We start from the raw sequence: 57,671 nt of genomic DNA, 5'->3' as shown, positions 1-57,671 counted from the left end.
CTGCAATTTCAAGAAGGAAATTATCAGCATCCCGTTCGCTTAACCGGATGCTGATTTCGCCTTTTTCGCGGCCGACAAACGCATGTTGATGGGCATTCATGATCAGGCTGAGGATCACCTGATCAATCGCGTCGCTGTAACTGTCGAGATGTGCCGAGGGCGGTAGAACTGCCGTCAGTTTAATGCCTGTCTTTTTGAACTGATTGCGCAATGTCGCCACCAGATCTGAGATAACCTTGCTCAGATCGAAACTGCGATGAATGTGCACAGTTTGATCCGTGGCTGTCTGGTTGAAATGTTTCAGCAATTCTTTGGTCCGGCCAATATTTTTTTGAACAATCCGGTTGCCATCAATAAGCGCATTGATCATCTCAGTGCGTTCTTCATCGAAATCCCCCGCCGTGATCAGGGATTGCTGCAAATCCTGCAGATCATCGGCCATGGTCGTCGTCACCGTAAGGGCATTGCCAAGCGGGGTGCGCATTTCATGCGATACCCCGGCCACAATCCGGCCAAGGGATGCCATGCGCCCCTGAACCAGCAAATCCTTGGTCAAAAGTGCCTGCAGTTCTGCGGTTTGTCGCCGCCGCAACATAAGATACCCGATCCCGCCTGAAAGCACCCAAATCAGTACCAGAACAAGGCATACAAAGATCACCTCTAAGGCCTTGTTTCCCGCCCAGACCTGATAGGCGGGCGAACTTGCGACAATATGGTATCTGGCGGATTCTGATCGCATACTGCCACTTGTAAAACTGCTCAGCATCCGTTCAATCGGAAGGGTTTCGACCTCGTAAATACGGCCCGCATATTCAAAGCCACCTTGCGATTGCACGGATTTGATCCGTTGCCAAAGTTGCGGGTCCACCTGCGCGACCGAGGCGTTATGTTGCAACATAAACCCCCAGTTGCGATCATCTTCTGCCCCGGCCAACCAGTATCCATCCGGATTGACAAGCTCGGTTCGTGTCACGCCGTTAAGTGCCGTTCCATACGGCACCAATGGCGCGCCCATATCCAGATTAACAATCAGATAGCCGACAACGCTCTCATCGATCCCGCTGATCGGTGCAACCAAGCGGGTCGTCGGACGCCAGGGTACTTCGATCTCGCCATTTTCGACATTCAGATCAAGCCTGCTGACATAGACCTGCCCCGGGCTCAATGACCGGGCCGCCTCCATATAGTATCGATCCGATTTATCCTGTAGTTCGTCTTCCGGGGTAACAATCACCTCATTACCGCGCGCATCTACCCGGACAGCTTCCATGCCAGACGGCAAAACGATACGAAGCTGGCTGAAACGTTGCACTTCGCGGGCCAGGGATCTGAAATATCTGATGGTTGCCTCAGGCTGGGTTTCAAATTCCTGTACCGCCGGATGCAGGATCGACAGGTTCACGGTCTGGATGGCGGTTTCATACCATTGCTGCAGATCTGCCGCGCGATGGGTGACGTCAACGACCAACCGACGCACCGTCTGTTCGTCTTCACGACTTGCTTCAAGCGTGTGCCAGAATGTCATCAAACCGAAAAAGATCAGCATCCCGCAAACCGCAAGAAGACTGGTGACCCGCCAAAAGTAACCGTCCTGATGCCAACGGGATTTCCGGCCTTCCACCAGTGGCAAGGTATGGTCCGTCACAGATGGCGAATTTTGCTGCGCGTCAACCATTGTCAGATCGCCCGTCGTTATCGTGGCTTTTCACCCATTCGACAAATTTTTCCGGGGGAAGTCCGGGGCTGTAGAGAAAACCTTGCGCAAACTGAATGCCAAGATCCTTGCAAATTTCTTGCTGATCGGTGGTTTCAATACCCTCTGCAACTGCTTCGATACCAAGGGTTTGCGCAATTCTTGCAGCAGTTGCAGCAACATGACTGGCATACCCGCCTGCCGAAAGGCCGCTGATGAAGGACTTGTCAATCTTGATGCCACGCACTGGCAAAATATCAAGGTGATTGAGCGACGAATATCCCGTGCCAAAGTCGTCCAGCCAAATCTCAAATCCCTGGCGTGCCAGCTTTTGAACACAGGCTGTTGCCTCACCATCATTGGTAAAACGCTGGGTTTCGGTAATTTCAAAACCGACATTTTCCGGGCCAAGCTGATGGTCTTCACAAGCTTCGATCAACCGGTTAATGAAATCGATATTGTCAATGTCATTGGCTGCGAGATTAATCGCAGCCCGCAGAGGCTGAAGACCCTGTTGCCTGAGCATTGCGTTCAGCTTTGTAACCGCCTCTAGGCACTGCAAAGTAATCTCGCCGCTTAGTCCGGCGCGCTCGGCAACCGGGATAAACCGACCGGGGGAAACCGGTTGTCCTTCATCGATCCAACGACACAGAACCTCGCTACCGATGACGGCACCGGTTTTCAGGCAGATTTTGGGTTGGAACACGAAGGTCAGTTTTCGATCCCGCACCGCTTCGCGCAACTTGCCAACCATTTGCAAGGCACTTTGTACTTCATCGGCCATGGACGGCTCAAACTCAGCGGTACCCCCCGGGGCCCTCTGCTTTTGTTTCAGCAATGTCAGCCTTGCTGCGCGCTGGATGTCGCTGGCACGGCGGCCTTGCGGATTGCCGCGCACAATCCCGATGGTCCCGCGCACCACCACCGGGCTCCCGACCACTTCGAACGTCTCATCAAAAATTTCTTCAATGGCTGAAACTTCGACCTTTCCGGTGCTGTCAACAAGACCAAGCGTGTATTCCCCGACGCGCGCGACCAATACGTTGTCACCAACAACCGAGCGCAGCCGATCATAAACCGCGGTGATGACCCGATCGAAGTAATTCACGCCAAAAGCAACGCAAAACTGTGCGGCATCTTCAATCGCGACCATCGCAACAATTGCCGCGTCACTGCCATTTCGCGTCATATGCATCAGTTCGCGATCAAACGCGTTCTGATTGGGAAGTCCGGCACGCTGATCGACAAATGCCAGCTCCGCCAACTCTGAAATCAAGGCCAGATTGTCAAAACAGATCGCAAGATTGGTGGCAAACACCTCAACCAGGACGATATTTTCCGGGCTTAAGACCTGATCATGAACGAAATAGATCAACAATCGGCGTCCGGTGTCGCTTCGATGGCTAAACAGGATCTTGTTGCCGGAAATGACCGGTGCCGTACCGTTGTTATCCCCCGCTGAAATCAGGTCATGATCGATATCTTCGACGTCCGTAAGTCTTTTCCCGACGTAGGATGCAAACCGCCCGATACCGGAAAGTACCACAAGGTTATCTTCCTGATCAGACAACTCGGCAAGTGCGCAGACACCACCTTCCGGGCTAACCCGCAGGATGGCTGCAAGCTGGGTTAAAACCCCCTCGGCAAAGATATCGATACTCTTGTTTTGGTAAAGGTACTGGGTGCCCTCGATCACCATTTCCAGACCGGCGCGCGTTCCCTTAAGCGCCCTGACATAATCAACCGTCCGGATCGCCGTTGTCAGCGACGTGACAAGACGGGTACGGGTCAACTCGTCCTTGGACCAGTAGTCGTCAATCTCGTAATCACGGATGACCTGTTTTTCAGGCGCATCACCGGGATAACCGGTCCGTAAAATGATGCGTTGCTCGCGATATCCTTCGGCGCGGAGTTCCTCGACCAGACGCAATCCGCTGTCGGGTCGTTCCATGACGACATCAAGCAAAATCACTGCGATGTCGGGTGTCATATGAAGGATTTTAAGCGCTTCTTCAGCCGAAAAAACATGAATCAACTCAAGCGGTCGGCCAAGAATCTGCACCCTGCGCAGCGCGAAGTCAGTCGCCTCATGTACGTCATTGTCATCATCAACGACAAGAATCCGCCACGTTCGATCACCTTGCCGCTCATCATCCGTGTGAGAACCTGCCTTCAACGGCCAGGTTTCCGACATAACTGGCTCAATCAACGTTGTATCCTTTGTTCAATCGCGCCGCTGGAAAACGAAATCCGTTTCCCAGACCGCCAATTGTTTTTCTGCACACACCAGATCGGTAACACCCATTTCCCTCAAAATGGATACAAACGACCTTGGCAGTCTCCCCGAAACCTCTCGCTAAAATTCATCACAACAACACATGCTGATATGCGATATGGGATCACGCAAAACGGATTACAGCCCTGTGACCGGCAATTTTCGAGCCCATCCGTCGTCACATCGTCCGTCACGCGATCCCATTACTACAGGTGCGTACGCGATTTATTTTTTCAACCTATGGATTACTAACCTTTGCAACTTTATCGTGATCAAAACAGGTTTTCGGTTTGGTTGCGCGGCAGGCCAGTTGGCTTTATCTGTTGATGGGCAACAACCACAAGGCACCGGCATTCCATGTCATCAGATACCGCACCGTCATCACACGCCCTGCGCCAGATGCTGCGTCATGCCAGACGGGCCGTTCTGGCAACAACCGCGCACGATCATGCTCAGATCCCTGATGGCTGGCCGGTGACATCGATGGTTGTTCCGGCCTGCGACATCGATGGCACGCCCTGCCTTCTGATTTCTGAACTTGCTGATCACACCCGTCATATCAAGGCCGACAATCGCGTTTCGCTTCTGGTGACAAACCACGATCTGGCCGAAAACAACGATGGTACGGCCACAATTGAAACCGATACCGCCCGATTGACCATCTTCGGGCGCGCCATGCCGGTAAGAGCCGCCACTGACCTTGACCGGGTGAAAAGACGCTATCTGCAAACCCATCCCGATGCCGCCCAATATGCCGGGTTTGCCGATTTCGGGTTCTATCGGGTGGTAATCACGGCTGCCTATTGGGTGGGCGGATTTGGCAAACAACGCCGCCTTTCGGCTGACAAACTGATCCTGCCAGACTGTCAGGCACTGATCGACGGCCATGACGGGATCGTTGCGCATATGAATGCCGATCATGCCGATGCCCTTTCTGGCATCGTTGGTCACTTCACTACTGCCGACCCCAGTGTTGGCTGGCAGATGCAATCGATTGATTGCGATGGCATGGTTCTGAGCGCCAATTCTGACGATATCGCACCGCTTAGAATCGACTTCCCGGCCCCGGTCCGAACGCCGGACGAGGCACGCGAAATTTTGGTCAAAATGTGCAAAATATGGCGCGCATAAGTCGGACCATTTGTATTCTGAACATTAAACCCGCGACCCTGAAAATGTAATTTTCGCAAACGCAAAAACACTTACGTTTTCCTAGGTATAAGGCAAAAGGAGCGGTTGCTTTTAAGACACCTTTGTAACAATATGTCTCAGCGCTTCCAATTACCCACAATTGGCAGTGTAAAATAGGACATTAACCCCCAGATTTTCATTCCCACCAGGAGAGTTTCGTGCTGCAATCAGGACCCGTTGTCAGCCGTGTAGGCCTTGAAACCCATGGCCTCAAAAACCTTGGCGCCGTTCACTGGAACCTTGACGCTGCCGGCCTTTATGAACATGCGATCCGTCGCAACGAAGGTAAAATCGCCAAAGGCGGTGCCTTTGTAGCCCTTACCGGCGAACATACCGGCCGTTCCCCGCTGGATCGCTTCATCGTCGAAGAAGAAAGCACCAAGGCAGATATCGATTGGGGCGATGTAAACCGCCCGGTCAGCCCGGAAGTATTTGAGCGCCTCTATCAGAAAGTGCGCGCATATTTCCAGGGCACCGAACTGTTCGTTCAGGATTGCTTTGCCGGTTCCGATCCGCGTTTCCGCCTGCCGGTGCGCGTGATCAACGAAAACGCATGGCATAACCTTTTTGCCCGCAACATGTTCATCCAGCCGCAGAAAGAAGAACTGCGCGACTTCGCGCCGGAATTTACCATTCTGCATGCACCGGGCCTTCAGGCAGACCCGCAAGACGACGGCACCCGCTCCGAAGTCTTCGTGATGGTCAGTTTTGAGCGCAAAATGGTCATCATCGGCGGCACCTGGTATGCCGGCGAAATGAAGAAATCGATCTTCTCGGTTCTTAACCACATCCTTCCGGCCAAGGGCGTCATGCCGATGCATTGCTCGGCCAATATGGGCAAGAATGGTGACACCGCCGTGTTCTTTGGCCTGTCGGGTACCGGTAAAACCACGCTTTCTGCCGACGCATCGCGCACCCTGATCGGGGATGACGAGCACGGTTGGGGCGAAGACGGCGTCTTTAACTTCGAAGGCGGCTGCTATGCGAAGGTGATCAAGCTTTCCAAGGAAGCAGAACCGGAAATCTTCGCAACGACCGAGCGTTTCGGTACCGTTCTTGAAAACGTTGTGATGAACAAGCAATCGCGCGAGCTTGATCTCGACGATGCCCGTCACACCGAAAACACCCGTTCTTCCTATCCGATCGAATTCATTCCGAATGCGTCGGAAACCGGTCGTGGTGGCCATCCGAAAAACATCATCATGCTGACCTGTGATGCCTTTGGCGTTCTGCCGCCGATCGCAAAGCTGTCCTCGGCACAAGCGATGTATCACTTCCTGTCGGGTTACACCGCGAAAGTTGCCGGCACCGAAAAAGGTGTCAAGGAACCGACTGCTGCGTTCTCTGCCTGCTTCGGTGCGCCGTTCATGCCGCGTCATCCGTCGGTTTACGCCAAGCTGCTTGGCGAAATGATGGAAAAACACGAAGCCAATTGCTGGCTGGTCAATACCGGCTGGTCCGGCGGCGGCTATGGCGTTGGTTCGCGCATGAAGATTGCCTATACCCGTGGCCTGCTGAATGCTGCGCTGAATGGCGATCTTGAAAATGCCGAATTTGCGACCGATCCGTTCTTTGGTCTGGCCTATCCGACCGCATGCGGCGATATCCCGGCCGATGTTCTGAACCCGCGCGAAAGCTGGAAAGACAAGGCTGCCTATGACAAGGCTGCCACCAACCTGACCGGCCTGTTTGAAAAGAACTTCGCGAAGTTCGAAGAACATGTCACTGATGATGTCCGCGAAGCTGCCATCCGCAACAGCGCGGAAGTCAAAGCCGCCGAATAAGTTCGGGCATTGATATTCAAAAAGGCCGGTGTTTGACACCGGCCTTTTTTGTTGCGTGACTATTTGTAAATCTTTCTACCTTAAATTGTTTCATGCATCGCGCGAATAACGCATCCTTATCCGCCAAAGCGTGATAGCATATTGATTTCGTTATTCTTCTAGAGCGGTTAAAAAATATCGTGGGAAAGTGGGCCGGTATTCTTTCATATGTGCCTTTGCGCCGCTCTGCTATCGGCGCGCGCCAACATCTGCGCATGGCCAGCAAGATCGTTGGCCTGACCCTTGGTGCCTTGGCCCTGCTTGGCACAATCAGCGCGGCATCGGCCCAGAACACCCTGATCCCCCCCGCTGGTAACCAGCGTACCGTTACGCTCGCGTGCAATCCGTTCCCGCCCTCAAAAATTGCCCAAAATGCTGCTTTGCCGGGCTATGACATCGAAATATTGCGCGCCGCTTTTGCCACGCGCAACATCACCCTGATCACGCCATTCTACCCTTGGCGACGGGCCTATTTCCTTGCCAGTACCGGACAGGTTGATGGCCTGTGTTCGTGCAGCTACCTGCCTGAACGCGAAGAGGATATGTTTTACTCCTACCTGCTCGGCCATGTCGGGGTCGCTTTCTATGCGTTTGGGGAGACCGCCCTGCAATCACTGGAAAAGATTTCTGATGCCAGAAACATGATCATTGGTGTGGTCAGCGGTTACAGCCTTGAATCAACCGCGCGTGCAGCCGGTCTTGATGTTCTGGTGGTCAATAACGAGGCCACCCTTCTTAATATGCTGCTGTCACGTCGTATCGATGCCGCCCTGTCCTACAAGGCGCCGATGGAGTACGAGCTGCATCATTCGCAACACACCATCACCGATATCGAGAATGTCCATTCCAAGGTGATTTCGACCAATCCCTACTTTGCCTGCATCTCGCGCCAAGCAAGGGACCCAAAGACATTGCTCAGGGAACTGAACAACGGGCTTATGGCGATCCGGGAAAATGGCCTGTTTGAAAAAATCCTCGCCCGATATGGCGTGACTTCCGAGGACAGCAAAAACTGATCGGGCCAGTTAACGCCGCTTCGCGCGGCTCAATTTCCCCGACCGGGACTGTCTTTGCCTGCCAGTATCACCGTTTGTACACAGAATCACGCCAGTACAGCGTAATGTCGGCCTCTGGCTTGCCGAACAGATAGCCCTGCGCATAGTCAAAACCGGCCTTGGTCACAAGTTCGCGCATCTTGTCTGTCTCGATCATCTCGGCGACAACCTCGACATTGATGTCGTGGCACAAATCGACAAGCGATCTCAGGAACGCCAATCCCTTGGCTGTCTTGGTCGATTGCCGGATTGATTCGCCGTCAATCTTTACATAATCGATATCCATTGCGCTGAGATACCGGAAGTTCGACGCACCGGTGCCGAAATCATCAAGGCAGATCTCGACCCCGAATTCACGGAAACGGGCAATCCATTTTGCCGCCGTATCGATATCGCTGATTTCGGCGGTTTCGGTGATCTCAAGCATCAATTGGCCAAGTGCTTCGCGATGGCGCTCAAACAGCGCAATCACAGACCGGCAAAAATCCGGATTTCCCAACGAATGGCCGGAAATATTCACAGCAACCCGGGCGGTTATCCCCTGATCAAGCTGGGAGGTGATCCATTTAAGGTTTCGGCGCAACATCGCCAGATCAAGACGATGGACCATATTGACCTGCTCGGCAAAGCTGACCAGTTCCTGTGTCGGGATCAGTTTGCCATCATCGTCATAGAACCTTACCAGCACTTCGAAATGATGGATTTCCGCATTCGGCAGGCGCACAATCGGCTGATACACCGTATCGAACTTCAACTGATCGACCCGGGTGCCAAAATCCTGCATCGCCGAAAAGGTATTGTTGACGAGATTATCCGCCTGCCCCATCAGGCGCGAAAACGTAAAGCTGTGCTCCTGCCGGTCACAGAACCGCCGGATGGAATACAAAACCCCGCGCGCCAGATCGCCCGGCGGGATCAGCTCGGCGGTAAAATCGGTCACCGATGAACTGACCTCGATGCCAACCCCGGTCGGATCGGCATCGCGCACACATTCCTCGATCCGTTTTTCAAGATCGCCAATCGGGACATCTGCGCGATGTAACATGCCAAATTGTTCTGTCCCCAGTCGCCCGGCCGTGTCGCCCGCAACCGAATGGGCGCGCAGAAAGGCTCCGACGCTGGCCATCATTTCCGCCTGTTCGATCTGTTTCATCCGCGCGCATAGCGGATCAAACGCATTGAGGGTCATCAGGGTAAATTTGTGCTCGATCCCGGTTTCCCGGCGCGCCATCAACCGTTCCGTGACGACCTTTGACAGGCTTTCCTCATCAAGAAGTCCCGTAGCAGTGTCGCGCTGAAGGCTGGCGGCAACATCAGGCGACAGGGCATTGATCGCAACCCTGAGCGCGACAAAGAAATGATCGCCAAGATCAGGCAGGAAATACCCGCTCATGGAAACCGGCGGGCTTAACATGTCGGCCTGCTGATTGAAGCGGACCTGAATATTGTCCATGCGCCCGCGGCGGCGCGCGACCCGCAACATCTCTGTCACCAGCGGGCGATACTGTTTGGCCAGGAATTGGATGAACGACTTCCCCGACAGATCTTGTGGCCCATGCCCCAAAATCCCGTCTGATGCGCCAGAGGCAAAAACAATGCGCAGATCTCCGTCCAGTTCCAGAAGAAGATCCCCCCAGACAAAAGCCAATGCCGCAAAACGGTTTCTCTCTTTGCGCAGTTCGGTTGTTCGCGCCTTTATAAGTTTATCCAATGCACCCTCTCACGCTGCCCGGATCAACAAGTGATTCCCTTCCCCCGAGCACGGAAACCAGTCTGATCGCCTTAATGGCTTTCGGTCATTTTCACTGCTTCTACTTAACAAGGGTTTTACAAAACCTGAATTTCCTATGCGGACGGATAATAATGTCCTCGCCCGGTTTTCCGGGCCGAACCTCCATCACATTTGATACGCGCAGCCCAAGGCCCCAGATGCGGATCCCAAACAAGAACCCAATATATGTTTGCTCTTTTTGGCCGTTTTAAACCCCTGTGCCGTTCTCGCTTGGCTCCCTGCAATTCAACGGCGAACAAATGACCACGGGTACACCATTTGTAGTTCTGATTGATCCTGATGGTTTGCAACGCCGTAAGGATCGCATACAAATGTCGACTGCCTGACACGCGCGCCAGGCACGTCTGTCCAACAAGCATATCCGGAAGGCCCCAGATCATGACCACCGCCCCGAAACGCAGATCCGAATTGCCCCGTGTCGACGATGACAGCGTTCTGATCTTTGATCTCGACAACACGCTTTATCCGGCGGCCTGCAATCTGTTTTCACAGGTGTCTGATCTGATCGGGCAATATGTCCGTGATGCGCTGAAGCTCGAGGCAACCGAAGCCCACCGGGTGCAAAAGGACTATTTCCATCGCTATGGCACCACCTTGCGCGGGTTGATGACCGAACACGAAATCGATCCGGCCGATTACCTTGCCAAGGTTCATGACATTGATCTGTCCGTGGTCGACCCGGCACCGGATCTTGCCAGCGCGCTGAATGATCTTCCGGGCCGTAAACTGATTTTCACCAATGCATCACGCGGCCATGCCGAACGGGTGATGGACCGCCTTGGTATTGCTGATCATTTTGAAACCATCTTTGACATCGTTGATGCCGAATACATCCCCAAGCCCAAGCAGGAACCCTATGACCTGCTACTCGCGCGCGATGGCATTGACCCGACCCGTGCGGTCTATTTCGAAGACATGGCCAAAAACCTTCTGCCGGCCAAGGATATGGGCATGACCACCGTCTGGGTGCATACCGATCTTGAATGGGCGCAGGCCGGTCGCGATGATCCGCGCATTGATCATGAAACGGATGATCTTGTCGGCTTCTTGCGCGGGCTTAACACCGGATCGTAATCCCCCCGTTAAAGCTGCGCCCAGTCAGGGTGGTTCACTTCCCTGCTACCGGTCAGGGAAGAGCTGATTTGTCATCGTTCCAGGATTGAGCTTGGCGGAATGATCGGCTATGTCTATCGGCCATACGGGATCAGGAACGGAAATCTGCCTGACACAGGCGTTTCTACGTAAACTGGCGGAGTTGACTTGCGCGCGCGCATTGACCATTCTCCGCCGACGCAATTTTGGCTGACCGCAAGGACCTTCGAAAAATGAACAGAACCGAGCTTGAAGGCGTGATCAACGTCGCATGGGAAAACCGCGACGAGATTAACTCCTCTACCCAGGGTGAAATCCGCAAGGCTGTTGAACAGACGCTTTCCGCCATGGATTCCGGCGACCTGCGCGTTGCCGAAAAGACCAATGGCAAATGGGTTGTCAATCAGTGGGCAAAAAAGGCGGTTCTGCTGTCCTTCCGTCTCAATGACATGACCACCATCGCAGGCGGTCCGGGTGAAAACACCAACTGGTGGGACAAGGTCCCGTCCAAGTTCGAAGGTTGGGGCGAAGCCGAATTTAAAAAGGCCGGTTTCCGTGCCGTTCCGGGCAGCATCGTGCGCCGTTCGGCCTATGTCGCACCGGGCACCGTTTTGATGCCGAGTTTTGTGAACCTTGGCGCCTATGTTGATACCGGTGTCATGGTCGATACCTGGGCCACGGTTGGATCCTGCGCACAGATCGGCAAGAACGTTCACCTGTCGGGTGGTGCCGGTATCGGTGGCGTGCTTGAACCGCTTCAGGCCGGCCCGGTCATCATCGAAGACAACGCCTTTATCGGCGCACGTTCGGAAATCGTTGAAGGTGTGATTGTCGAAGAAGGGGCCGTGATTTCGATGGGTGTCTTCATCGGCGCATCGACCAAAATCATCGACCGCACCACCGGCGAAACCTTTGTCGGTCGCGTTCCGGCCTATTCCGTGGTCGTTCCGGGCAGCATTCCGGGCAAACCGCTTCCGGATGGCACCCCGGGGCCGAGCCTCTATTGCGCGGTCATCATCAAACGCGTTGATGAAAAGACCCGCTCGAAAACCTCGATCAACGAATTGCTGCGCGACTGATCTGCGACACACAATGTGATCATGATATAAGGGGCGAAACGCATGGCTGTTTCGCCCCTTAATGTATATTTGTTCCTATTTTGTTTCACGTGAAACATAATAATAGGTACAAATTCCTATATAGACGCAAACCACTAAGACCAAGAGAGTGCCAATGTCGACCGCCCTTGAACTTGCACAGTCCCTGATCCGCTGCCCGTCGGTAACACCTGCCGATGAAGGCGCGCTTGATGTGTTGCAGAAGGCGCTTGAGGCACGGGGATTCAAGTGCACGCGCAAGGTCTTTGATGGCGATGACAGTGATGCTATCGACAACCTCTATGCCCGCCTGGGGACCAAGGGGCGCAATTTCTGTTTTGCCGGCCATACCGATGTGGTGCCCGCTGGCGACGTTGCCGCCTGGACCGTCGATCCGTTCGGCGGCGAAGTCAAAGACGGCCGTCTGTTTGGCCGGGGTGCGGTGGACATGAAAACAGGCATTGCCTGCTTTGTCGGCGCGGTCGATGCGTTCCTTGCTGCCCATCCGGATTTCGATGAAAGCATCTCGTTCCTGATCACAGGCGACGAAGAGGCTGACGCGATCAATGGCACGGTCAAGCTGGTCGAATGGTGCGATCAGCAAGGCGAAAAGTTCGATTGTTGCATCGTCGGCGAACCAACCAATCCAAAATATCTCGGCGAGATGATGAAAGTCGGCCGCCGTGGCTCCATCACCGGCTGGTTGACGGTTTATGGCGCACAGGGCCACGTCGCCTATCCGCATCTGGCCGACAACCCGGTGCCGCGCATGATCAAGACGCTTGATGTGCTCAATTCCCGCGAGCTTGATCAGGGCACCGATCATTTCCAGCCGAGCAACCTTGAAATCACCACGGTTGATGCCGGAAATACCGCGACCAACGTGGTTCCGGCCAAGGTCAGTGCAGCGTTTAACATCCGCTTTAATGATCAGCACACAGGTAGCGATCTTAAAAAATGGATCGAGGATGTCTGTGCCGAGCATGCCGGTGCGCACGATCTCAAGGTCAAGATTTCCGGTGAGGCGTTCCTGTCCAATCCGGGCAAGCTCGCCAATCTGATTGCGGATGCCTCGGAAAAGGTTACCGGCAAGCGGCCTGAAATGAGCACGACCGGCGGCACATCCGATGCGCGCTTCATTCAGAAATACACCGAGGTCGCCGAATTCGGTCTGGTCGGACAAAGCATGCACAAGGTCGATGAACACGCGATGGTTGATGACATCGAAAACCTCACAAGAATTTACAGCGAAATTCTGTCCGGTTATTTTACGACTTCGTGATCAAAGAAGACGTGTTTTCTTTTTCTGATTTTTTGGATTTTCGGACATGACTGGTACATCGCAACAGCCCCCAAAGACCAAAAGTCTGGAAGTGGGAGACTTTGTTCCCAAGATTGTGCTCCCCGATACCACGGGGGAAAACATCGACCTGACCTACCAGCTCATTGCCGGAAACACATTGGCCCTGTGGTTTTTTGATGAAAAACCCGGCAAGGCCGAGTGGGAGAAAATTGATCAGCTTCGTGATGCGACCGCAGATGCCGAAGTGCTGCATTTCATCGTAATTGGCGGAAAGAAAAGCCCGAAGAAATCTGGTAAATCCAGCGCGAAGGCAACCGAGCTTTATGACGCGGAAAACAAGGTGCGCATGCTATTTGCCTGTCCTGGCGGCAGTGTTGCCCTGATTGATCCTAACCATCGTCTAAGCAAAATCGGCTCAATGGCCGATCTTGATGATTTTATCACAAGCTGCAACGCGATTGCGGCACAAACTGCCCCGGAGCCAGCATCCTATCAGGCACCGGTTCTGGTGATGAAGGATGTGCTTGAACCCGAGCTGTGCGCTGACTTGCTGGCCTATTGGGAGGCCGGCGAAAAGAAGGCAGATGGGGTATCTCAAGGTGATATTGGCAGCAACATCGCAAAGGCCAATATCAAGAAACGCAACGACGTGGTCCTGCTTGATGAAGAGCTTTTCAATCGGGTTAAAGCCCGGCTTGTTACGCGCCTGATGCCGGAACTGATGAAGGTATTCCATTTCAAGACTGCCAGTATGGAAGCCTTGCGTATCGGGTGCTATGACTCAGCCAATCAGGGGCATTTTGGCCGCCACAGAGACAATCGTACCGCATTCACTGCCCATCGAAGATTTGCGGTATCTCTGAACCTGAACCCGATTGATTATGAAGGTGGTCAGGTGCGCTTCCCGGAATATGGCCGGGCAGTTTATGCGCCGCCGCCCGGTGGTGCTGTCGTATTTTCATGTTCGCTTTTGCATGAAGCATTGCCGGTTACCAAGGGTCGGCGATTTGCGATTTTCACTTTCCTGACAGACGAGGCCGGCGGGCTGGCCGAGCAGAAAATGATGGCTGAACGCAAAAAGCAAATCACACCGCTTGCAATGAAATAGTCACGAGATCTCGGTAGCTATTTCGCAATTGCTGTCGCCAGATGTTGGTGACGGGAGCGCGAGATACTCTCCCGACTTGCCGCGAGGATATCGTCGGCCGTCTTGTCATCGACTGCACGGCTCAGAACAACTGCCCCGACCAGCATCGCCAACATGGATGTGGCTTCGGCGCGGTAACCATCAGGAACATCTGGCAGCACGGACTCACCGTCCATCGGGACAGGTTTATCCATGCCCGGAACACCGTCTTCCTTTGCCAGTTTCCAAGCAAGTTTGCCCGATGCCTGATCAATCAGTTTTGAAAACGCTGCACGCGCCTGATCGCCGGAACGTGAGACTTCGGACGACAGGGTTGGCAGCGCACATCCAAATTCGGGGTTATCAACATGCACCCGTGACAGATAGAGTTCGGCAAAGGATGTCACCCAGTCGCTTCCCGACAGCTCGGCCTTGCGCAATTTTGCCAGCACGGGCGATGACAGAAGCGACATGCCGTTTTCAACGCAGGCAACAAACAGGGCTTCCTTGTTCTTGAAGTGGGCATAGAACCCGCCGCGGGTCAGCCCGGCCGCTGCCATGACCTGATCAATCGTGACATTTTCAAACCCGTGCTTTTTAAACAGCGCACTGGCCGCATTGACGATGCGAATGCGGGTTTTGGGCTTATGCGTCGGCGCATAGGGCATTTCGAACTCCACCAGGTAATCGGCACGTCACCGGATGTCTGGATCGGGCGACAGATCGACCATGACACATTCTGATAATATGTTCTTGAACATATTATGGGGGACGTAATCCTGTCTGCAAGTTCACCGAACAAAAGGGTCTTGCCATGTCGGATGTCACAATTATCGGAATGCCGCGCAGTAACCTGACACGCACGGTTCGCATTGCCTGTCTGGAAAAGGAAATACCGTTCGCGTTCAGCAGCCGGAATGTCCAGCCACCCGGCCATCCGCCAACACCGGAACTGTTGCGCAACAACCCGTTTGGCAAGGTCCCGGTCCTGACCCACGGGCAGTTCGTGCTTTATGAAACCGCCGCCATTTGCCGCTATATTGATGATAATTTCCCCGGGCCGTTATTGCGCCCGGTGCATGCCGAAAAAGCGGCCCGGATGAACCAGTGGATCAGTGTCGCCATGACCCGGCTTGATCCGGACATCATCCGCAATTTCGTTATTCCGATGTTCTTTGCCGATGATGTCACACGTCGTGACCCGGCATTTACCACCCGGATGAACGAGATGACGGACCGCATCCGTCATGATCTTTCTGCCCTTGATGCTGCTTATGGCGATGGCTGGGTTTGTGGTGACCGTTTCACCATTCCCGACATGATGATCATGCCGATGATCCATTACCTGAACGCGATGCCGGGCGGCCCGGAAATGTTGGCAAACGCGCCCAATGTCGAAGATGCCTTTGCGCGCTTCAAGGCACGAACTTCTGCCGCCCAGACCGACCCGCTTTTGCCCGAAAAGCTTTTGAAATCAGCCTGACGATTGTACCGCCACCCTGACGTTTCTCCCGTCAGGGTATTCAGCCACCACGGATGGGAACAACTTCCCCCGCCTCCCCCTTGCCTTGGGTGACGTTCCTGTTTGTGGTGGCTGCTTTTTTTTGCGGGTTTTAGGGTGTCCAGGTGATCGGCACATAGCCCGGAACGGCTGTCATCCGGTCAAGCCAGGCGCGAATGCCGGGATAGGGTTCAAGGCTGATTTTGCCGAGCTCGGCCCGGTGCGTGTAGGCATACAGCGAGATATCGGCGATGGTAAGCGCATCGCCGACCAGCCAGTTATGACCTGAAAGCCGCTTTTCCATCAGATCCAGCGCACGTTTGGCACCAGCCTGTTTCATTGGTCCGAGAATATCGGCATGTTCCGGCAGGCCCTTGATCGCATACCAGGAAATCAGAACGGCAACGTTCGGTTCATGGTCATACTGTTCAAAGAACAGCCAGCTCATCATATCGGCCCGGTCATAGGCATCCTCGGGGATGAAATTGGTGCCTTCGGCCAGATAGATCAGAATGGCGTTGCTTTCAGCAAGGGTCCTTCCGTCATCCAGGACAAGGGCCGGAATTTTGCCGTTCGGGTTGACCTTTTCAAGGTATTCGGGCGTGTGGGTTTCGCCTTTCATGATGTCGCGTTCGACATATTCAAACGGTTGACCCAGCATCGAGAGCAGCAAACGGACCTTATAGCCGTTACCCGACATCAAATAGTCGTTCAAAATCATCAGACTCATCCTTGTGGCATATGCATCAAAAGCATTCGCGTTACAGCATTGGCCGGCCGGATTTGATATTTGCCGCTGGATCACAATCGGACAATCGAATAGTTTTGACCCTATTGTTCAAAATTCCTGATCAATTTTTCTGATCAAAGGGGAAGCCATGGATTCCGACCTGCTTAGAAGCTTTGTCGCCTTTGCCGAATGCGGCAGCTTCAACCGTGCCGCCGACCGCATCGGGCGCACGCCATCGGCCTTTTCCATGCAGATGAAGCGGCTTGAAGAACTGGTCGACAACAAGCTGTTTGAGCGCGACGGGCGCAACGTTCAACTGACCCACGAAGGTATCACCTTTGTCGGGTATGCCAGACGGATCCTGAGCCTGACAGATGAGGCGATGGGACAATTGCGTTCGCAGGAAGAAAGCCGTCCGATCCGCATCGGCTGCCCTGATGATTACGCGCAAAAGATTTTGCCAATTGTTCTGCGTGCCATAAGTAGCGTGCATCCAAAGGCGCGCTTTTTCGTGTCGGTCAATCCGACGATCCTGCTCCGCCGGATGCTTGATCAAGGGGAGCTTGATCTGTCGATCATCAGCCGGTCGGAAACAGGCGAAGAGGGATATTTCCTGCGCCATGAACTTGGGGTCTGGGTGACATCGGCGGTTCATAAGCAGCACCTTCTTGATCCGCTGCCGCTTGTCCTGCCGGCCGAGGATTGCAAGTTTCATGCATGGGCGATTGACGCCTTTTCGAAATCCAACCGGCCCTTCACGCTTTATGCAACATCGCGGCAAGCGGCTTCGATGCTGCATCTTGTGCGCGACGGGTTGGGGGTTGGCGCCCTTGCGGCGGCCAGTGTGACCGACGAATTCAAAATCCTTGATGCGCGGGACGGATTTCCGCCACTGCCAGCCGTCGGTGTTGCTGTCATGCTGGCCGAAGAAGCCCACCCGCTGGTCAATCGCCAGCTTGCCGGTGCGATCCAGGAATATGTCACCCGTCATCTTGATGATGACTTGACCAGACCGGTCGCAAGCTGATTGGATGCGCCCCCGCGTCGTTTTACCTGTCACCAGCCCGGATAAGATCACCCGCATGACCGCCAAGTCCCGCCTGAATATCTGCACGACCTGCACGTCCTCAATCGCCAGCGCACCAAGTGATCCGCGCGATGGTCAGACGCTTTTTGAGCGCATTCAGAAAGTCTGCGCCACGCGCGATCTGCCGTTTGAGGTTAAACCGGTTGAATGCCTGACCAACTGCAAGTCTGGCTGTTCGGTCGCGCTGAACGGATCGGGCAAGTGGGGATATGTTTATGGCAATGTTGATCCCGACAGCATGGTCGAGGATCTCTGTGAACTGGCGTCAAAATATGCCGAAAGTGAAAAGGGCATTGTTGCCTGGCGCGAACGGCCAGATGCCCTGCGGCGCAATGTTATTGCCCGCATCCCGCCGATCGACTAGCAGATGCGGTCGGGGCTTTATGTCGGGATTTGGTTCAGGACCTAGCCAGACAGACCGATGTGAAGTTGCTGCCACAGGCGTTCGACCTCGCCAGTGGATTGCAGTTTCGCAATCAATTGGTTGAACCGGTCAAGCGGGATTGACGATCCGGCTGACAGCACCGCCACCAGATCATGGACGGCATCGGGCTGATCTGAAATCACAAGGCTTTCGCGCAAGGACGGATAATCAACAAACCGGGCAGCCAGAAAGCCCGCCGAGACGATACCAATCGGGGCTTCCCCGGCCAGAAGTCCGTCAAGGACCTCTTGCTCGTTATAGCGCAGCAAAACATCAAAGTTCTGGCGCAGATATTCCGGATCCGCGTTGAAATCGGCAAATCCGTAATGGAACCCCAAGACGCACAGGATCGGATGATTCGTCACATTCGACAGCAGGCTTTGGATGTCATCGCGTCCAGCCAGAGTTAGATAAAGATCTTTTTCCTGAACAATGGGTTCGGAAAAGCGAACATCAAATTCCTGCCACTCCCATTGTGAACTTTCCAGCAGAACAAGGTCCACATCACCACCGGTTACGGCCTGATAGCGTCTCCGCGATGAGGTTTCTGCAAGTTCAAACACATATTCGTCCTGCAAATCGTTCAGAAGTCTGATCAGGTGCAGAACCATGCCCTGAGGCTTGCCATCCTCATAGAAATAGACCACGCCATATTCATACGCACCGACCTTGACGGGGATCCGTTCATGGGCCTTTGCGGCCGTTACTGCGAACAAAATCGCAAGCAAACAGACAGCAACGCCGGTTACACCCAAATCGCGTAGAAAACGTATCGCTACCAAAGCTTTTTCCTGAATACCGATCATCACCCAGTACAGCGATGCCGTATCACCAGGATGGTGACAAAGGCCTCTTTGTTTCTATATGTGGCCGGCGCACCAGTTTTCCAGAAGGAAGCGTGCGATAGATATCGGACGCGGCAGGTTGATACCTTTCTCGGGCAGGTTTGGCACATCATCGCGATGCACCCACATCGCAAACTCGATTTCTTCGTTATCAGGCAAAAGGTCGGTTGTTTCGGCCTCGGCGACAAAGCCCAGCATCAAGGACCCCGGAAACGGCCAGGGCTGGGATGCGACATATTGCGGGCGTTTGATCCGAACGCCGACTTCTTCGAACACTTCGCGCGCGACGGCCTGTTCAAGGGTTTCGCCTGGTTCGACGAAACCGGCCAGAACTGACACCATGCCGGGCAGGAATTGCGGGGATCTTGCCAGCAACACATGATCCTGATGATGGATCAACATGATCACGGCCGGATCGGTGCGCGGGAAATGCGATTTGCCACAGTTCGGGTTGCTGCATTGCAGACGATATCCCGCCTCTGCCACCAGGTTCGGATGGCCGCACGCCCCGCAAAACTGGTGCCCCTGATGCCAGTTGAAAATCGCACGTGCCTGTGCGGCAAGGGCGGCCTCATCCACCGAAAGATTGGCCATGCGGGTGCGCATATCGCCAAAACCACCGCCGAGTTTGCGGATGGCCTCGTCACGATCGGTCACCACCGCGGCAATATCGACCGCTATCACCGGCCCGCTTTCATCGCGGCCAAGATAAATCCACTGTCCGCGATGAAGATCGACATCCAGATGCGGCACGGCCGGGGCGCCGAGCACCACCAGTTCGTGGGCGTCCATGTCCTCGGGCCAGGCAAAAAGCGGATCACCGGCATGGCAAATCAGGATGCGCAGCGACTCCTCGGCCAACAGAACCTGTTGCCAGTCTTCGCGTTTGCGCAAAACCGCATCGCGATCAAGATCAACGGATTCATAAAACAGCCTGTGCATGGTGGTCACTTTCTTGAAATTCTGATGCGGAAAATATCGGGCAAGCCCATGGGATCGCCGACATTTCCTGTGGTGACGGAGCATGACATTAACGTGGGTGGGGATCGGTCAAAAGCCACGATTGCTTGATAACAGAAAAAATCCCAGCCAACCCTTGCGTTTTATGGACGCTTGCGCGATATAGGGGGCGAGAGGCTGGCAGTGGACGGACCGCTCGCCAACCCGGTCAGGACCGGAAGGTAGCAGCCGTAACGAGTTTTTCCGGGTCGCTGTTCAGTCTCTCACCCTTTCATTTCTCCCTTTGAAATCGCTGATATTTGCCATGCCCCTGACATTCGCGGGCAGATGGCTTTTTGTATGGGAAATTTCCCACTTGGCCTTTCCCATAGGGCTTCGAAGCTGCTAAAACCAACTGAGAATTAAAACAGTCCGGACCGGATGAATGAGCGAGCAGATCGAGACCGCCAGCGAAACGGCGCCAGAAGGTGACACGGTGACAGACAGTAACGTCGCGGACACATCCGCGCCCGTCACCACGGCCGAGCCAGAAAGCAAAAGCGAGTATCAGGTTCTTGCGCGGAAATACCGCCCGAAATCCTTTGATGAGCTGATCGGCCATGGGCCGATGGTCAAGACGCTGTCAAACGCGCTTGAAAGTGGCCGGCTTGCCCATGCCTTTATCCTGACTGGTGTGCGCGGGATTGGTAAAACCACGACAGCACGTATCATTGCGCGTGCGCTGAACTGCATTGGTGCGGATGGCAAGGGCGGTGCAACGATCGAGCCGTGCGGTGTGTGTGAACATTGCCGTGCGATTGCCGAAGATCGTCATGTTGATGTTCTGGAAATGGATGCCGCGTCACGCACCGGTGTCGATGACATTCGCGAACTGATCGAAGGTGTTCGTTATCGCCCGACGTCGGCGCGCTACAAGATCTACATCATCGACGAAGTGCACATGCTTTCGAAAAGTGCGTTTAACGCGCTTCTCAAAACGCTTGAAGAACCGCCAGAGCATGTGAAATTCATCTTTGCCACCACCGAAATCCGCAAAATTCCGATCACGGTTTTATCGCGTTGTCAGCGGTTCGATTTGCGTCGTGTGCAGACCGACGAACTGGCCGCGCACTATAGCCGCATCGCCGGGCTTGAAAATGCCGAGATCGAAGAAGAAGCCGTCACCCTGATCGCACGTGCCGCCGATGGTTCGGTCCGTGATGGCATGAGCCTGCTTGATCAGGCGATTTCGCATGGCGCAGGCAAGGTCACCACCCAGCAGGTGCGTGACATGCTGGGCCTTTCGGACCGGTCGCGGATTTTCGATCTGTTTGATCACACCATGAAGGGTGAGATTAACGAGGCGCTGGAACTTCTTGGCGCGCAATATGCCCTTGGCGGTGATCCGCCGGTAATGTTGCAGGATATGCTCGATCTGACCCACTGGCTGACACGTGTGAAGCTGTCGCCTGATGCGGCTAATGATCCCGGCGTGTCACAGATCGAACGCGAACGCGGCAAGGAAATTGCCGCCAAGCTTGCCATGCCGCAATTGACCCGCGCCTGGCAGATGCTGCTTAAGGGCCTTGAAGAAACGCGCATTGCGCCATCACCGATTCAGGCCGCTGAAATGATCCTGATCCGTCTGGCCTATGCCGCGGAAATGCCACCGCCCGGTGACCTGATCAAGAAGCTGCGTCAGGACATGAACAATGCCGGTAACGGCGGCGGCGCCCCACAAGGTGGCGGCAATGGCGGCGGCAGTGGTGGCCCGGGACCGCGCATGCAGGTGGTGAATGGCGGCGGCGGTGCAACTGCCGTAGCACAGCGCCGACCCGACCCGCTGGGCGAACCCGAACAGGTCGAACAGCCAGTCTATGCCAAGATGCCCGAAACGTTCGAAGAAGTTGCCGAACTGCTTGGCAAGGACCGGGAAACCACTGGCCTTTCGATGCAGGTCAAAAACTATATGCATCTGGTGAAGTATGAACCGGGTCGCATCGAATTTCGCCCGGCACGCGGGGCGGGGTCGGACCTTTCGACCAAGCTGATCAAGGCGCTTAATGGCCTGACTGGTCATCGCTGGCTGGTCAGTGTGTCGGAGCGCGAAGAAGGGGCACCAACCCTAAAGGAACAAGAACTTGAAGCCCTTGAACAGCGCAAGGCAGATGCCTCGCAAGATCCGCTGGTCAGGGCCATTCTGGATGGTTTACCAAAAGCCAAAATCGTTGCCGTCCATCTGCCACCCGGCCAGGAAAATGCCGAGGGCGAAGAGGACGAAAGCGGTTCCGTATATGACGACGCATTTTATCTCGAAGGAGACGACGAGCTATGAAGAACCTTGCAGGGATGCTGAAACAGGCCCAGCAGATGCAGTCCAAAATGCAGGAAATGCAGGAAGGACTGGTTGAACTTGAAATCGAAGGCCAGTCCGGTGCGGGCATGGTCAAGGTGATGCTGAACGGCAAAGGCGAAATGCGCGGCCTTTCGCTGGATAAAAGCATCGTTGACCCGAACGACACCGAAGTCCTCGAAGACCTGATTGTGGCGGCCTATAACGACGCCAAGGTCAAGGTCGAGGCCGCCGTTCAGGAAAAGATGAAAGACGTCACTGGCGGCATGAACCTGCCGGAAGGCTTCAAACTGCCGTTCTGATCTTTCATCGGACACGCGATAAAATTCGTACTTTCATTAGTACGCGGCAAAGGGTGGCATTGCGCCGCCCTTTGTTTTTGATACAAGCAATGTGTAACGATCACACTTTACCAGCACGGGGTCATCATGACCGGACGGGAAATTGAAAATCTGATCAAGCTGCTTTCACGCCTGCCCGGCCTTGGGCCGCGTTCGGCACGGCGTGCGGTTTTGCAGATGCTCAAAAAACCCGAAACTCTGATGATCCCGCTGGCCGATGCACTCCATGCCACGGCCGAGGTCATGACGACCTGTTCTGTTTGCGGCAATATCGATGTCACCGATCCCTGCCATATCTGTGCCGACCAAAACCGCGGTACGGACATCATCTGTGTGGTCGAGGAAGTTCAGGATCTTTGGGCGCTTGAACGCGGGGCATCGTTTAAGGGCAAGTATCATGTGCTGGGCGGTACGCTTTCGCCGCTTGATGGTGTCGGGCCGGATGATCTTAAAATCGATCAGTTGGTCAATCGCGTGCGCGAAAACGCCGTGTCCGAGGTGATCCTTGCCACCAATGCCACGGTCGATGGGCAGACCACCGCGCATTACATCACCGAACGGCTGATCGAAACCGGCGTCAAGGTCACCCGCCTTGCCCATGGCGTGCCGGTCGGGGGCGAGCTTGATTATCTTGATGACGGCACGTTGGCGGCCGCTTTGCGGTCAAGAAGCTCGGTCTAAACCACGATCATTCGGACAGAAAAAAGGGCCGCCATGAGCTGCCCTTAATTATCTTCAAAATATCTGTGTCGTAATTATTCAAACCGTCTGTAGGCACATTTACAGTATTCCGCCACAACAGGATTGAATAATTCAGAGCCTTTTTCAGGCGGTCTTGATCTTTTCTGCAGCAAGGCGGGTTGCCAGCTCATAGCCATAGGCACCGGCACCTGCCATCACCGCATCGGCGACCGGGCTGATCCAGCTGGTATGGCGGAATTCCTCGCGCGCGTGCGGGTTGGAAATATGCAGCTCGATGATATAGCCCTCAAAGGTCTTGAGCGCGTCGTGGATCGCAACCGAGGTATGGGTATAGGCACCGGCATTGATGATCAGGGCGGCGGATTTGGTGCGGGCCTCGTGGATCATGTCGATGATCGCACCTTCATGGTTGGACTGGCCAAACCGCACCGAAACGCCGAGCTCCTTGGCAAGCGTGCTGCATTTTTCCTCGATCGAGGCCAGCGTGTCATAGCCGTAAATTTCCGGCTGGCGCTGCCCCAGAAGGTTCAGGTTCGGTCCATTGATGACTAGAATTTCCTGCACGCTCATTTCCTTGTTCCCGCCTTTATGCGCTTGGTGCCCTGTGGTTATTTCGCCGCATCGTTACGACGGTTCATGCGCGTCTGTGACGCAAGCCGGATCGGCGCATTGGCCGCCCCAAAGCCACGATACGCACGACGCTCGACCAATTCAAAGAAGAAACGGTTGGCGAAGGTGCGCGTATAGGCCTGATAATATTCACCTTCATCATCACGATCATAGAGAATATTACGTGCGCGCAAACGATCAAGCAGTTCCGGCTCCAGCCCAAACCGCGCTTCTATATCGTCATAGTAGTTTTCCGGGATCGGCAGGATTTCAACGCCATGCGCCATGCAGTAATCAACCGAGGCAAAGATATCCTCGCTGGCGAATGCCAGATGCTGCACACCGCTGCCAAAGAACTCGTTGAGGAACTGGGAATGCTGGGTATGCGGGCTTTGCGAGCCATTGAGGATCAAACGCACCGCATCGCTTTGCACCACCTGACTTTGCACAAGCCCGCCCGGATCCGGGATATCAAGGGTCGGCATTTTGCCGAGATCAAAGATCGAGGTGAAATACAAAAGCCAGGTCAGCATTTCCTCATACTGCATCGAGTATGACACATGGTCGACCTTGCGAAGTTTCGCCTTGCCGGCGTCTGTATCCGCGCCCTTTTCGGGTTCAAACTCGACATCCCAGATGCGCGAAAGCTCGCTGTGATCATCAAGGAAATAAACAAGGCTGCCGCCAACACCCCGGATGGCCGGCATTTCAATTTCGCCTTCGCCAACCGCCTGACTGAAGGGCGCGGCCAGCAATGATTGCGCACGGTCCATCGTTGCCTTGGCATCATCGACCTTAAGCCCGACCGCACAGACCGACGGGCCATGCACGATGTTATAGGAATGCGCAAAGCCATCCTTGTCGCAATTGATCACAAGGTTGATGTCACCCTGTTTCCACCAGGTCACTGCCTTGGTTTTGTGGCTGCCGCGTTTTTCAAAGCCAAGGGCTGCGAAAAGTGTCGCAAGCTTTTCGGCGTTTTCTTCCTCGACCGCAAATTCGACAAAGCCGACTTCCTTGGCATGCGCCTTGGGCGGAAGGGCAGTGCCCTTTTCACCGACCTGAACGCCTTCGATGCCGTCGCCGAGATAGATCAGGGAGCGCAAACCATCCTTGGCCACGTTCTTGGTCGAGCTGGAGCGGAACTGATCGTTGAAAATCTCAAGCGACAGCGGACCGTCATAGCCGGTCATGGCAAGGTTGCGCATGAATTCACCGAGCGGGAAGTCCCCCTGCCCCGGGAAGCAGCGGAAATGGCGGCTCCATGACAGCGCATCCATTTCAAGGATCGGCGCATCGGCAACCTGCACGAGGAATATCTTGTCGCCCGGGATCGACGAAATCGCATCAAGCGGCACCTTGCGCGCCATGATGTGGAAGGTATCAAGCACCAGACCAACATTCGGGTGATTGGCGCGCCGCACGACTTCCCAACTATCGCGATAGTCGCTGATATGCTTGCCCCATGAAAGCGCCTCGAACGCGACACGCAGGCCACGTTTGGCGGCGCGATCGCCAAGCTCTGCCAGATCCTTGGCGGCGCGATCAAGCCCGCCCAATGATTGCGGGGAGACGTTCGAACAGACCATCAAAAGGTCTGTGCCCAGTTCTTCCATCAGGTCGAACTTGCGCTCGGCGCGCTCGAACGCGCGGGTGCGCTGGGGTTCGGGCATGCCTTCGAAATCGCGGAACGGCTGGAAGGTGACCAGTTTCAGACCCAGATCACGGATCGTTTTGCCAACATCTTCTGGCGATCCGTCAAAGGACAGAAGGTCATTTTCAAAAATCTCGACCCCGTCAAAGCCGGCAGCGGCAATGGCATCGAGTTTTTCCTGAAGATCGCCTGACAGTGAAACTGTGGCAATTGAGGTCAGCATTTTATCCCTCCGGGATGCATGTGGGGCACCGGCACATTCACAGAAGGATGCAGCAATCGCGGGGCCTGCCCCGCGCGCAGATCAATGCTGTGAACGGCGCCGATAGGTTTCGATATGGTCGGTCAGTTTGGCAATCGCGCCATCCAGATCCCGTGCAAGGGACAGCTCACAGATTTCGCGATGCTCATCGATGATTTCCTGGGCGCGGAAACCATGGGTTTTGAGTTCGATCACCACATAGCGGCGGAACTGATCGAAAATCTCGTGGTGCAGGCGCATATGCAGGTTCGACCCACAGGCCGAAATCAGCGCCTGATGAAATTCGCGGTCATACTGGCTCCAGCGGACGGTCAGTTCGCGGCTGTCACGATCAAGCATCTGCTTTTCAACCGCGGAAAGCTTGTGATGGGCGGCCGCGACCCGGGCTTCCCATTCAACGTCGCCATGCTTGATCGAGGCTGCCAGACCATCGCGTTCAAGCAACAGACGCATCGCCGTCAATTCCATGAAATTGGATGGTGATGTTTCAACGACGCGGAAGCCCTTCTGGCCTTCGACAAACACAAAGCCCGACGCCACAAGACGATTAAGCACTTCACGCAGCGTGTTGACCCCGACGCTATAACGTTCGCGCAGCGCCTCGAGCTTAAGCTTCACGCCCGGCTGCAATTCGCCGTACAAAATGTCATCGCGAATTTCGTTATAGACTGTCTCGGCAACGGTACTGCTGCTCATGGTCTTGGTCCCCTAGCCTGTCAATGCCTCGGGATAGGCATTGAAGTATTCGTCCCTCGCAGCGTCGGCATCAATCTCTGCCCCGCTGAAAACTTCAAATGCTTCAATACCCTGAAAGAAGAAGAGTTCAAAGCCGGTCATGACGTCGATCCCCGATTTGGCCGCAGCGCGCAGGAAGGCGGTTTGAACCGGGGTATAGACCGCATCAAATACCCATTTCTGTCCACCAAACAGATCGGTATCAAACGGGCAGCCGGGATACTGGTTCATGCCAACCGGCGTGCAGTTGATCAAACCATCGGACGCGCGCACCGCATCAGAAAGGTCATCTTCACCAACAAATGCCGCATTGGCATTGGCCGCAGCAAGGGTTGCCACCAGTTCTTCACCGCGCGCGGCGTCCTTGTCATGGATCAGGATCTTGTCCGCACCAAGCCCGCGCAAACCGAACGCCGTGGCAAGGCCGACACCGCCCGCCCCCATCTGCAAAACGGTTCCCGGCTTGGCATCGCCGAACTGTTTTTGATAGCCGCGCATGAAGCCGACAAAGTCGGTGTTATCCCCACGCCAGCCATCTTCGCGGAAGACAACTGTGTTCACCGAGCCCAGCGCTTCGGGCAGGCGTTTGCGCGGGGTGATCAGTTTGCGTGCGCTTGTTTTGTAGGGATGGGTCACATTGACCCCGGCATAGCCGGTTTCCGCACAGGTGGTCAGCTGCTTGATCAGGTCAAAATCCTTGATCACATCGCTGTCGAGATAGTCGTACGTGACATCCATACCGCACATACGGCCCAGCAATACGTGCAGTCGTGCCGACTGGCTCCGCGAAATGCCTTTACCAATAAGACCGAGTTTCAACATGGACAGGTATCCTAAAATCCAAACAGATCGGGCAAGAACGTAACGATGCCCGGTACAAAGGTGATGATCAGCAACACCGCCAGTTCAACGATAAAGAACGGCATGATGGCGCGGATCATTCGGGCCATACCGACACCCGCAATTGCATCCGCAACAAACAGGCACAATCCCATCGGCGGCGTAATAAGGCCAATCATCAGGTTAAAGATCACGATGATCCCGAAATGGGTCGGATCAATGCCAAGGCTGATCGCGATCGGATGCAGGATCGGCACCAGCACCAGCATCGCAGCAATGCCTTCAAGCACCAGACCAACCGCCAAAAGCATCAGGTTGATCAGGATCAGGAAGGTGACCGGGCTGTCGACATAGCCCAGAACGAACTTGCTGACGGTTTGTGGAATACCGGCAAAGGTCATGAACCAGTTTGCCGCCGCCACCGTTGCCATGATGATCAGGATGCTCGATGAATCGCGCATCGCACCTGCGAAAATTGCCGGCAGGTCACCCGGTTTCAGTTCCCGGAATACGAACAGGCCAACAACCAGCGCATAAAACACCGCAAAGCTTGCCGCCTCGGTCGGGGTAACGATGCCGGCCAGGATCGAGCCGATGACAAAGACCGGCATGAACAGCGGAATAAGACCGTTCCAGACTGCCTTGATCTTCTCGCCCATATTCATGCGTTCGCGCGGCTTGGCGTGGTTTTTGACAAAGAAACGCACATAAACCGACAACGCAATCGCCAGCAAAACCCCCGGCACAATCCCGGCAAGGAACAAGGCTGGCACCGAGACATTGGTGGTAATCAGCGCATAGATAATGACCGGAATGCTGGGCGGAATGATCGGGCCGATGACCGATGATGCGGCCGTCAGGGCGGCAGCAAAATCACGCGGATAGCCTTCCTTTTCCATCGACGGAATAAAGATACGGCCAATTGCGGATGTATCAGCAACCGCAGATCCCGAAAGACCGGCAAAAATCACCGAGGACCAGATATTGACCTGGGCCAGACCGGCCTTGGCGTGGCCGACAAGCGCATTGGCCAGATTGATCACACGCGACGTGATGCCACTGGCATTCATCAACTCGCCGGCCAGAACAAACAGCGGAATGGCAAGAATGGTAAAGCTGTCCATCCCGGCAAAGATACGCTGCGGCAGAAGATCAATGCCAAACGTGCCGGTACTGATATAGGCGACAATGCCAAGCGCGATTGCAAAGGCAACCGGTGCACCGATTGCAAGCAGTGCCAGAAGGGTGACGCCGGTAATCATGCTTCACCCCCGGTGGAATTCTTAGCCAGGCAAGATGCCAGGCGCAAAATGGCGGCAATCACCAGACAAACACCACCAACGGTGATGGCGATTTGCGCCCAATACATCTGAATGCCAATGCCCGAGGCAACAATACCGCCGCGCTTGGCAGCAAACACGTAACCTGCATAGGCAAGGATACCGCCCAGAACCAGCGTCGCGGCATCAACAATGATTGCGAGCTTGCGGCGGATGCGTGCGGGAATGGTATCAACAACAATGCTGAAAGTGATCTGGGTACCCTGCAGATAGGCATAGGCCACACCGAACATGCAGCCATAGATCATCGCGTATTTCGCGATTTCTTCGCTCCATTGCAGCGGGGAAGAAAACAGATATCGGCTGACACTGCCGGCAAAAACGACACCAAAAACAATTAGGATACTTAATCCCGAAAGTCCGGCGAGCAAACGCTTGTAAGCATTCTCGGTGCGTTGCATGGGTTCCCCCGGATCGCTCTGAAAATTATTATGCTTTTATAAGCACGGTGGCGGGAAAAAAGGGCAGGTCAGGTGCAAGGAGGAGCACCCGACCCGCCAAACACCGATTACATTGAAGCTTCTGCTTCGGAAACGGCAGTTTGCAGTTTTTCGATCCATGCAGCATCGATTTCGCCCGAAAGCCATTCGATGACTGCCGGCTGAGCGGCATCACGGAACATCTTGAGCTGTTCAGCGGTCGGCGTGGTTACTTCCATGCCTTCCTCTGCCAGTTTGGCAACGCCTTCAGCAGAGTTGAACTGCTGAACCGCACGGCCAACGTTCGATGCAACACCGGCTGCGCGACGCAGAAGTGCCTGATCAGCCTCGGAAAGGTTCTGATAGATTGCTTCGTTGATCACGATGAAGTCGGTGCCATATACGTGACGGTCAAGCGTCAGGTATTTCTGCATTTCATAGAACTTGTTGGCATAGATCACGCTGATCGGGTTTTCCTGACCGTCCACCGTGCCGGTGGTCAGTGCGGTCGGAACTTCCGGCCACGGAATCGGGGTCGGTTCGCCACCAAGTGCCTTGACCATTTCCACGAACAGCGGAACGGTCATGACGCGAATTTTCAAGCCTTCCATGTCTTTCGGCTCGGAAATTGCGCGCTGGGAGTTGGTGAAGTTACGGAAACCGGTTTCACCATAGGCCAGCGTACGCAGACCGGTTTTTTCCAGGCAGTGCGCGGCAAGTTCCTTGCCGAAATCACCATCCAGAACGTTCCAGGCAACGTTGGCATTCGGGAAAACATAAGGGATATCAAGAACGGCTGCCTCAGGGCAGACCTTGGAGAACGGACCCGATACCATCGACATGGCAAGCGTACCGTCCTGGGTATTCTGCAGCAGATCGGTTTCACCGCCCAGCGCACCGGCCGGGAACAGAGCGACCTCAATACGGCCAGCCGATTCTGCTTCGACAATGTTTTTAAAGACCTGTGACGCTGCACCTTTTTTCGAGGTGGTCCACTCTGCCGGGTCAACATGGGCAAAGTTCAGGGTCACATCGGCTGCCTGCGCGTTAAAACCAAATGACGCGGCGACCATTGAAGCGGCGCCAAACAAGGCACCTTTGGAAATCATCTTCATTTCTTCCTCCCGATATAAAACGACATCCGCGGACCGTGGTTGCTTTTGACACTCTTGTTCTTGGGCGGTCCCTGTTCGGAATTAGGATAATTTAAAAAACATAGGAGATTTTGTCAAATGTTCTATATTTTACCTGTAAGCCGCGTAAAATAAGGCCTTTGGCCCCATTCGGATCGTTACCATTTTCTGCGGCCAGTCCCGATCTCCCCGTCAAATTCCTGCCAAAAAGCGATGCTTTAACATCTATAAGCTTGGGGGAGGGCTGTCTGAATTTCAAACCAGTGACATCAAAAAACCTTGTCGCATCACAAGCATTCCAGTGACTTGGCAACAGATGCAATGGCCAGATGCCAATTGCAAAACAGCTTGCTGTAAAGCAGGATATTTGTGCTACTTTGGCATTCGAATTCTGCGATTCGCCCGCTGAAACGAAACCATTTTCAAAGTGAACCCCGTGAACAGTGTAACCGGCCCAAAATCACCGCAACTTGCGAAGATTGCTTCGCGCATTCTGGCAGGCAGCTTCCTGTTTGAGGATCTGGACCCCGAACTGTTGGAGCAACTGTCAAACCAGGCGACTGTCCGCCGGTTCGACGATGGCCAGTTGCTGTTTGAAAAGGGCGCACCGGCAGACGGGCTTTATGCGGTTGAGGCCGGCAAGGTTCGCATTTCATCGGTTTCGGAAACCGGCAAGGAAATCGTGCTTAACGTTCTGGCCCCCGGTGCGGTATTTGGCGAAATCGCATTGCTGGATGGCGAACCGCGCACGGCGACCGCACGCGCAGTTGGCCCGACCCGGACACTTTTCATTTCGCGCGATGACTTCTTTGAAATCTTTGACCGCGAAGCCCCGCTGCGCCGTCACATCACCGCCCTTTTGTGCCGGCGTCTGCGCTGGGTCAGTGACCTGCTTGAAGATGCCAACTTCCTTGATCTGACTGCACGTCTGATCAAACGCATCCTGTGGCTGGCCGAACGTCATGGCGGCCCGGACCCGGAAGGCATTCGTATTGCCCTTCCGTTGTCGCAGCAGGAATTGGGTCTGATGCTGGGTGTGACCCGTGAAGCGGTGAACAAGAAGCTGCGCGAACTTGAAAAACAGGGGATGATCACGCGCCGTGATGGTCGACTGGTCGTCAAGGACAGCGAAGGGCTGAAACAACTTCTTGCTGATGCCGTCAAAAACTGAGCCTTCCGAGTCAATTTTTGAACGCCTTGTCGCCCGCGAAGAAAAGCGCGGGCTGATCCTTGTTGCCTTCTTACGCATCTGCCTTCTGGCGTTCATCCTGCTTTTGTTTAGCAAACCTGATTCGCCAACCGGCAAGCTTTATACATTGCTTGAGGTCCTCGGCTGGTTCATTCCCGGCGTATTCGTTCAGCTGTTCGTCGCCTTTCGGGGCGGCAAATCATACTGGATGATCTATCTGCTGGCGGTGATTGACGCGGTTCTGATTGTCTATGTCTCGGTTGTGCCTGATCCGCTTAATCCGTTGCTGGATCATCCGGCATGGCTTTATGGCTTTGTCGTACGTGACCGTGGCGTGGTCTTTTCGATGATCATGATGGCGATAATCATCATGACCTTTTCACCGCGCCTGATCCTGTGGTTCGGCTTCTGGCTGTTTGCGTCATGGAGCGGGGCGATCTGGTGGCTGATGACCCGGCCCGGTGTGATCGTTTCCCAACATTTCGGCGATGAATGGAACCCCAGCCAGCAAGAAATCATCGATACCTATAACCTGCCGGAATTTGTCGATATCTCGGCCCTTGCCGAACAGGTGATCATTGTCATCGTCTTTACGCTGGCCTGTGCGGTGATGGTTTCGCGTTTGCGGGTTTTGATCAACCAGTCGGCTGCATCCGAACGTGCGCATGGCAATCTGGCACGATATTTCCCGACTGCCCTTGCCGATCAGTTGGCCGATCGTGATGAGCCGATCCGTGTGGGTGAACGCCGCGAATGCGTTATTCTGTTTGCCGATGTTATTGGCTTTTCACGCTTTGCCGAAAAGCGCGACCCGCAGGAAGTCATGCGGTTCCTCAACCAGTTCCATCACATCGCAACGTCGCAAATCGGTGCCTATGGCGGCATTGTTGAAAAATATATCGGTGATGCGGTGATGGCGAGTTTCGCGGCCTTCGACGATCTTGAAAACCCGGCGGCCAATGCATTTTGTGCCGCACAGGCAATCATCGCCCAGGTCGCCGAATGGCAGGCCCGGGCCCCGGCAAATGGCGGTGAACCGCTTGAAATCGGGGTCGGTCTTAATTTCGGCCCGGCCGTTGTCGGCGATATCGGCCAGCGTGAGGCGGTCACACCCGCCGTCATCGGGGCCACGGTCAATCTGGCGGCCCGCCTTGAAAAGGCCACCCGCGAACTTGGCAGCGATACAGTCATGAGCGAACAATTCGCCAACCGCCTGCGTAAAGAGGCCCCGGTCGCCGGACCGATCCTTCTTGCCCGCTATGCACAAACGCAAACAATTCAGGTCAAAGGGTTTAGTGAACCTGTCGGGGTCCGCTTTAACGGCTGCTAAATAAACTGCTAATAGAATGTCTTCCGGTCTGCCAAGCCCTTGAATATCCGGCAAACCAATCCAAAGTGCTTTGATATTTCTGGTGCAGCATGAAAACGGATCAGCAGGAGGACGCGATGGCGACCGAAAAAGGCGCAAACCCGACGGCCAAGGGGCCCGTCCCGTCCGCCGTAAAACTGACCACCCTGTTTGGCGAACGCGAATTTGCGTGGGACAAGGCCATTTACTTCCCGGCCGGGCTTAAAGGCTTTCCTGATCATAACGTCTTTGCGCTGGCAAGCTTCCCGGGTGAAAGCGGCAATGCGTTTCTTTTGATGCAATGCCTGACCGAACCGGAACTGGCCTTTATCGTGGCACCCTATAACCTTGAAAGCGATACGATCCGGCCAGAACACCTTGAACAGGGCTTTGGCATTCACGGCATCAAAAAGGAAGATGGCGCGGTGTTGCTGATTGTGACCCTGCACAAGCCCGACGATGGCCCCGTGAGCATGTCGGTCAATCTGCGCGCGCCGATCATCATTGATACCGCCCGTCAGGCTGCCTACCAGCATCACCTGCCCGAGGTCGGCGGATATTCCTTCCACCACGTTCTGAGCTAAGCATAAGCCCCATCTTCGGATTCTGACGTTTTGCTGCGCATCGAATTGCGCGGGCAAACGTTTGCGTGCGTTGGCACCATGCGTTTATGCGTCTTGCCTGAAATTATCCCTGCATGTCCTTGATCCTGCCATCTTTTCACGCAAAGGTGGCAATCAGAGCAAATTGCATAGCCCCACTTCATCATGACAAAAGGGATCGGGAATGACAGCAGCATTGCGCAATCGTTTTGCACTCGCCGCCTTGTTGGGATCAGCGGTATTTTTCGGACCGGATGTTGAGCCTGCCCGCGCGCAAAGCCCGTCCGTTGGACTATCAGCCGACAACCGCACCAGCCTGCAGCTGACGGTTTATCCCGGCAACCTGTCGCTGATTACCGAAAAACGCGATGCGGCCATTCCCGCAGGCCAAAGCACGCTTCGCATTGATGGCCTGCCCCAGACCATCATGAATGACTCCTTCCTGCTCGGCACTGCCAAGGATGCCGATCTTGTCTGGACGTCCTTGCGCAATCGCGGCAACGGATCAAACGCCATCGACGACCTTGTGCGCGATCAGATTGGCAAGACCGTCACCATTCGCCGTGATGATGACCTGATTGAAGGTACCCTTGTCGCGGTAAGCCATGTTGCCCTGATTGAAACCGATGCCGGTTTGGAACAGGTGCCGCTTGATCAGGTGATTGTTTCCGAACTGCCCGATGGCTTTACCACCAGCCCGACCCTTGATGCCGATATCGCAACCGGTACCGCGCTTGATCACGTGTCGATGGCCTATCTTCTGGGCGGGATCGGTTGGAACACGTCCTATACCGCCTATTATGATCGTGCAGAAAACAGCCTGAAACTGACAGCAATCGCCAAGGTCATGAACGGATCAGGCAGCGATTATGAAAATGCGTCCCTGCGTCTGGTCGCCGGTGACCCCAACCGGGTGCAGCAGCCCCCGATGGCGAAGGCCGCGCGCACCGAAATGATGATGTCTGCCATGGCCGATGGTGCCGCATCCGCCGCAAGCGCACCGGATCGCGCAAGCTTTGAAAACCTGCATGTTTATGGCCCGTTTGATGGCCTGTCGATGCAGGATGGCGATACGGTCATTCTGCCGTTGCTTGATCCGCAAGTCCTGCCGGTCAAACGCCATGCAATCTTCCAGGCATCAAGCAGCGTCTATAACATGGCGCAAAATGACACCAACGACTTCGTCCGTCCGGATCTTGAAATCGACATCACCAACGAAGGCGGCAAAGACGCCAAAAGCCCGTGGCCGGATGGCATTGTGCGCATCTACGCCCAAACCCCGGCAGGCGATACCGGCTATCTGTCCGAAGACATGATTTCGCTGACCCCGGTTGGCCGTGATGCGACCCTGCGTCTGGGCAAGGCCAGCGACCTGAACGGCACGCGTAATGTTACCTCGTTTGACCGCAAGGCACGCCCGAACCTGCCAGACGCGATTGCGGCCGATCTGAAATGGACCATTCGCAATACCAGTGACCGTGTCGAAACCGTCACCGTGCGTGAAGACCTGCCAGTCGATTGGAAAGTGACAGCCGAAAGCCACAAGCACGAACGCGACCAACCCGGTCAGATCAGCTGGGACATCGAAGTTCCGGCAAATGGTGAAGTGACATTGACCTGGTCGGTGGCAAGCACCCGCTGATCAATCAATCCATGAATTGGAACGGCCACAGGGAAACGTCCTTGTGGCCGTTTTTCTTTGCTCAGGACTTGCCACGCGCAGTGTAAAACGCCTTGGCCAGCGGCAACAAAACATTGGCATCGGGCAGTTGTCCGGTCCGGTTGCACAGATCGGCATAGATACAGATCAGCTTGGTCAAAAGGACAAACGCGTCCTGATTGCGCATCCCGGCAAAGGCGCCCAGCACTTCGACCGCATCGCATGCCGCATCGCGCGCCAGATCAAGCTTGCCCGCCCCTTGCAGGGCCAGAACAAGCGCGGCCAGTGAATAACCCAGATCCAACCGTTCCTTGTCATCCTTGCGCCCGACACAATTGCGCAGGCGATCCTGGCGCAGTTCGACGGCCTGACAGGCGGCATCCACCGCCCAATCCCATTCACCGGCCTCAATCTCAAGCGCGGCCCGGTTATTGAGGCTTAGTGCCAGCCCGGCCACCGCCGCATCGCGTGCCGTCGGCAAATGCAGCGCGAAAATTGCATCGGCGGCATCAAACAGCGCCAATGCTTCTTCGCGCTGATCGGGCCTGTGGTTGCTGGCCATTTCAAGATACAGCCGCGCGACCGCCAGCGAGTTGGGATCGGTTTTTTCAAGATAGGACAAGCGCAACGCATATTCTTCGTCCGTATTGTCCGTCATCCTGATCCCGCCACCTCGTTTTGCCGTCTCAAGGGCCCGATGACCCGTGCAAGAAAAAGACGTTTGGCAACCCCACCTTGTGAAGGACGGGCAATCAGCGATAAGCTGTTTCCCTCGGTCTGGCAGGCTGCTAGACAATCAGGATCAGATTTGCCCCAAAGTGCGGAAACAAGCCCTAAATGAACACCTCCAGCGAAACCCTGCGCGCCCTTTACGGCACATGGCGTCTTGCCCGTGGCGATACCCAGGGCCTTGGATTTTTTAATTTTTCGATCGAGGGATTCTGGCGTTCGTTTCTGGCGGCAGTGATTGTGTTTCCGGCCTTTGCCATGTTGCGCTGGAACGACATTTTCGATGCCCCGGACGAATTCCCGGCAATGCGTTACATGCTGGTCGAAGTCATTGCCTATGTCATCAAATGGGTCGCCTTTCCGCTGATCATGTTCCATGTCATCCCGATGCTGGGCCGTGCCGAACGCTATATCGCGTTTATCACGGTCTATAACTGGGCAAGTGTGCTTCAGATGGGGCTGTATCTGGCCGCCTTGATGCTGGGCGTATTGTTCCCGTCGCTGGGTGCTGGTGGCTTTGTCTTTATCGCGGTGATCGCGACGCTTGTGTATGGCGTCTATATCGCCAAGCTGACCCTGTCGGTCCCGATCCCGACCGCGAGCACGATTGTTCTGGCCGACTTCCTGTTGTCGCTGGTGATCACATCAATCGGTATCCGTCTGGCCGTCGGGCAGTTATTCTAGAACAATTGAAAACTTAAAAACAAAATCGCTTCAGGGAGAAACCCACCATGAAACCTGTTCTTGCTGTCACCCGCCGATTGCCCGATGCCGTCGCCAAGCGTGCGGCTGAAAGTTATGACATCCGCACCCAGGAAGATGACGATCCCCTGACCCGTGCTGAAATCCTCGCCCTCTGTCATGGCGCGGATGCCGCCCTTGTTTCGGTCGGCGATCCGATTGATGCCGAGTTTTTCGACCATCTTTCCGACAGTGTAAAAATCGTCGCCACCTTCTCGGTCGGGACCGATCATATTGATCTGGCAGCCGCCCGGAAAAAGGGCGTGATCATCGGCAACACCCCCGGCGTTCTGACCGATGCCACCGCCGATATCGCCTGGCTTCTGATCCTGGGTGCCGCCCGTCGCGCCAGCGAGGGGGAGGCAGAAGTCCGCAACGCCACCTGGTCAAGCTGGCGTCCGACCCATCTGATGGGAACGCAAGTCACCGGCAAGAAACTGGGCATCGTTGGCATGGGCCGCATTGGTCAGGCGGTTGCCAAACGCGCCCGCGGGTTTGACATGGACATCCATTATTACAACCGCCGCCAATTGCCCGCCGATCAGGAAATGGGTGCGACCTATCACGACAGTATCGAGGGGCTTTTGCCCCATTGTGATTTCCTGTCGCTGCATTGCCCGTCAACGCCCGAAACGCGCGGCATGGTCAATGAAGACTTCATTGCCAAGCTGCCCGATGGCGCGATCATCGTGAACACCGCGCGCGGCGATGTCGTCAATGATCAGGACCTGATTGCTGCCCTGAAATCCGGCAAACTGACCGCGGCGGGCCTCGATGTTTTTGCCGGGGAGCCGAATATCGAACCGGCCTATCGCGATCTTGCCAACACCTTCCTGCTGCCGCATCTGGGATCAGCCACAGTTGAAACCCGCAACGCCATGGGCTTCCGCGCACTTGATAACATTGATGCCTTTGTTGCCGGTAAGGACGTGCCGTTTACGGTCTGATCAACCATGATCACCCCATCAAAGCAAAAGGCGCCATCTGGCGCCTTTTTCGTATCTGTCTGACGGGTCTGCGGCCTTAGCCGAGATCGCTTTCCTCGCCCGCGGGCAGGATACAGGCGATCTTGCGGCCATCGCGGCTGATCTTCACCCGTCCGCCATGGATTTCGACCACCGCGCGAACCATTGCCATGCCAAGGGCCCTGCGGGCCGATGGGGACTCGCCTTCGCGCAGGCCTTCAAACAGCATCGGTTGCGGGGCTTCGTCCGACAGCGAGATCGAGATTTCGATATCTTCGCCACTGCGCTTTGCCACCACGGAAACCTCGCTGCCTTCGGGTGCTGTGCGCAGCACATTGGTCACCAGAATGAACAAGGCCTGTTTCAGGCGGCGTTCATCGGCCACCATCCAGCCGATCTGGCGCGAACAGTAAAGACGTAGCGACACGTTCAGTTCCGCCAAGCGCGCCCGCGTCAAAGCTTCGAGTGAGCGCAGCAAACGCCGTGGGTCGACGGTATCAAGTTCAAGGGCGACCTGCCCCGATCCAAGGGTGGCCAGATCGCGCATGTCATCGACAAGTGCTAGCATGCTTTGCGCCTCGGTCCGGATGGTTTCAACCGAGCGCGCCACATTGCCGGTCAGATGCGGGATCAATCGATCAGACTCGCCATTGATGTGATCAAGCGGCTTGGTCAGTTCGCGCGATACGGTGGAAATGAAGTCGGACTTCATCTGGTCGGCGGTGCGCAGTGCCTCGTTACGTTCACGCAGCGCACGTTCAACCCGGATGGTGTCCGTCACATCGATATAGGACATCATCACTGCCCCGTCAGGCAGCGGCACAATGGCAAAATCAACAATCGAATTATCGGCCCGTTCCAACCGGCCATTCATCGGTTCATGGTTGGTGATGCGCGCGACCATGCGGTTTTTAAACTTTTCCCAATCGTCGCGTTCGCGCCAATACTCCTTGGATTTCTCGACCACATCGCCCAGATGCGGCGCAACATCAAGGAAGGTGCTTTCAAGCCCCCAAAGATCGGCAAAGCCATGGTTATAAAGCCGCAACCGGCCATCACCACTGATCACGCCGACCGCTTCATGCAGGCTTTCAAGCGTTTCACGCTGTACTGCGATCAGGGTGTTGTACGAACTTTCCAGAACCAGCTTGTCGGTGACATCCTCATAGACAAACATCAGCCCGCCAAACGGATGGGGCGAGATGAAGCGACGCAACGTCATGCCATTTGGCAGATGCATCAGGTCTTCTTCAGGTTTCAGAAGGTCCGTGAAACGCTGGTTTTCGGTATTGCGGAACTGCGTGAAATCGGTGACTTCGGGCAGTTTGCGTTCATCGCGCAGACGCCGCAAAACATCATCATGGGTCGGCTCGGTCCAAAGCCATTCGTCATCAAGATCCCAAAGCTTGGTAAACGCGGTGTTAAAGAAAATAAGCCCCTTATCGCCGCCATACACCGCAATCGCCGTACCCAGGTTTTCAAGCACCTCGGCATGGGCGCGGATGTGGCGCGACAGATCGGATTGCAGTTCCTCGACCGGGGTGCAATCAATCGCAAAGCCGATCAGGCCGTCGGGCTCGTTCGCCGCCCCGCCCGGCATTTCGGTAATGCGCAGCAATTTGCGGTCGCCGCGAATGACAACATGGAAATCGCGGGTCAGGCTTTCATTATTGCGCTGAACCGATGCCGCTAGTGATCGCCCGTGATCGGGAATCACCCCCGCACCAATTTCGGCCTGTGCGGCCAGGGCATCTTCGATGGTTTGATATTCGACCGCATCGGCATAGGCGATGTTGCAATCAATCAGTCGCAGTTCGCTATCGCGGCGCCAGACCGGGAAGGGCAGGCTATCAAGTAACTGACGCAGACCCGATACTTCATGTTTAAGAAGCTGGAAATCGCCAAACTGGTTTTCGCGTTCGCGCGAATGGCGGGTTTCATCGCGGAACCACAAACCATGCGCTAATACATCCGATGACCGATCCTTGCGCGCGGCCATGCCGGTGACGTGGAATTTGCGCTCATCGACGGTGGTAATCCACAGCTCAAACCGGTCATGCCCGGTCTTGAGGTTCCGGACCCGTTCCTTCAGTGCTGCGGCATCTTCATCGCGCAACAGATCCAGCAGATCGGGAAAACGGCCATCCTGACCCAGCTGGAAGGCCCGCTTTAACGATGGACTGGCCCCCTCGGCAAAGCCATGACTGCTCCAATAGTAAACCGGGTCGGGTCCGGCGAATAAAAGCTGGGTGAAAAGCTCTGTCTCGCCGGCCAGTTCGTGTTCGTGATCTTCGACTTCTTCAAGGTGACGGCGCATGCGCAGCGACAGCCGCCAACCAACCCAACCAGCAATCGCCGCACCACCAACGGCCGCCAAGCCAACCACCAGCCAGTCGCGGTCACTCAGGCCCGCCAGGCTTCCGAAAATCGTCGCACCAATGCCATCGGCCTGGGCCACATTGGGAGTCGCGCCCTCCGCTGCATTTGTCGCGGTATTGAGGCGAAATTTTTCCTGGGCCTGCACACTTACCGACAGACCAAACGTGGCAACCATCGCACCCGCGCCGCGCCAAAAGGCCGGGCGCGCCAAATCAGACAGTCTGCGCATGATCGCCACTGTCTTTTTGCCTGCGCAGAGCTGTGTGGATGCCTGTTCGGATGCTCGCCGTGTCACGTGTTGTTAACCGTTTGTGTTTATGAGCTATTATTATGGTGAAAACGCCGTGCTTTTACCACCGTTTCACATCATTACGGCAACAGGCTTGTCTGGTGGCGTATTTCATGGCGAAATCCTGCGGAAAAACCGCAATGACATGGCCGGTGATTCCGTTTATGTCTGCGGGACACACATTCTCAACTGAGCGCATCAACCATTCCTAAAATGAGCCCAAAACCGCAGCTAGACCTTTTTGCCCAGCGCGCAGAGCCCAAGCAGGCCGCGCCACAAAAGGACTCTGCCGTGCTCAAGGCGGCGGCAAAACCGGCACCCGAAATCGGTGATCTGTTTGATACCAATTTCAATGCCGATGACATTGCCGAATGGGAACTGCTGTTTCGCGATGTGCCGCAATATAACTACCATTTCAAACGCGCCCAGATCGCCTCGGCCTTTGATCGGCCGTTGCACAAAAAACTGATCGCATCCCCCGCCTTTGAGCGGTTGCGCGAAATCTCGTTTCTGGGTGCCATCGATTATCTGTTCCACCCCAACGGACGCCCGGCCAATATCCGTCATTCGCGCTATGACCACACGATTGGCGTCGCATTGCTGTCGCAACGCTATTGCCGTTTGATGGGGCTGTCTGATGCCGATTGCGACCTTCTGGGTGCAGCCGCCCTGTTGCATGACATCGGCCATGGGCCGTTTTCCCATACGCTGGAACCGGAATTCGCAAGGCGTTTTAACCGCAACCACCATCAGCTGACCAACCAGATCATCACCGGCGAGGTGGATCTCGATCTGTCGGTCAATCATTTGCTGGTCAAGCATGGTGTCGATCCGGATGAAGTGATCGCGCTTCTGTCCAAGAAGTCCGATCACCCGCATGCCGCCCTGTTTTCCGGCCCGGTCAATATCGACACGCTTGAGGGCATCAGCCGCACCAAGACGTATGTCCATCCCAACCATGTGCATTGCCACCCGCGCCTGTTGCTTGAGGCGGCGGTGAAACTCGATGCAGATTCGCTGAAACGTCTCGATAAGTTCTGGCAGTTGAAAGAAGACATCTATCGCAATTTCATCTTTGGTCCGATGTGCTTTGCCACCGACCATCTGTGCCGCGAATTCGTTGTCAAAAATGCGCCGGACTTTGCCGCCGATGACTTCCTGCTGACCGAAAAGGCGTTCTTGAACAGCCATCCGCCGTTCAAGAAATTCCTGCATAGTCTCAAAAACCGGATCGAGCTTGATGGTGTTGCCGATGTTGTCGATCATCAACTCAGCGCATCGGCCAGCAGCTTTGACCTGCACGAGGCCAAGGTGCCGCGTCGTGAATTTCACATCAACAAGGATGTCGAAGTCCGCTGCTTTGCCGATCTGTCAAAACGCTATTACGAGGAAAAGCATTCCTTCCTGCGGCGCGTTGGCAGCCTGACCGATCCGGCACAGCAGGCCGCCGCCGCCAGCCTGTTTGATTAAGGCAGAACCTTTTTAATCAACGACAAAAAGGGTCGCGCCGGTTTCGGTTGAGGAACGGTGTGCCTCTGCGTTGTCTGCCACCTGATAGCTCATACCCGGTTTCAGGACATAGGTCCGGCCATCCTCAAGCTCGGTCACCAGTTCGCCTTCAAGACACAACAGAATGTGTCCCTTGGAACACCAGTGATCTGCCAGATACCCGGGGGTATATTGCACCATCCGCACACGGATCGGGCCAAAGTGGCGGGTACGCCAGGTCGCCATGCCGGTTTCACCGGTGTGTTCGGTCGGTTCAATCGCAGACCAGTCGGTTGTGCCGAACGGCAGATCGGAAATGTCCATGATGGGAAAACTTTCGTGGTCAAGGGGGACGCAGAAGGTTCAAGATATTGAACAGGCGGGAAAAAATATCTGCCGTGCCCATAAAACTGTCAATCAGCTTAATTGGACAGTGCCATATCAGTTAAACGTGGTTTTAATCTTTAACCATTAGGCAGATACTCGGATATCAACGAGTCGCACCAAGAGGCTGTCCCGATCTTGTTACCGCAAACCATCGCAACCAATCAGCACTACTCGGCCACCCGTCTGGCCGAGATGCGCGATGCATTGGGTAAAAGCCTGTCGGGCGATACATTTTGCGTGGTGGTAACCGGGTCCTATGGGCGGCATGAAGCATCCGATCAATCCGATCTGGATTACTTCATCATTGGCCGCGAAGCCGAACGCAGTCAGGCCCCGCACCAACAGGTCGCAGACATCCTTGGCAAGATGGTGACCAAGAAACCGGCGGTAAACGGCCCGTTTTCGTCCTATATCACCGCCGAGGAACTGGTAAATCGCATCGGGCTTGATGGCGATACCAATTCAATCACCACACGTCGGCTGTTGTTCCTGCTGGAATGTGAGTGGCTGTATAACGAGGCGGGGAAACGCAAGTTTTTCGACGATCTGATCGCCAATTATGTCACCAGTTCGGTAACACGTGATTCCATTGCGCGTTTTCTGGTCAATGACGTGATCCGCTATTACCGCACCATCAGCGTCGATTTTGAAATCAAGACCCGCGAAGGCGATGCGAGCAAGGCCTGGGCACCCCGGCGGCTGAAACTGGTTTTCTCGCGCAAGATGCTTTATTTCGGCGGCATTATCGCAGCGGCCGAAACCGCAGGCCGGGATTATGCCGGCAAACGCGAAAAACTGTCCGAACTTTTACAGCTGCCACCGATTACACGGCTGCAAACCGTGTTTGGCGAGAAAAGCCTGCCGGCACTCGAACTTTATGACCGCTTCCTGCGCGAACTTTCCGATCCGGAAGTACGCGCGCGCCTTGATGGCGTTGGGCCACACGATCGCAATGATACGGAATTGCGGTCCCTGCTTGATGCCGGCAAGGGCTTTTCACGGGAACTGATCAAACTGCTTAATGATCGTTATGGCCCGGATCATCCAATCCACGAAGCGCTTTTGATGTAATCAGCCGCTAAACGTGGTGGCGCAATCAGGCCGCGCGGGGACCATCGGTGACATGCTTGAAATAGTTTTCCCGATCAAGGTCATGGACCTCGACGGTGAATTGCACCTGATAATCGCCAACCAGCCATTCCAGCCGATCAATCAGGGCTGCAAGGGCGGCCTCGCCCGTGGCGAATTTCACCGCATTGATCCGGCCTGACAGTAACCGGATATCAAGATGGACCATGGCGTTTTTCGGATCACCATCGCCAATCACGACATTTTCCAGCGGCGTAATCCGGGTCTTGAAAGAACTCAGTTCCGCATCGGCCTCGCGGGCGATGACGTAATGCAGATCAACCGCCAGCTTGGACAATTCATCCTTGATGGGCAGTTGGGCAGAATATTCGATTTCAAGCTGGGGCATGGCTGTCATCCGTCTGACAAGATTAAAATGCTTCTAACAACTTGCTTTGTATCTGGACACCAAAAAAGCCGGTCTGAATAAACAGACCGGCTTTGATGCAAATCGGCAGCTGCCAATTAGTAGCGCCAATTAATAGCGGTAGTGATCCGGCTTGAACGGACCAGCCTGCGGAACGCCGATATATTCGGCCTGTTCGGACGACAGCTTGGTCAGTTTCACGCCAAGACGATCAAGGTGCAGGGCCGCAACTTTCTCATCAAGGTGTTTCGGCAGGACGTAAACCTTGTTTTCGTAGTTCGCGTGGTTTTTCCACAGCTCGATCTGGGCCAGCACCTGGTTGGTGAAGGATGCCGACATAACAAAGCTCGGGTGACCGGTTGCGCAACCAAGGTTAACCAGACGGCCTTCGGCCAGAACGATCAGACGTTTGCCATCCGGGAATTCGACTTCGTCGACCTGCGGCTTGACGTTGTCCCACTTGTAGTTACGCAGCGAACCGATCTGGATTTCAGAATCGAAGTGACCGATGTTGCAGACGATTGCGCGGTCTTTCATCGCACGCATGTGGTCAAGCGTGATGATGTCGATGTTACCGGTGGTGGTGACGAAGATGTCACCAACCGGGGCTGCATCTTCCATGGTGGTGACTTCGTAACCTTCCATCGCGGCCTGCAATGCGCAGATCGGATCAATTTCGGTTACGAGAACGCGTGCGCCCTGGCTGCGCATCGACGCGGCCGAACCTTTACCCACGTCACCGAAACCGGCAACAACGGCGATCTTGCCGGCAACCATGACGTCGGTTGCGCGCTTGATGCCATCAACAAGGCTCTCACGGCAGCCATACAGGTTGTCGAATTTCGACTTGGTGACCGAGTCATTGACGTTGATCGCCGGGACCTTAAGCGTGCCTTTTTTCGCCATTTCATAGAGGCGATGCACACCGGTGGTGGTTTCTTCCGACAGACCTTTGATGTCTTCGAGAAGTTCCGGATACTTGTCGTGGATCAGCTGGGTAACGTCGCCGCCATCATCAAGGATCAGGTTCGGCTTCCAGCCGTTCGGACCGGAAATGGTCTGCTCGATGCACCACCAGAATTCTTCCTCGGTCTCGCCTTTCCAGGCAAATACCGGGATTTCAGCAGCCGCGATCGCCGCAGCAGCCTGATCCTGGGTGGAGAAGATGTTGCACGAAGACCAGCGAACTTCTGCGCCGAGTGCCGTCAGGGTTTCAATCAGAACTGCGGTCTGAATGGTCATGTGCAGGCAGCCGACTATGCGCGCGCCAGCAAGCGGCTTTGCCGCGCCATATTCATCGCGCAGCGCCATCAGGCCCGGCATTTCGGTTTCGGCAATCGCGATTTCCTTGCGGCCCCAACCGGCCAGCGAGATATCAGCGACCTTGTAATCGGTAAAGTTCGACATATCGTCTCCAATCAAACAGGAATGGCGCATCCGCATGGGATTTTCATCCTGCCGATACGCCGAAGAATTCTGTTGCGATCATTCCCCTGATCGCTATAGGCCACATATAAAGATATCTTTATATCGTTTTCAAGTCCTTTTTTGACGGAATTTGCATTCCAGGCAAAACCGAACCGGTTCAAAGATGCCCATGCCTTGAAATCCCGGCCTTTTTCGCGGCGGGAAACCAAGGATAAGCGCGGACAAAACTGTTCCCTATGTTGGGACAGATGCCGATCACAACAAGCTATGAGTAACGGGATTTTTCAGGCGAGATCGTTGAAGTCATCAAGCATCATGGCAATCCGGGCAGAATCCCATTGTTCCATGACGCGGTTGGCCTGATGTTCGGAATTGCGACTATCAAGGCGGCGCAAGCGTTGTTTGACCAGCAACAGATTTACCGGCGACATCGACAGATTGCGCAAACCAAATCCGATGAACAGCGGCACATAACGCGGATCACCGGCCATTTCACCACAAACGCTGACCGGAATATCGCGTTCGCGGGCCACCTTGATCACATCACGGATCAGGCGCAGCACAGCCGGATGCAGCGGATCAAACATGCCCGCCACCTGATCATCGGTGCGGTCAATCGCCAGGGTATATTGCGTCAGGTCGTTGGTGCCGATGGCAAAGAAATCACTGTCGCGCGCCAAGGTATCCGCCGCCAGCGCCGCGGCGGGAATTTCGATCATCGCACCAAGCGGCGGCAGGGTTTCGGGGATCGGATGGCCATCCTTGCGCAGGCGTTTTGCCACCGCCTCATAGATCTGACGGGCACGGGTCATTTCATGCACGTTGACCACCATCGGAAGCAACACCCGAACCGATCCATGCAGGGAGGCACGCAGGATGGCGGCAAACTGTGCTTCAAGCAATTCCGGCTTGCGCAATGATAGCCGTATGCCACGCAATCCAAGGGCCGGGTTGGGGCCTGATACGATTTCATCTTGAAGCGCGACGGCCAGTTTTTCACCACCGATATCAAGGGTTCGGATGGTGACCGGTTTGCCATCCATGCGTTTGACGATATCGGCAAGTTCTTCGTATTGCTCGTCCTCGTCGGGCAGATAGTCCTTGTTCATGAACATGAACTCGCTGCGCAGAAGCCCGATACCGGTCGCCCCGTTTTCAAGGGCGGCGGCAAGTTCGATCGGCAGTTCGATATTGGCATGCAGGTCAATATCAATGCCGTCACGCGTTGATGACGGCACATCGCGAAGGGATGCCAGCTTTTCGCGCGCCGCCAGCCAGTCAGCACGGCGTTGGGTATAATGTTCAATATCGGCATCGCTTGGCGACAGGATCACTTCACCGCGCCCGCCATCGATAATGATCTGATCGCCGCCAGCAACGCCGCGAACGATATCAGCAGCCCCCAAAACGGCCGGAATGCCAAGGGATCTCGCCATGATGGCGGTATGCCCCTCTGCCCCGCCAAGGGCGGTGACAAAGGCAGTCAGTTGGCCGGGTTCAAAGCGCGCCATATCGGCCGGACTGACATCCTCCGCAATCAGGATGGACCCCTGTGGGGCATTGTCCATTGCCCGGTCTGTCTCGCCGATCAGGCAGCGCATCAGACGCAGGCCCACCTCGCGAATGTCCGTGGCACGTGCCGCAAGATAGCTGTCTTCCATGCCCGAAAACTGTTCGGCAATCGCATCGATCACTTCGCTGACCGCATGCACGGCATTAAGCTTGCGCGAGACGATCAGTTCTTCAGCCCCGCGCACCAGACGCGATTGGGTCAGCATGTGGATATAGGCATCCATCAGGAAGCCAAGTTCCTCAGACGCGGCACTTTCGGCACTTGATGATTGGGATTTCAGGCGTTTGAGCTGATCAATGCTTTCGGCAACGCCATCATGAAGGCGTTTGCATTCGGCCTGCACGGCATCTTGGGAAATCGGCTTGCGGCTGACATGGACGATCTGGCGATCCAGAACAAAGGCGCGACCGATCACAATCCCGCCCGATGCGCCCAATCCGGTTATGACCCGGCGAACGCCCGAGTTATTTTCATCTGAAACAGTTTGGTCTGTCGGAGGAACTTGCAAGCCTTGTCTGCTACCAACTCGTTCTTGTTGTTTCCCGAAACTCAGACGCCCGCGGCCTCACATCGTGATCCGCGGGATCCTATTCTTCGTCGAACTTGGCATCGACCAGTTCGTTAAGCGCATCAATCGCCTGTTTGGCGTCCGGGCCGGTGGCCTCGACCTCGATCTCGGTGCCGATGGATGCGGCCAGCATCATCAAACCCATGATCGACACACCCGACACTTCGGTGCCACGGTTGCGCACCATGATGCTCGATTGAAATTCACCTGCCAGTTTAACAAATTTTGCAGCCGCCCGCGCGTGCAATCCGCGCTGGTTGCTGATTGTTAAAGTGCGTTTTTCCTTCTGCGCCATGTATGTCCCCGCAAGCCTGATGCACTGTCCCCGCGCATCCGGCCCTGTTCTTTTTGTGGCTGACTTATTCCTCGCCGCTCAGCAAACGCGACGCAACGTTGATGTATTTACGCCCCGCATCCTGGGCCGCATTGACCGTTTCGGCCAAGGTGCCGTCGATGCGAACAGATGCGAGTTTAATCAGCAAAGGTAAATTAACCCCTGCGATGACTTCGACATTTGCCTGTTCCATAATGGAAATCGCCAGATTGGACGGGGTCCCGCCAAACATGTCGGTCAAAAGGACAACACCTTTGCCGCTGTCGACCTTTTCGACACTGGCAAGAATATCTGCGCGGCGTTGTTCCATGTCGTCATCCGGTCCGATACAGACCGCTTCGACATTTTCCTGTTCGCCAACAACATGCTGCAAGGCAGATACGAACTCTTTCGCGAGATCGCCGTGGGTGACCAGCACCATCCCGATCATGCAGTTTTCTCCATTTTTCACTCCCCCGAGGTCGGCTCGTCCGGTTTGTCCCGATGGCTGAGATGTGTGTCATATCCCAGATCGGCAATCCAGTCATTGAGTAACCGCGCGATATAAACCGAACGATGTTGACCACCTGTGCACCCGACCGCAATGGTCAGATAGCTTTTACCTTCCTGCGCATAGCGCGGCAAAATCGGCTCCAGCATTGCCTTCAGGCGGTCGATAAACCCGGCGAAATCCGGGTCTTCTTCTATGTATTGCCCAACAGCCGCATTCATCCCGGTCATCAGGCGAAGCTCGGGATCATAATGCGGGTTGCGCAGAAAGCGAACGTCAAAAACAAGATCGGCTTCTGCTGGCACGCCCTGACGGAACGAAAAGCTGCGCACAAAGATCGCAAGGCCTTCGTTTTCGCCGATGTCGAACTGGTCTTGCAGGATCTTGCGAAGCTCGGCCGATTTCAGGCGCGATGTATCAATGCGCATATCCGCGGTCGCTGCAATCGGCGCCATCAGGCGTTTTTCGTGCTCGATCGCGTCAACCAGAGGCCGATCATGGCTGAGTGGATGCGGGCGTCTCGTTTCGGTAAATCGGCGCTGCAGGACCGTTGTGTCGGCATCGACATAGATCATCAACGGATCCATGCCGGTCTGTTTGCGCAGGCGACCGACAATCTCGACAAACTGATCAACGCCGAAATCACGGGTCCGGATATCAAGGCCGATGGCAATCGGCTGTTCCGGGCGACAATCGCCTGGCACCAGGGCGGACAGCATGCGCAGCGGCAGGTTATCGACCGCATCAAAGCCGAAATCTTCAAGAATCTTAAGGGTCGTCGTGCGCCCGGCACCGGATACCCCGGTCACAAGAACCAGTCCGCTTTTGCCATCAAACGCCCCCAGGGCCTTATTCTGGCTGTCCGAAGAATTCGCCGAAGTTTTCTGCAAGTCTGGGTCCTGTGGATTACGGTTCAAGTGTCATTCCACCCGTCGCGAGCGCCAAAGCTACTCCAATCTTTGCCTCGATGGCCAGATCGGATGCACATAATGTCCAACGCGGGATCGCAATGCCACAAATCTCTTCGAAATCGGGTTCGGGCATGCGTTCAACCATGTTTGGATCGGTGACCAGATCAATCAGAACCCGCACATCGCCTTCGGCTTTTTGCGGCAAACCGCGCACAACACCGATGCCGCGGACTTCGCACAATCCGGCAATTTGATCGGGTGCGCTGGCGATCAGGCGACCATCGCGCGCCACAAGGTCGGTTCGATCATCGGAAACAAGAAAGCCGCCCGCGTCGATCAGACGCAGCGAAAGCCCGGATTTTCCAGATCCGGAAGGCCCGCGCAACAGCACCGCATGGGCACCGATCCGGACACAATTTGCGTGAAGCTGGGACATAATGCAAAACGATGCTTGGCAGAGGTTGGCTTGTCAAACCCCAAAAGCCCGGGGCGTGATCCACTTAACCTCCCGCATAGGCATTTCGCACTTTCTGCGCTGAAAAATCTTAGTCGAGCGGCAAGCGAATGGTAAAGACAGCGCCCTTGATCTCGTCACGGACCACGCGATTCTGTGCACTAAGCTCGCCATTATGGGCGGCAATGATTCGCTTGGAAATCGAAAGCCCCAAGCCCGAATGCTGCCCGAATTTCTCGGTCGCTGGGCGTTCGGTATAGAACCGGTTAAAGATCGCCTCTTCCTTGCCGGGCGGGATGCCCGGGCCATCATCCTCGACCGTGATCACGGCCCAGTTCTTGTCACGCCATGCCCGCACGCGCACTTCACCGCCCTCGGGCGTAAAGGTAATCGCGTTGGAAATCAGGTTCCTGAACACCTGTGTCAGACGACTCTCAAGCGCCGGGACATTGAGGTTTTCAGGTACCGAAACCTTGACCCGCGGGCCCTCGGCATCGGCGTTATAAAGTTCACCTAGCGTATAAAGCAGCACATCAAGATCGACTTCCTCGCTTTCGGCGCGCGACAATTCGGCATCCATACGCGAATAGTCGGAAATATCACTGATCAGGCGATCAAGGCGCTGCACATCCTCGGCGATGATTTCCATCAGGCGGCGCTGGCGTTCCGGATCCTTAAGGCGGGTCGCGGTTTCCACGGCGGACCGCAATGACGTCAGCGGGTTTTTAATCTCATGCGCGACATCGGCGGCGAAACGTTCAATCGCATCCATGCGATCCCACAGCGTTTCAGTCATATCGCGAAGCGTGGTCGACAAATCACCGATTTCATCGCGACGATCCGACAGATCGGGAATGGCGAACTGGCGGTTTTTGCTGCGCCGGACCCGTTCGGCCGCACGTGCAAGCCGATTAAGCGGCCGTGTGATCACCCCGGCAAGATAGATCGACAACAACACCGTAATGCCAAAGGCAAAGACAAAGATCTTCAGGATATCAAGGCGGACCGCATGCAGCGCGTTTTCAATCGATTCGCCGCTTTTGGTCATCATCACCGATGCCAGAACCTGCTTGAACCGGGCAACCGGCACCGACACCGACAGAACCCGGCGTCCTTCGCTATCAACACGAACCACCCCGCGCGAATAACCCGCCAGGGCTGCGCGTACTTCCGGGTAATCGGCCGCGCTGGCAACTGGCGGATCAACATAAAGTGGCAAGGGTTGTTCGCCCTCAAACAATGTCAGGATGCCATCGGTCAGTTTGCGCATGATATCAGCAAAGGCATCTTCTTCGCCCGGTGGTGGAAGCTGTTCGGCCTGAATGGTACCTGCACCAAGTGACTGGATGCTGCGACTATCAGCCAGAAGACTGCCATTCGTGGCAAAAAGACGGGTGCGTGCGCCGGTAATCCCGACAAGACGGCGCACCATTTCGCGCGCCACTTCGATTTTCACCCGATTGGTTGCATCATCACTGGAACTCACAGCCGACGTCGACAGGGCGGCGGCATACATTTCGGCTTGCACCGCCATGGCTTCCAGTTCGGAATGAATAAGTTCCTGTTTGTAGCGGCCCAGATACAAAATACCCGCCACCAGCACAAAAAGTGCCAGCGCATTCACGGCCAGAATTCGCCAAGTCAAAGGCGAAAACAGCCCGTGGCGTTCCTCTATCCGTGTCGTCCGGGGTTCGGACGGACCTGTGTGCTGGTCGTGATCACCAGTCCCAAGATCGCTCATTCAAACCTGCAATAACCGGCCCGGAAGCGGGCCTGCAAAAGAGTGCGCGCCGAAGCACAAAGCTCCGGCGCGTCAAAAATACTGATCAACCTGCTACAGTGGCCGTGTCGCGGTACCGGTAACCGACGCCATACAGGGTTTCGATTTCCTTGAATTCCTTGTCGGTCTCGCGGAATTTCTTGCGCAGGCGTTTGATGTGGCTGTCGATCGTGCGGTCATCGACATAGATATGTTCGCCATACGCCGCATCAATCAGCTGGTCACGGTTTTTCACATGCCCCGGATGTTTGGCCAGTGCCTGAATCAACAGGAACTCGGTCACGGTCAGGTTCACATGCTGACCCTTCCAGCTGCACATGTGGCGCGACGGATCAAGCACCAGATCACCGCGTTGCAGAACATCATCCGACCCGTTCGGGCGAACACCGCCGGCTCGCATGATTTCCGCGCGACGCAGAAGGGTGCGAATACGTTCAATCAGCAAACGCTGGGAAAACGGCTTCTTGATGTAATCATCGGCACCCATACGCAGGCCGGTCAGTTCATCAACCTCGTCATCCTTGGACGTCAGGAAGATCACCGGCATTTCGGTTTTCTTGCGCAGATGGGTCAGAAGTTCCAGTCCGTCCATACGGGGCATCTTGATATCAAGCACCGCAAGATCAGGCTCTTCCTTCGTGATGGCATGAAGTGCCTCCGAGCCATCAGAATATGTCAGGACCTCATATCCTTCTTCTTCCAACGCCATCGAAACCGACGTCAGGATATTACGGTCGTCATCAACAAGTGCGATCTTACTCACCTGGACCTCATCTACTGGACAGATACATTTCACTCATTCGTGTGGTGACTATACAATTTACATTCCAATGTGGCGAAAAAATAACCACTTGCGGCATAATTAAGGCTTGTCGAATACAGTCGCAGTGCGATCTGTCACATCGCTGTATTTGTTGACTTTGCGCCGCTACGGCAAATAACAATCATCGCATCAGGGTAAAATGCCCACCTGTCCCGAACGCGGGACAAACCAAATTGATCCCTGACCCGACGGGAGGTCGCGATTTTCTATTGGTTAAGCAAGTTCAGCCGTGCCAGCCTGACCGCTGCCGGGGTTTTGATTTCGACACTTGTTGTCTGGCTTGTTGTCAGTTCGACCGGCAATCTGACGATCAATGAATTGCATCGCACCGCACAGGCACGCCTGGCACTGTATGACAGTTCGCTGCGTGCGGCCGTCGATCAATATCGCTATCTGCCCTATGTCGTTGCCCGCCATCACGAAGTGATCGCCGCCATTACCGGCACCGGAAATCCCCGCACCGCGGATATGTATCTTGAACGGGTCAAACAACGATCCGGGGCAGCGGCCCTTTATGTCATGGACAAGACCGGCATGACGGTCGCGGCAAGTAACTGGAACACACCCGACAGCTTTGTTGGCGAGGATTACGGATTTCGCCCCTATTTCAGTCAGTCGATTACGGGCGGCGAGGGATTTTTCTTTGGCATCGGGGTGACCACCGGGCGGGCGGGCCTGTTTATTTCCAACCCGATCCGTGGTGACGATGAAATCATCGGCGTTGCCGTGGTGAAGATCGAACTCGATGAGGTCGAAAGCAACTGGCAGGAAGGCGGAGAAACTGTCTTTGTCGCCGATGAAGACGGTGTGATCACAATGACCAGTCGCGGCGACTGGAAATACCGCACCCTGTCCGAACTCTCGCCCGAAGTGCGCGGCCGGATTGTCCGCCATCAACAATACCCCGGCAAGGAACTGGCATCCCTTGATATCGGCCAGCAACTGGCCAAGGGTACCGGGATTGTCACCATCAATTCCGAACGTTTCCTGTTTGATGACAAACACATGCAAGACAGCAAATGGCGGCTCTATTACCTGACATCGATGGATTATGTTTCCAACCGTCAGGCCGCTGCCCTGTTCATTGCCGTCAGTGGGGCCGGGCTGATCATTCTGATCATCCTGTTTTTGCGTGAACGCGAACTCAAGCTCGCCTCCCAGCGCGAAGCGCGCGAATTTGCCCGCATTCAGGCACTGAACATCCGGCTAGAAGAAGAAATCGCCGTTCGGCGCAAAACCGAGGAAGAACTGCGCGGTACCCAGAACGAACTGGTGCAGGCCGGAAAGCTTGCCGCCCTTGGGCAAATGTCGGCTGCCATCGCCCATGAAATCAATCAGCCGATCACGGCCATCCGGACATTCTGCGCCAGTGCCAAACTGATGCTGGAACGCGGCAAAACCGAAAAGCTTGATCAGAACATCAACCAGATCTCCGCACTCACCGAACGCATGGGCGCGATCACAGGCCAGCTCAAAACGTTTTCGCGCAAATCCACCGGCGTGCTGGAGCCGGTCGACCTCAAGGTCGCACTTGATAACACCCTGCAATTGCTAAGCCCCCAACTGCAGCAGGAAGAATGCACGCTTGAGCGCAATGAACCCGATACGCCACTGGTGATCCAGGCCGATCTTGTGCGCATCGAACAGATTTGTGTGAACATCATCCGCAACGCACTGGATGCCATGGCCGACAGTTCGGTCAAACGCATCCGCATTGACCTTACGCGCACCAAAACCGACGTCATCATGCAGATTACCGATACCGGGCCTGGCATGAATGAAGAAACCCTGTCGCTTTTGTTTGACCCGTTCTTTACCACCAAGGATCCGGGACAAGGCGTGGGATTGGGACTTTCGGTAACTTATGGCATTGTGCGGGACTTCGGGGGCAGCATAAAAGCCTATAACACCGAAACGGCCGGGGCCTGTTTCGAAGTCCGTCTGCCGTTACTCAAGGGTAAAACACCGTGACGACCACCAAACAAGTGCCACACAGTGACGCAGAAATTCAGATCACACCGCACATCATCATTGTCGATGATGACGAGGCAATGCGGATCTCGCTTGCCCAGTGGCTTGAACTTTCCGACTTTGACGTCACGGTCTATGAAGATGCCCGTCAGGCCCTGCATGATATCAGCCCCGATTTTGCCGGCGTGATCCTGACCGATGTCAAAATGCCCAAGCTGGATGGCATTACCTTTACCCGATCCGTGCTGGCCGCCGACCCGGACATCCCGATCATCCTGATGACAGGCCACGGCGATGTACCAATGGCGGTCGAGGCGATGAAAAGCGGCGCCTATGATTTCGTCGAAAAGCCGTTCGAGCCCAAAGACATTGTCGAAAGCCTTGAACGCGCCATTGAAAAGCGCCGTCTTGTTCTTGAAAACCGCAACCTTCGGCGTCAGATCGCAAACCGCGGAAGCCTTGAGTCCCGCCTGATCGGCAATTCGATGCCGATGCGTAATCTCAAGGATGAAATCGCCAATATTGCGCCAACCGAAGTCCCGGTTCTGATTTCAGGCGAAACCGGTACCGGCAAGGAACTGGTCGCACGCGCCATCCATGATCTAAGCGACCGGCGCGATGAAAAATTTGTCGCGGTAAACTGTGCCGCCATCCCCGAAAGCACAGCCGAAAGCGAACTTTTTGGCCATGAAAAGGGGGCCTTTACCGGGGCGGCAAGCCAACGGATCGGCTGGATCGAACATGCGATTGGCGGCACGCTGTTTCTCGATGAAATATCAAGCATGCCGCTTGCCCTTCAGGCCAAATTGCTGCGCGTGATTGAACAGCGCGAAGTGGTGCGTCTGGGCTCCAACGCACCGGTGAAGGTCGATTTCCGCCTGATCTGTGCGACCAACGAAGATCTGGTCGCCGCCGTTGCCGAACGCAATTTCCGTGAAGATTTGCTGTTTCGCATCAACACATTCGAACTGTCCATCGCCCCGTTGCGCGAACGCCAGGATGACGTCGCGCTTCTGTTTGATATCTTTGCCGAACGGGCGGCTGAGCGGTTCGAACGCCCGTACGAGCGCCTGTCCCCGACATTAATCGCGCAACTCAGGGCCCATGAGTGGCCGGGCAATGTCCGCGAACTTAAAAACATGGCCGAACGGTATGTTCTTTTGGTCGGAAGTCCGGAAGAACGGTTCAAACGGCTGTTCAAGGGTGGTTTTGAAACAACAACAGCCCCCACCGGCGATCTCGCCCTTGCCGATCAGGTTCGCGAGTTTGAGGAACGCATCATTCGCGATGCGCTTGATCGCCATGACGGCAATGTCAAATCGGTGATGGAAGAACTCGATATCCCGCGCCGAACGCTTAACGAGAAAATGAAAAAGCTCAACATCCGGCGTGACAAACCGGCCTAAGGTATTGTTGCATTGCGATATTTTGTTCGCACGCGCAATAAATCGGCAAGAATCCGCCGATCCATTTTGGTAAATCGGCAAGATTATGCCGAATTGACAAATTGAAGCAATCTAAGTCATTGATTTGTAATTGTTAATTTTATTTCCTGTTTGGCATACTCATTGCAGTTTAAAACACCAAAATGATAAACTGACAAAAATCCGAGGGAGGAAATCTGACAGCCGGTCCGGTTCGGACGGTTCAAACGGCTGACTTAAAATCATCTCTTGGAAATGGTCTTTGAAGGGTGCCCGTCTGGCTTGATCGGCCAAACATGTTGCGATCAACATCCGGCATCTTCGAAAACCCAAAAACAACAGGCCCGGTTTACTGGCCGCCAACGAACGTGAAGACCCATATTGTTTTACGATCTCTTGGATCTATTCGTCGCTTAAGTGTTTAACCCTAGGGAGGACTATCATGAAGCTCCGTACCCTGCTCACAGCAGCAGCCGCAGCCATGATGCTGACCGTCGCACCCGCGTCGGCACAGCAACTGTCAATCGCAACCGGTGGTACCGGTGGCACCTATTATCCGTATGGCGGTGGCCTTGCGGAACTGATCACCAAATACATCGACGGCACCAGTGCCGTTGCCGAAGTCACCGGCGCATCTGTTGAAAACATGGGCCTGATTGCCCGTGGCGACAGTGACATCGCAATCGGTCTGGCTGATACCGTTTATGCCGGTTACACCGGCACCGGTAAATTCGAAGGCCGTACCCTTGATAACGTTCGCGCTCTGGCGTCGATCTATCCGAACGCTGTTCAGCTCGTCACCATGGCCGACAGCGGCATCAACGGCCTTGCCGACCTTAAAGGCAAGCGCGTTTCTGTTGGCGCACCGGGTTCGGGTACCGAAGTTTCGGCACAGACCCTGCTTGCTGCTAACGGCATCACCTATGATGACATCGAAGAACAGCGCCTGAACTTCAACGAAACCGCAGATGCCCTTCGTGATGGTGACATCGATGCCGGTTTCTGGAGCGTTGGTCCGCCCACCAGCTCGATCCTGAACCTCGCGACCACGCGTGAAATCAAACTGATCGCGCTGACCGACGATGAAATCCTGGCGGCCCTCGATGCAGAACCGACCTTCGCACCGTACGCCCTGCGTAAAGGCGTTTACGAAGGCGTAACTGCACCGGTTAACACCATTTCGACCCCGAACGTTCTGTTCGTGAACGAAGAAATGGACGAGGAACTGGCTTATCAGATCACCAAGACCCTGTTTGAAAAGGTCGATGAACTGATCGCCATCCACCCGGCAGCAAACGACACCACGGTTGATTTCGCTCTGAACTCGACCCCGATCCCGATGCATCCGGGCGCCCTTCGTTACTACGAAGAAACCGGCATGCCGATTCCGCCGAAGCTGATCAAGTAAGATGCTTCTGAAAAAGTTCGGGCGGCCAGTAATGGCCGCCCTTCTTCTCCTGATCACGGCATGTGCTGGCCCGGCCTATCAGGATCACGTCAAGCCCGGCACCGTCATTGATCATCTTGAGGTGATCGGTGAGGACGGGGCGCTTCTGGCCAGAACCGAAATTCCGCGTCAAACCGGCTGGTGCCTGTATTGGAACCATTCTGTCACCGGTGATGGCGTGATTGACTGTTATGTAGACGATCTTGGCAAGATGGTTCTCCATCGCGCCTATCAGCCCGACTTCGCGGCGGGACTTGGTCATTATCCCGGTCGCGGTATTCTGACCAGCGCAGAAGGCGGCGGATACTGGATCGAAGATATCGACGAACCTGTACGCGGCAATGCCTATGTGTTGCGCGTCGGCTCACTTGCGGTGAACCACCGCATCGTCACCGACCGTGACGAAATCAACCTTTCAAAGATGGCTGAACACACCCGTGTCACCATCCGCCTTGATACCGGGGAATAAATTTCATGTCCGAACAGGCAACGCTGCCATCCATGACGGATAGATTGCCACAGCCAAAACTGGTTCTGTGGGCAATCTCGATCGTCGCAGTCGCACTCTCTTTGTTCCAGATGTATGGCGCAGGGATCGAGCCGCTTGGCCTGTTCTATCAACGCAGTATTCACCTTGCGTTCGTGATGTTCCTGGCCTTTTTGATGTTCCCGATTTTCGGCAGCAACAAAAAGCGCGGCTTCCTTGGCTGGGTGATTGATCTGGCCTTTCTGGCCGGTGCCTTTACCACGGGCTTCTATCTTACGTTCTTTCTTGATGAAATCATCAACCGCGCCGGTTTCTGGAGCGAAACCGACCTGATCATCGGCGTGATTG

General features: G+C 55.1%; 52 protein-coding genes and 1 other RNA gene (2 of these 53 cut by a window edge). 27 read left to right on the top strand and 26 right to left on the bottom strand.

Annotation, left to right across the window (positions count from 1 at the left end; genetic code table 11):
- Positions 1 to 1,675: the 5' portion of a sensor histidine kinase gene (locus TH4_RS06920; protein WP_064780420.1), read on the bottom strand. 293 nt of this gene lie to the left of the window's left edge; 1,675 of the gene's 1,968 nt are visible here — the first part of the coding sequence; its start codon is at positions 1,673 to 1,675; its stop codon lies off the left edge, out of view.
- The gene (locus TH4_RS06915) at positions 1,668 to 3,902 is read right to left on the bottom strand and encodes an EAL domain-containing protein (RefSeq protein WP_157097710.1); all 2,235 of its coding nucleotides are present in this window, start codon (positions 3,900 to 3,902) and stop codon (positions 1,668 to 1,670) included. Before TH4_RS06915 ends, TH4_RS06920 begins: the two co-directional genes overlap by 8 nt.
- A gap of 423 nt (positions 3,903 to 4,325) precedes the next feature.
- Between TH4_RS06915 and TH4_RS06910 the strand changes: the two genes are divergently transcribed.
- The 3 genes from TH4_RS06910 (at position 4,326) to TH4_RS06900 (ending at position 7,998) form a co-directional block, all read left to right on the top strand.
- Complete coding sequence (locus TH4_RS06910) at positions 4,326 to 5,099, top strand: HugZ family pyridoxamine 5'-phosphate oxidase (protein WP_064780418.1); 774 nt, start codon at positions 4,326 to 4,328, stop codon at positions 5,097 to 5,099.
- A gap of 218 nt (positions 5,100 to 5,317) precedes the next feature.
- Positions 5,318 to 6,943 (top strand): phosphoenolpyruvate carboxykinase, encoded by a 1,626-nt coding sequence (locus tag TH4_RS06905; RefSeq protein WP_064780417.1) that lies wholly within the window; start codon positions 5,318 to 5,320, stop codon positions 6,941 to 6,943.
- Positions 6,944 to 7,122: 179 nt separating this feature from the next.
- Entirely contained in the window at positions 7,123 to 7,998 is an 876-nt protein-coding gene (locus TH4_RS06900; RefSeq protein ID WP_064780416.1) for a substrate-binding periplasmic protein, read from the top strand.
- Between the two features lie 67 nt (positions 7,999 to 8,065).
- Here TH4_RS06900 and TH4_RS06895 read toward each other — a convergent pair whose 3' ends face one another.
- A complete protein-coding gene (locus TH4_RS06895; RefSeq protein ID WP_064780415.1) occupies positions 8,066 to 9,748 on the bottom strand; it encodes an EAL domain-containing protein in 1,683 nt (560 codons plus the stop codon).
- A 459-nt stretch (positions 9,749 to 10,207) separates the two neighbouring features.
- Between TH4_RS06895 and TH4_RS06890 the strand changes: the two genes are divergently transcribed.
- The 4 genes from TH4_RS06890 to TH4_RS06875 all read left to right on the top strand — a co-directional run bounded on the left by TH4_RS06890 (position 10,208) and on the right by TH4_RS06875 (position 14,429).
- Positions 10,208 to 10,903, top strand: coding sequence for a pyrimidine 5'-nucleotidase (locus tag TH4_RS06890; protein WP_064780414.1), 696 nt, complete (start codon positions 10,208 to 10,210; stop codon positions 10,901 to 10,903).
- 251 nt (positions 10,904 to 11,154) lie between these two features.
- The gene (dapD, locus tag TH4_RS06885) at positions 11,155 to 12,000 is read left to right on the top strand and encodes a 2,3,4,5-tetrahydropyridine-2,6-dicarboxylate N-succinyltransferase (protein WP_064780413.1); all 846 of its coding nucleotides are present in this window, start codon (positions 11,155 to 11,157) and stop codon (positions 11,998 to 12,000) included.
- A 154-nt stretch (positions 12,001 to 12,154) separates the two neighbouring features.
- On the top strand, positions 12,155 to 13,300 hold the full coding sequence (gene dapE, locus TH4_RS06880; RefSeq protein WP_064780412.1) for a succinyl-diaminopimelate desuccinylase: 1,146 nt from the start codon (positions 12,155 to 12,157) through the stop codon (positions 13,298 to 13,300).
- A gap of 46 nt (positions 13,301 to 13,346) precedes the next feature.
- Positions 13,347 to 14,429 (top strand): 2OG-Fe(II) oxygenase family protein, encoded by a 1,083-nt coding sequence (locus TH4_RS06875; RefSeq protein WP_064780411.1) that lies wholly within the window; start codon positions 13,347 to 13,349, stop codon positions 14,427 to 14,429.
- Positions 14,430 to 14,446: 17 nt separating this feature from the next.
- Here the strand turns inward: TH4_RS06875 and TH4_RS06870 are convergent, their stop codons facing one another.
- Entirely contained in the window at positions 14,447 to 15,115 is a 669-nt protein-coding gene (locus tag TH4_RS06870; protein ID WP_064780410.1) for a TetR/AcrR family transcriptional regulator, read from the bottom strand.
- A gap of 146 nt (positions 15,116 to 15,261) precedes the next feature.
- Between TH4_RS06870 and TH4_RS06865 the strand changes: the two genes are divergently transcribed.
- The gene (locus TH4_RS06865) at positions 15,262 to 15,930 is read left to right on the top strand and encodes a glutathione S-transferase family protein (protein ID WP_064780409.1); all 669 of its coding nucleotides are present in this window, start codon (positions 15,262 to 15,264) and stop codon (positions 15,928 to 15,930) included.
- A 130-nt stretch (positions 15,931 to 16,060) separates the two neighbouring features.
- On the opposite strand, the gene TH4_RS06860 is transcribed toward TH4_RS06865, so the two are convergent.
- Complete coding sequence (locus tag TH4_RS06860) at positions 16,061 to 16,669, bottom strand: glutathione S-transferase family protein (protein WP_083997007.1); 609 nt, start codon at positions 16,667 to 16,669, stop codon at positions 16,061 to 16,063.
- A 157-nt stretch (positions 16,670 to 16,826) separates the two neighbouring features.
- On the opposite strand from TH4_RS06860, the gene TH4_RS06855 reads away from it, so the two are divergent.
- Positions 16,827 to 17,705 (top strand): LysR family transcriptional regulator, encoded by an 879-nt coding sequence (locus tag TH4_RS06855; protein ID WP_064780407.1) that lies wholly within the window; start codon positions 16,827 to 16,829, stop codon positions 17,703 to 17,705.
- Positions 17,706 to 17,760: 55 nt separating this feature from the next.
- On the top strand, positions 17,761 to 18,129 hold the full coding sequence (locus tag TH4_RS06850) for a DUF1636 family protein (protein WP_245227768.1): 369 nt from the start codon (positions 17,761 to 17,763) through the stop codon (positions 18,127 to 18,129).
- Between the two features lie 41 nt (positions 18,130 to 18,170).
- Here the strand turns inward: TH4_RS06850 and TH4_RS06845 are convergent, their stop codons facing one another.
- Together TH4_RS06845 and nudC are read right to left on the bottom strand one after the other, a co-directional pair.
- Positions 18,171 to 18,971 carry a transporter substrate-binding domain-containing protein gene (locus TH4_RS06845; protein WP_167351197.1) on the bottom strand — a complete coding sequence of 267 codons (801 nt, stop codon included), beginning with the start codon at positions 18,969 to 18,971 and terminating at the stop codon, positions 18,171 to 18,173.
- A 78-nt stretch (positions 18,972 to 19,049) separates the two neighbouring features.
- A complete protein-coding gene (gene nudC / locus TH4_RS06840; protein WP_064780404.1) occupies positions 19,050 to 19,976 on the bottom strand; it encodes an NAD(+) diphosphatase in 927 nt (308 codons plus the stop codon).
- Positions 19,977 to 20,166: 190 nt separating this feature from the next.
- On the opposite strand from nudC, the gene ffs reads away from it, so the two are divergent.
- From ffs to recR, 4 genes are all read left to right on the top strand, one after another.
- Positions 20,167 to 20,261, top strand: an RNA gene (gene ffs / locus TH4_RS06835) — signal recognition particle sRNA small type.
- Positions 20,262 to 20,418: 157 nt separating this feature from the next.
- The gene (locus TH4_RS06830) at positions 20,419 to 22,308 is read left to right on the top strand and encodes a DNA polymerase III subunit gamma/tau (protein WP_064780403.1); all 1,890 of its coding nucleotides are present in this window, start codon (positions 20,419 to 20,421) and stop codon (positions 22,306 to 22,308) included.
- Complete coding sequence (locus TH4_RS06825) at positions 22,305 to 22,628, top strand: YbaB/EbfC family nucleoid-associated protein (RefSeq protein ID WP_008889081.1); 324 nt, start codon at positions 22,305 to 22,307, stop codon at positions 22,626 to 22,628. The genes TH4_RS06830 and TH4_RS06825 overlap by 4 nt, the downstream gene beginning before the upstream one ends.
- Positions 22,629 to 22,754: 126 nt before the next feature.
- On the top strand, positions 22,755 to 23,348 hold the full coding sequence (gene recR, locus TH4_RS06820) for a recombination mediator RecR (RefSeq protein ID WP_064780402.1): 594 nt from the start codon (positions 22,755 to 22,757) through the stop codon (positions 23,346 to 23,348).
- Positions 23,349 to 23,492: 144 nt separating this feature from the next.
- Here the strand turns inward: recR and aroQ are convergent, their stop codons facing one another.
- From aroQ to TH4_RS06785, 7 genes are all read right to left on the bottom strand, one after another.
- On the bottom strand, positions 23,493 to 23,939 hold the full coding sequence (aroQ, locus tag TH4_RS06815; RefSeq protein WP_064780401.1) for a type II 3-dehydroquinate dehydratase: 447 nt from the start codon (positions 23,937 to 23,939) through the stop codon (positions 23,493 to 23,495).
- Between the two features lie 38 nt (positions 23,940 to 23,977).
- Complete coding sequence (locus TH4_RS06810) at positions 23,978 to 25,855, bottom strand: bifunctional sugar phosphate isomerase/epimerase/4-hydroxyphenylpyruvate dioxygenase family protein (protein ID WP_064780400.1); 1,878 nt, start codon at positions 25,853 to 25,855, stop codon at positions 23,978 to 23,980.
- 81 nt (positions 25,856 to 25,936) lie between these two features.
- Positions 25,937 to 26,590 carry a GntR family transcriptional regulator gene (locus tag TH4_RS06805; protein ID WP_064780399.1) on the bottom strand — a complete coding sequence of 218 codons (654 nt, stop codon included), beginning with the start codon at positions 26,588 to 26,590 and terminating at the stop codon, positions 25,937 to 25,939.
- 12 nt (positions 26,591 to 26,602) lie between these two features.
- A complete protein-coding gene (locus tag TH4_RS06800; RefSeq protein WP_064780398.1) occupies positions 26,603 to 27,451 on the bottom strand; it encodes a shikimate dehydrogenase family protein in 849 nt (282 codons plus the stop codon).
- An 11-nt stretch (positions 27,452 to 27,462) separates the two neighbouring features.
- A complete protein-coding gene (locus TH4_RS06795) occupies positions 27,463 to 28,731 on the bottom strand; it encodes a TRAP transporter large permease (protein WP_064780397.1) in 1,269 nt (422 codons plus the stop codon).
- On the bottom strand, positions 28,728 to 29,210 hold the full coding sequence (locus tag TH4_RS06790) for a TRAP transporter small permease (protein ID WP_064780396.1): 483 nt from the start codon (positions 29,208 to 29,210) through the stop codon (positions 28,728 to 28,730). The genes TH4_RS06795 and TH4_RS06790 overlap by 4 nt, the downstream gene beginning before the upstream one ends.
- 107 nt (positions 29,211 to 29,317) lie before the next feature.
- Positions 29,318 to 30,343 carry a DctP family TRAP transporter solute-binding subunit gene (locus TH4_RS06785; RefSeq protein ID WP_063085780.1) on the bottom strand — a complete coding sequence of 342 codons (1,026 nt, stop codon included), beginning with the start codon at positions 30,341 to 30,343 and terminating at the stop codon, positions 29,318 to 29,320.
- A 454-nt stretch (positions 30,344 to 30,797) separates the two neighbouring features.
- On the opposite strand from TH4_RS06785, the gene TH4_RS06780 reads away from it, so the two are divergent.
- From TH4_RS06780 to TH4_RS06765, 4 genes are all read left to right on the top strand, one after another.
- Positions 30,798 to 31,532, top strand: coding sequence for a Crp/Fnr family transcriptional regulator (locus TH4_RS06780; protein ID WP_008889072.1), 735 nt, complete (start codon positions 30,798 to 30,800; stop codon positions 31,530 to 31,532).
- Positions 31,516 to 32,880 (top strand): adenylate/guanylate cyclase domain-containing protein, encoded by a 1,365-nt coding sequence (locus TH4_RS06775; protein WP_064780395.1) that lies wholly within the window; start codon positions 31,516 to 31,518, stop codon positions 32,878 to 32,880. The genes TH4_RS06780 and TH4_RS06775 overlap by 17 nt, the downstream gene beginning before the upstream one ends.
- Before the next feature lie 116 nt (positions 32,881 to 32,996).
- Complete coding sequence (gene fliW / locus TH4_RS06770) at positions 32,997 to 33,482, top strand: flagellar assembly protein FliW (protein ID WP_008889070.1); 486 nt, start codon at positions 32,997 to 32,999, stop codon at positions 33,480 to 33,482.
- 202 nt (positions 33,483 to 33,684) lie between these two features.
- Positions 33,685 to 35,142 carry a DUF4139 domain-containing protein gene (locus TH4_RS06765; RefSeq protein ID WP_064780394.1) on the top strand — a complete coding sequence of 486 codons (1,458 nt, stop codon included), beginning with the start codon at positions 33,685 to 33,687 and terminating at the stop codon, positions 35,140 to 35,142.
- Between the two features lie 61 nt (positions 35,143 to 35,203).
- On the opposite strand, the gene TH4_RS06760 is transcribed toward TH4_RS06765, so the two are convergent.
- Positions 35,204 to 35,818, bottom strand: coding sequence for a hypothetical protein (locus TH4_RS06760; RefSeq protein WP_064780393.1), 615 nt, complete (start codon positions 35,816 to 35,818; stop codon positions 35,204 to 35,206).
- A gap of 179 nt (positions 35,819 to 35,997) precedes the next feature.
- On the opposite strand from TH4_RS06760, the gene TH4_RS06755 reads away from it, so the two are divergent.
- Positions 35,998 to 36,573 carry a hypothetical protein gene (locus TH4_RS06755; RefSeq protein ID WP_064780392.1) on the top strand — a complete coding sequence of 192 codons (576 nt, stop codon included), beginning with the start codon at positions 35,998 to 36,000 and terminating at the stop codon, positions 36,571 to 36,573.
- A gap of 47 nt (positions 36,574 to 36,620) precedes the next feature.
- Positions 36,621 to 37,577: a 2-hydroxyacid dehydrogenase gene (locus TH4_RS06750; RefSeq protein WP_064780391.1), complete on the top strand. Its 957-nt coding sequence runs from the start codon at positions 36,621 to 36,623 to the stop codon at positions 37,575 to 37,577.
- 76 nt (positions 37,578 to 37,653) lie between these two features.
- Here TH4_RS06750 and TH4_RS06745 read toward each other — a convergent pair whose 3' ends face one another.
- Positions 37,654 to 40,203, bottom strand: coding sequence for a sensor histidine kinase (locus tag TH4_RS06745; RefSeq protein WP_064780503.1), 2,550 nt, complete (start codon positions 40,201 to 40,203; stop codon positions 37,654 to 37,656).
- A 273-nt stretch (positions 40,204 to 40,476) separates the two neighbouring features.
- Between TH4_RS06745 and TH4_RS06740 the strand changes: the two genes are divergently transcribed.
- Positions 40,477 to 41,733, top strand: coding sequence for an HD domain-containing protein (locus tag TH4_RS06740; RefSeq protein WP_209272090.1), 1,257 nt, complete (start codon positions 40,477 to 40,479; stop codon positions 41,731 to 41,733).
- Positions 41,734 to 41,745: 12 nt separating this feature from the next.
- On the opposite strand, the gene TH4_RS06735 is transcribed toward TH4_RS06740, so the two are convergent.
- Positions 41,746 to 42,075: a DHCW motif cupin fold protein gene (locus tag TH4_RS06735; protein ID WP_064780390.1), complete on the bottom strand. Its 330-nt coding sequence runs from the start codon at positions 42,073 to 42,075 to the stop codon at positions 41,746 to 41,748.
- A gap of 198 nt (positions 42,076 to 42,273) precedes the next feature.
- Here TH4_RS06735 and TH4_RS06730 point away from each other — a divergent pair, with 198 nt between their 5' ends.
- Positions 42,274 to 43,209: a DUF294 nucleotidyltransferase-like domain-containing protein gene (locus tag TH4_RS06730; RefSeq protein ID WP_008889061.1), complete on the top strand. Its 936-nt coding sequence runs from the start codon at positions 42,274 to 42,276 to the stop codon at positions 43,207 to 43,209.
- A gap of 25 nt (positions 43,210 to 43,234) precedes the next feature.
- Here TH4_RS06730 and TH4_RS06725 read toward each other — a convergent pair whose 3' ends face one another.
- The 9 genes from TH4_RS06725 to TH4_RS06685 all read right to left on the bottom strand — a co-directional run bounded on the left by TH4_RS06725 (position 43,235) and on the right by TH4_RS06685 (position 51,934).
- Positions 43,235 to 43,615: a 5-carboxymethyl-2-hydroxymuconate Delta-isomerase gene (locus tag TH4_RS06725; protein ID WP_064780501.1), complete on the bottom strand. Its 381-nt coding sequence runs from the start codon at positions 43,613 to 43,615 to the stop codon at positions 43,235 to 43,237.
- Positions 43,616 to 43,744: 129 nt separating this feature from the next.
- Positions 43,745 to 45,040: an adenosylhomocysteinase gene (gene ahcY, locus TH4_RS06720; protein WP_008889059.1), complete on the bottom strand. Its 1,296-nt coding sequence runs from the start codon at positions 45,038 to 45,040 to the stop codon at positions 43,745 to 43,747.
- 305 nt (positions 45,041 to 45,345) lie between these two features.
- Entirely contained in the window at positions 45,346 to 47,142 is a 1,797-nt protein-coding gene (ptsP, locus tag TH4_RS06715; RefSeq protein WP_051007567.1) for a phosphoenolpyruvate--protein phosphotransferase, read from the bottom strand.
- A gap of 79 nt (positions 47,143 to 47,221) precedes the next feature.
- On the bottom strand, positions 47,222 to 47,497 hold the full coding sequence (locus TH4_RS06710) for an HPr family phosphocarrier protein (protein WP_008889057.1): 276 nt from the start codon (positions 47,495 to 47,497) through the stop codon (positions 47,222 to 47,224).
- Between the two features lie 64 nt (positions 47,498 to 47,561).
- Entirely contained in the window at positions 47,562 to 47,966 is a 405-nt protein-coding gene (locus TH4_RS06705; RefSeq protein WP_008889056.1) for a PTS sugar transporter subunit IIA, read from the bottom strand.
- A gap of 17 nt (positions 47,967 to 47,983) precedes the next feature.
- Positions 47,984 to 48,916 (bottom strand): RNase adapter RapZ, encoded by a 933-nt coding sequence (gene rapZ / locus TH4_RS06700; protein WP_008889055.1) that lies wholly within the window; start codon positions 48,914 to 48,916, stop codon positions 47,984 to 47,986.
- 16 nt (positions 48,917 to 48,932) lie between these two features.
- Entirely contained in the window at positions 48,933 to 49,373 is a 441-nt protein-coding gene (locus TH4_RS06695) for an HPr kinase/phosphorylase (protein WP_064780389.1), read from the bottom strand.
- Positions 49,374 to 49,482: 109 nt separating this feature from the next.
- On the bottom strand, positions 49,483 to 51,132 hold the full coding sequence (locus tag TH4_RS06690) for a stimulus-sensing domain-containing protein (RefSeq protein WP_245227766.1): 1,650 nt from the start codon (positions 51,130 to 51,132) through the stop codon (positions 49,483 to 49,485).
- 85 nt (positions 51,133 to 51,217) lie between these two features.
- Entirely contained in the window at positions 51,218 to 51,934 is a 717-nt protein-coding gene (locus TH4_RS06685; protein WP_008889052.1) for a response regulator transcription factor, read from the bottom strand.
- Positions 51,935 to 52,249: 315 nt separating this feature from the next.
- Here TH4_RS06685 and TH4_RS06680 point away from each other — a divergent pair, with 315 nt between their 5' ends.
- The 5 genes from TH4_RS06680 to TH4_RS06660 all read left to right on the top strand — a co-directional run.
- Positions 52,250 to 53,965, top strand: coding sequence for a sensor histidine kinase (locus TH4_RS06680; RefSeq protein WP_064780388.1), 1,716 nt, complete (start codon positions 52,250 to 52,252; stop codon positions 53,963 to 53,965).
- Complete coding sequence (locus tag TH4_RS06675; protein WP_209437388.1) at positions 53,962 to 55,371, top strand: sigma-54-dependent transcriptional regulator; 1,410 nt, start codon at positions 53,962 to 53,964, stop codon at positions 55,369 to 55,371. Before TH4_RS06680 ends, TH4_RS06675 begins: the two co-directional genes overlap by 4 nt.
- A 460-nt stretch (positions 55,372 to 55,831) precedes the next feature.
- Complete coding sequence (locus TH4_RS06670) at positions 55,832 to 56,797, top strand: TAXI family TRAP transporter solute-binding subunit (RefSeq protein ID WP_008889049.1); 966 nt, start codon at positions 55,832 to 55,834, stop codon at positions 56,795 to 56,797.
- Positions 56,798 to 56,828: 31 nt separating this feature from the next.
- Positions 56,829 to 57,305: a DUF1850 domain-containing protein gene (locus TH4_RS06665; RefSeq protein WP_231959662.1), complete on the top strand. Its 477-nt coding sequence runs from the start codon at positions 56,829 to 56,831 to the stop codon at positions 57,303 to 57,305.
- Positions 57,306 to 57,310: 5 nt separating this feature from the next.
- On the top strand, positions 57,311 to 57,671 hold the start of the coding sequence (locus TH4_RS06660) for a TRAP transporter permease (RefSeq protein WP_064780386.1). The gene runs 1,655 nt beyond the window's last position; 361 of the gene's 2,016 nt are visible here — the first part of the coding sequence; the start codon lies at positions 57,311 to 57,313; the stop codon falls past the right edge of the window.

The sequence above is a fragment of the Thalassospira tepidiphila MCCC 1A03514 genome, assembly GCF_001662875.1.
In the GTDB taxonomy this organism is placed as follows: domain Bacteria; phylum Pseudomonadota; class Alphaproteobacteria; order Rhodospirillales; family Thalassospiraceae; genus Thalassospira; species Thalassospira tepidiphila.
Note: the sequence above shows the minus strand (reverse complement) of the source record. Positions and strands in the feature narration are given on the sequence as shown.

Coding starts and splice junctions, on each gene's coding strand:
- TH4_RS06775 (WP_064780395.1), top strand. CDS start 31,516: ATGCCGTCAAAAACTGAGCCTTCCGAGTCAATTTTTGAACGCCTTGTC.
- TH4_RS06855 (WP_064780407.1), top strand. CDS start 16,827: ATGGATTCCGACCTGCTTAGAAGCTTTGTCGCCTTTGCCGAATGCGGC.
- TH4_RS06805 (WP_064780399.1), bottom strand. CDS start 26,590: ATGAGCAGCAGTACCGTTGCCGAGACAGTCTATAACGAAATTCGCGAT.
- TH4_RS06710 (WP_008889057.1), bottom strand. CDS start 47,497: ATGGCGCAGAAGGAAAAACGCACTTTAACAATCAGCAACCAGCGCGGA.
- nudC (WP_064780404.1), bottom strand. CDS start 19,976: ATGCACAGGCTGTTTTATGAATCCGTTGATCTTGATCGCGATGCGGTT.
- TH4_RS06740 (WP_209272090.1), top strand. CDS start 40,477: ATGAGCCCAAAACCGCAGCTAGACCTTTTTGCCCAGCGCGCAGAGCCC.
- TH4_RS06695 (WP_064780389.1), bottom strand. CDS start 49,373: ATGTCCCAGCTTCACGCAAATTGTGTCCGGATCGGTGCCCATGCGGTG.
- recR (WP_064780402.1), top strand. CDS start 22,755: ATGACCGGACGGGAAATTGAAAATCTGATCAAGCTGCTTTCACGCCTG.
- TH4_RS06850 (WP_245227768.1), top strand. CDS start 17,761: ATGACCGCCAAGTCCCGCCTGAATATCTGCACGACCTGCACGTCCTCA.
- TH4_RS06870 (WP_064780410.1), bottom strand. CDS start 15,115: ATGCCCTATGCGCCGACGCATAAGCCCAAAACCCGCATTCGCATCGTC.
- TH4_RS06755 (WP_064780392.1), top strand. CDS start 35,998: ATGAACACCTCCAGCGAAACCCTGCGCGCCCTTTACGGCACATGGCGT.
- TH4_RS06735 (WP_064780390.1), bottom strand. CDS start 42,075: ATGGACATTTCCGATCTGCCGTTCGGCACAACCGACTGGTCTGCGATT.
- TH4_RS06810 (WP_064780400.1), bottom strand. CDS start 25,855: ATGCTGACCTCAATTGCCACAGTTTCACTGTCAGGCGATCTTCAGGAA.
- ahcY (WP_008889059.1), bottom strand. CDS start 45,040: ATGTCGAACTTTACCGATTACAAGGTCGCTGATATCTCGCTGGCCGGT.
- TH4_RS06910 (WP_064780418.1), top strand. CDS start 4,326: ATGTCATCAGATACCGCACCGTCATCACACGCCCTGCGCCAGATGCTG.
- TH4_RS06800 (WP_064780398.1), bottom strand. CDS start 27,451: ATGTTGAAACTCGGTCTTATTGGTAAAGGCATTTCGCGGAGCCAGTCG.
- TH4_RS06765 (WP_064780394.1), top strand. CDS start 33,685: ATGACAGCAGCATTGCGCAATCGTTTTGCACTCGCCGCCTTGTTGGGA.
- TH4_RS06665 (WP_231959662.1), top strand. CDS start 56,829: ATGGCCGCCCTTCTTCTCCTGATCACGGCATGTGCTGGCCCGGCCTAT.
- dapE (WP_064780412.1), top strand. CDS start 12,155: ATGTCGACCGCCCTTGAACTTGCACAGTCCCTGATCCGCTGCCCGTCG.
- aroQ (WP_064780401.1), bottom strand. CDS start 23,939: ATGAGCGTGCAGGAAATTCTAGTCATCAATGGACCGAACCTGAACCTT.
- TH4_RS06865 (WP_064780409.1), top strand. CDS start 15,262: ATGTCGGATGTCACAATTATCGGAATGCCGCGCAGTAACCTGACACGC.
- fliW (WP_008889070.1), top strand. CDS start 32,997: ATGGCGACCGAAAAAGGCGCAAACCCGACGGCCAAGGGGCCCGTCCCG.
- TH4_RS06825 (WP_008889081.1), top strand. CDS start 22,305: ATGAAGAACCTTGCAGGGATGCTGAAACAGGCCCAGCAGATGCAGTCC.
- TH4_RS06875 (WP_064780411.1), top strand. CDS start 13,347: ATGACTGGTACATCGCAACAGCCCCCAAAGACCAAAAGTCTGGAAGTG.
- TH4_RS06705 (WP_008889056.1), bottom strand. CDS start 47,966: ATGATCGGGATGGTGCTGGTCACCCACGGCGATCTCGCGAAAGAGTTC.
- TH4_RS06890 (WP_064780414.1), top strand. CDS start 10,208: ATGACCACCGCCCCGAAACGCAGATCCGAATTGCCCCGTGTCGACGAT.
- TH4_RS06860 (WP_083997007.1), bottom strand. CDS start 16,669: ATGATTTTGAACGACTATTTGATGTCGGGTAACGGCTATAAGGTCCGT.
- TH4_RS06750 (WP_064780391.1), top strand. CDS start 36,621: ATGAAACCTGTTCTTGCTGTCACCCGCCGATTGCCCGATGCCGTCGCC.
- TH4_RS06795 (WP_064780397.1), bottom strand. CDS start 28,731: ATGATTACCGGCGTCACCCTTCTGGCACTGCTTGCAATCGGTGCACCG.
- TH4_RS06785 (WP_063085780.1), bottom strand. CDS start 30,343: ATGAAGATGATTTCCAAAGGTGCCTTGTTTGGCGCCGCTTCAATGGTC.
- TH4_RS06790 (WP_064780396.1), bottom strand. CDS start 29,210: ATGCAACGCACCGAGAATGCTTACAAGCGTTTGCTCGCCGGACTTTCG.
- TH4_RS06725 (WP_064780501.1), bottom strand. CDS start 43,615: ATGCCCCAGCTTGAAATCGAATATTCTGCCCAACTGCCCATCAAGGAT.
- TH4_RS06670 (WP_008889049.1), top strand. CDS start 55,832: ATGAAGCTCCGTACCCTGCTCACAGCAGCAGCCGCAGCCATGATGCTG.
- TH4_RS06745 (WP_064780503.1), bottom strand. CDS start 40,203: ATGCGCAGACTGTCTGATTTGGCGCGCCCGGCCTTTTGGCGCGGCGCG.
- dapD (WP_064780413.1), top strand. CDS start 11,155: ATGAACAGAACCGAGCTTGAAGGCGTGATCAACGTCGCATGGGAAAAC.
- TH4_RS06690 (WP_245227766.1), bottom strand. CDS start 51,132: ATGAGCGATCTTGGGACTGGTGATCACGACCAGCACACAGGTCCGTCC.
- TH4_RS06760 (WP_064780393.1), bottom strand. CDS start 35,818: ATGACGGACAATACGGACGAAGAATATGCGTTGCGCTTGTCCTATCTT.
- TH4_RS06830 (WP_064780403.1), top strand. CDS start 20,419: ATGAGCGAGCAGATCGAGACCGCCAGCGAAACGGCGCCAGAAGGTGAC.